The 57,671-nt window shown below is 51.4% G+C and carries 56 protein-coding genes and 1 pseudogene (2 of these 57 cut by a window edge); 9 read left to right on the plus strand and 48 right to left on the minus strand.

Annotation, left to right across the window (positions count from 1 at the left end; genetic code table 11):
- Together KKG35_01120 and amrB are read right to left on the minus strand one after the other, a co-directional pair.
- Positions 1-1,259: the 5' portion of a hypothetical protein gene (locus KKG35_01120; protein ID MBU1736719.1), read on the minus strand. It extends 838 nt beyond the left edge of the window; the window shows 1,259 of its 2,097 coding nt (coding positions 1-1,259); it begins with the start codon at positions 1,257-1,259; its stop codon lies beyond the left edge, outside the window.
- Positions 1,243-2,736, minus strand: a complete 1,494-nt coding sequence (gene amrB, locus KKG35_01125; GenBank protein ID MBU1736720.1) for an AmmeMemoRadiSam system protein B — start codon at positions 2,734-2,736, stop codon at positions 1,243-1,245. Before amrB ends, KKG35_01120 begins: the two co-directional genes overlap by 17 nt.
- 68 nt (positions 2,737-2,804) lie before the next feature.
- On the opposite strand from amrB, the gene KKG35_01130 reads away from it, so the two are divergent.
- Positions 2,805-3,164 (plus strand): hypothetical protein, encoded by a 360-nt coding sequence (locus KKG35_01130; protein ID MBU1736721.1) that lies wholly within the window; start codon positions 2,805-2,807, stop codon positions 3,162-3,164.
- Positions 3,165-3,224: 60 nt separating this feature from the next.
- Here KKG35_01130 and KKG35_01135 read toward each other — a convergent pair whose 3' ends face one another.
- Positions 3,225-3,563, minus strand: a complete 339-nt coding sequence (locus tag KKG35_01135) for an IscA/HesB family protein (protein ID MBU1736722.1) — start codon at positions 3,561-3,563, stop codon at positions 3,225-3,227.
- 399 nt (positions 3,564-3,962) lie between these two features.
- Here KKG35_01135 and KKG35_01140 point away from each other — a divergent pair, with 399 nt between their 5' ends.
- Together KKG35_01140 and KKG35_01145 are read left to right on the plus strand one after the other, a co-directional pair.
- Positions 3,963-5,060 (plus strand): ATP-dependent 6-phosphofructokinase, encoded by a 1,098-nt coding sequence (locus KKG35_01140; GenBank protein MBU1736723.1) that lies wholly within the window; start codon positions 3,963-3,965, stop codon positions 5,058-5,060.
- Between the two features lie 85 nt (positions 5,061-5,145).
- Complete coding sequence (locus KKG35_01145) at positions 5,146-5,562, plus strand: transcriptional repressor (protein MBU1736724.1); 417 nt, start codon at positions 5,146-5,148, stop codon at positions 5,560-5,562.
- A gap of 18 nt (positions 5,563-5,580) precedes the next feature.
- Here KKG35_01145 and KKG35_01150 read toward each other — a convergent pair whose 3' ends face one another.
- From KKG35_01150 to KKG35_01160, 3 genes are read right to left on the minus strand one after another with little or no spacing between them, the layout of a single operon-like run.
- Complete coding sequence (locus KKG35_01150) at positions 5,581-5,889, minus strand: HNH endonuclease (GenBank protein MBU1736725.1); 309 nt, start codon at positions 5,887-5,889, stop codon at positions 5,581-5,583.
- Positions 5,889-7,223 carry a bifunctional folylpolyglutamate synthase/dihydrofolate synthase gene (locus KKG35_01155; GenBank protein ID MBU1736726.1) on the minus strand — a complete coding sequence of 445 codons (1,335 nt, stop codon included), beginning with the start codon at positions 7,221-7,223 and terminating at the stop codon, positions 5,889-5,891. The genes KKG35_01150 and KKG35_01155 overlap by 1 nt, the downstream gene beginning before the upstream one ends.
- A complete protein-coding gene (locus KKG35_01160; GenBank protein ID MBU1736727.1) occupies positions 7,223-9,418 on the minus strand; it encodes an ATP-dependent helicase in 2,196 nt (731 codons plus the stop codon). The genes KKG35_01155 and KKG35_01160 overlap by 1 nt, the downstream gene beginning before the upstream one ends.
- 320 nt (positions 9,419-9,738) lie before the next feature.
- Between KKG35_01160 and KKG35_01165 the strand changes: the two genes are divergently transcribed.
- The 3 genes from KKG35_01165 to KKG35_01175 all read left to right on the plus strand — a co-directional run bounded on the left by KKG35_01165 (position 9,739) and on the right by KKG35_01175 (position 13,728).
- Positions 9,739-11,508, plus strand: a complete 1,770-nt coding sequence (locus KKG35_01165; protein ID MBU1736728.1) for a sensor histidine kinase — start codon at positions 9,739-9,741, stop codon at positions 11,506-11,508.
- Complete coding sequence (locus KKG35_01170) at positions 11,505-12,842, plus strand: sigma-54 dependent transcriptional regulator (protein MBU1736729.1); 1,338 nt, start codon at positions 11,505-11,507, stop codon at positions 12,840-12,842. Before KKG35_01165 ends, KKG35_01170 begins: the two co-directional genes overlap by 4 nt.
- Positions 12,843-13,371: 529 nt before the next feature.
- Positions 13,372-13,728, plus strand: coding sequence for a response regulator (locus KKG35_01175; protein MBU1736730.1), 357 nt, complete (start codon positions 13,372-13,374; stop codon positions 13,726-13,728).
- 268 nt (positions 13,729-13,996) lie between these two features.
- On the opposite strand, the gene KKG35_01180 is transcribed toward KKG35_01175, so the two are convergent.
- Positions 13,997-14,212, minus strand: coding sequence for a prevent-host-death protein (locus KKG35_01180; GenBank protein ID MBU1736731.1), 216 nt, complete (start codon positions 14,210-14,212; stop codon positions 13,997-13,999).
- 269 nt (positions 14,213-14,481) lie between these two features.
- Between KKG35_01180 and KKG35_01185 the strand changes: the two genes are divergently transcribed.
- Together KKG35_01185 and KKG35_01190 are read left to right on the plus strand one after the other, a co-directional pair.
- The gene (locus tag KKG35_01185; GenBank protein ID MBU1736732.1) at positions 14,482-14,751 is read left to right on the plus strand and encodes a ribbon-helix-helix protein, CopG family; all 270 of its coding nucleotides are present in this window, start codon (positions 14,482-14,484) and stop codon (positions 14,749-14,751) included.
- The gene (locus KKG35_01190) at positions 14,697-15,029 is read left to right on the plus strand and encodes a type II toxin-antitoxin system RelE/ParE family toxin (GenBank protein MBU1736733.1); all 333 of its coding nucleotides are present in this window, start codon (positions 14,697-14,699) and stop codon (positions 15,027-15,029) included. Before KKG35_01185 ends, KKG35_01190 begins: the two co-directional genes overlap by 55 nt.
- Before the next feature lie 270 nt (positions 15,030-15,299).
- On the opposite strand, the gene KKG35_01195 is transcribed toward KKG35_01190, so the two are convergent.
- The 12 genes and pseudogenes from KKG35_01195 to KKG35_01250 form a co-directional block, all read right to left on the minus strand.
- Complete coding sequence (locus KKG35_01195; protein ID MBU1736734.1) at positions 15,300-16,034, minus strand: transposase; 735 nt, start codon at positions 16,032-16,034, stop codon at positions 15,300-15,302.
- A 100-nt stretch (positions 16,035-16,134) separates the two neighbouring features.
- The gene (locus tag KKG35_01200; protein MBU1736735.1) at positions 16,135-16,266 is read right to left on the minus strand and encodes a type II toxin-antitoxin system Phd/YefM family antitoxin; all 132 of its coding nucleotides are present in this window, start codon (positions 16,264-16,266) and stop codon (positions 16,135-16,137) included.
- Positions 16,263-16,499, minus strand: coding sequence for a hypothetical protein (locus KKG35_01205; GenBank protein ID MBU1736736.1), 237 nt, complete (start codon positions 16,497-16,499; stop codon positions 16,263-16,265). Before KKG35_01205 ends, KKG35_01200 begins: the two co-directional genes overlap by 4 nt.
- Positions 16,500-16,728: 229 nt before the next feature.
- Positions 16,729-17,151 carry a phage tail protein gene (locus KKG35_01210; GenBank protein ID MBU1736737.1) on the minus strand — a complete coding sequence of 141 codons (423 nt, stop codon included), beginning with the start codon at positions 17,149-17,151 and terminating at the stop codon, positions 16,729-16,731.
- A gap of 506 nt (positions 17,152-17,657) precedes the next feature.
- The gene (locus KKG35_01215; GenBank protein ID MBU1736738.1) at positions 17,658-18,248 is read right to left on the minus strand and encodes a phage tail protein; all 591 of its coding nucleotides are present in this window, start codon (positions 18,246-18,248) and stop codon (positions 17,658-17,660) included.
- 327 nt (positions 18,249-18,575) lie between these two features.
- Positions 18,576-19,154 carry a hypothetical protein gene (locus tag KKG35_01220; protein ID MBU1736739.1) on the minus strand — a complete coding sequence of 193 codons (579 nt, stop codon included), beginning with the start codon at positions 19,152-19,154 and terminating at the stop codon, positions 18,576-18,578.
- 105 nt (positions 19,155-19,259) lie between these two features.
- On the minus strand, positions 19,260-19,514 hold the full coding sequence (locus KKG35_01225; protein ID MBU1736740.1) for a hypothetical protein: 255 nt from the start codon (positions 19,512-19,514) through the stop codon (positions 19,260-19,262).
- Between the two features lie 87 nt (positions 19,515-19,601).
- Positions 19,602-20,102: an ORF6N domain-containing protein gene (locus KKG35_01230; protein MBU1736741.1), complete on the minus strand. Its 501-nt coding sequence runs from the start codon at positions 20,100-20,102 to the stop codon at positions 19,602-19,604.
- A 147-nt stretch (positions 20,103-20,249) separates the two neighbouring features.
- Positions 20,250-20,839, minus strand: a pseudogene (locus tag KKG35_01235) (transposase).
- Between the two features lie 317 nt (positions 20,840-21,156).
- The gene (locus KKG35_01240; protein MBU1736742.1) at positions 21,157-21,624 is read right to left on the minus strand and encodes a hypothetical protein; all 468 of its coding nucleotides are present in this window, start codon (positions 21,622-21,624) and stop codon (positions 21,157-21,159) included.
- A 21-nt stretch (positions 21,625-21,645) separates the two neighbouring features.
- Positions 21,646-26,493, minus strand: coding sequence for an RHS domain-containing protein (locus KKG35_01245; protein MBU1736743.1), 4,848 nt, complete (start codon positions 26,491-26,493; stop codon positions 21,646-21,648).
- 65 nt (positions 26,494-26,558) lie between these two features.
- Positions 26,559-33,308 carry a tandem-95 repeat protein gene (locus tag KKG35_01250; GenBank protein MBU1736744.1) on the minus strand — a complete coding sequence of 2,250 codons (6,750 nt, stop codon included), beginning with the start codon at positions 33,306-33,308 and terminating at the stop codon, positions 26,559-26,561.
- A 502-nt stretch (positions 33,309-33,810) separates the two neighbouring features.
- On the opposite strand from KKG35_01250, the gene KKG35_01255 reads away from it, so the two are divergent.
- Positions 33,811-34,206 (plus strand): pancreas/duodenum homeobox protein 1, encoded by a 396-nt coding sequence (locus KKG35_01255; GenBank protein ID MBU1736745.1) that lies wholly within the window; start codon positions 33,811-33,813, stop codon positions 34,204-34,206.
- 160 nt (positions 34,207-34,366) lie between these two features.
- Here KKG35_01255 and KKG35_01260 read toward each other — a convergent pair whose 3' ends face one another.
- The 29 genes from KKG35_01260 to KKG35_01400 all read right to left on the minus strand — a co-directional run.
- Positions 34,367-35,119: a histidinol-phosphatase HisJ family protein gene (locus KKG35_01260; protein ID MBU1736746.1), complete on the minus strand. Its 753-nt coding sequence runs from the start codon at positions 35,117-35,119 to the stop codon at positions 34,367-34,369.
- A gap of 201 nt (positions 35,120-35,320) precedes the next feature.
- Positions 35,321-35,515, minus strand: a complete 195-nt coding sequence (locus KKG35_01265; GenBank protein MBU1736747.1) for a hypothetical protein — start codon at positions 35,513-35,515, stop codon at positions 35,321-35,323.
- Positions 35,516-35,784: 269 nt separating this feature from the next.
- Positions 35,785-36,306 carry a zinc ribbon domain-containing protein gene (locus KKG35_01270; GenBank protein MBU1736748.1) on the minus strand — a complete coding sequence of 174 codons (522 nt, stop codon included), beginning with the start codon at positions 36,304-36,306 and terminating at the stop codon, positions 35,785-35,787.
- 117 nt (positions 36,307-36,423) lie between these two features.
- Entirely contained in the window at positions 36,424-38,586 is a 2,163-nt protein-coding gene (locus KKG35_01275; GenBank protein MBU1736749.1) for a DNA translocase FtsK 4TM domain-containing protein, read from the minus strand.
- 85 nt (positions 38,587-38,671) lie between these two features.
- Positions 38,672-39,103, minus strand: coding sequence for a transcription antitermination factor NusB (gene nusB / locus KKG35_01280; protein MBU1736750.1), 432 nt, complete (start codon positions 39,101-39,103; stop codon positions 38,672-38,674).
- A 10-nt stretch (positions 39,104-39,113) separates the two neighbouring features.
- On the minus strand, positions 39,114-39,578 hold the full coding sequence (ribE, locus tag KKG35_01285) for a 6,7-dimethyl-8-ribityllumazine synthase (protein MBU1736751.1): 465 nt from the start codon (positions 39,576-39,578) through the stop codon (positions 39,114-39,116).
- A 158-nt stretch (positions 39,579-39,736) separates the two neighbouring features.
- Positions 39,737-40,960, minus strand: a complete 1,224-nt coding sequence (locus KKG35_01290) for a bifunctional 3,4-dihydroxy-2-butanone-4-phosphate synthase/GTP cyclohydrolase II (protein MBU1736752.1) — start codon at positions 40,958-40,960, stop codon at positions 39,737-39,739.
- Between the two features lie 12 nt (positions 40,961-40,972).
- Positions 40,973-41,632 (minus strand): riboflavin synthase, encoded by a 660-nt coding sequence (locus KKG35_01295; protein MBU1736753.1) that lies wholly within the window; start codon positions 41,630-41,632, stop codon positions 40,973-40,975.
- Positions 41,633-41,653: 21 nt separating this feature from the next.
- Positions 41,654-42,760: a bifunctional diaminohydroxyphosphoribosylaminopyrimidine deaminase/5-amino-6-(5-phosphoribosylamino)uracil reductase RibD gene (gene ribD / locus KKG35_01300; GenBank protein MBU1736754.1), complete on the minus strand. Its 1,107-nt coding sequence runs from the start codon at positions 42,758-42,760 to the stop codon at positions 41,654-41,656.
- Between the two features lie 8 nt (positions 42,761-42,768).
- The gene (gene nrdR, locus KKG35_01305) at positions 42,769-43,230 is read right to left on the minus strand and encodes a transcriptional regulator NrdR (protein ID MBU1736755.1); all 462 of its coding nucleotides are present in this window, start codon (positions 43,228-43,230) and stop codon (positions 42,769-42,771) included.
- A 45-nt stretch (positions 43,231-43,275) separates the two neighbouring features.
- Entirely contained in the window at positions 43,276-43,725 is a 450-nt protein-coding gene (locus KKG35_01310) for a cytidine/deoxycytidylate deaminase family protein (GenBank protein ID MBU1736756.1), read from the minus strand.
- 2 nt (positions 43,726-43,727) lie between these two features.
- Positions 43,728-44,984 (minus strand): serine hydroxymethyltransferase, encoded by a 1,257-nt coding sequence (locus KKG35_01315; protein ID MBU1736757.1) that lies wholly within the window; start codon positions 44,982-44,984, stop codon positions 43,728-43,730.
- 180 nt (positions 44,985-45,164) lie between these two features.
- Positions 45,165-45,605: a ribose 5-phosphate isomerase B gene (gene rpiB / locus KKG35_01320; protein MBU1736758.1), complete on the minus strand. Its 441-nt coding sequence runs from the start codon at positions 45,603-45,605 to the stop codon at positions 45,165-45,167.
- A 24-nt stretch (positions 45,606-45,629) separates the two neighbouring features.
- On the minus strand, positions 45,630-46,871 hold the full coding sequence (gene fabF / locus KKG35_01325; protein ID MBU1736759.1) for a beta-ketoacyl-ACP synthase II: 1,242 nt from the start codon (positions 46,869-46,871) through the stop codon (positions 45,630-45,632).
- Between the two features lie 78 nt (positions 46,872-46,949).
- Positions 46,950-47,183, minus strand: coding sequence for an acyl carrier protein (gene acpP / locus KKG35_01330; protein MBU1736760.1), 234 nt, complete (start codon positions 47,181-47,183; stop codon positions 46,950-46,952).
- A gap of 47 nt (positions 47,184-47,230) precedes the next feature.
- Positions 47,231-47,977: a 3-oxoacyl-[acyl-carrier-protein] reductase gene (gene fabG / locus KKG35_01335; GenBank protein ID MBU1736761.1), complete on the minus strand. Its 747-nt coding sequence runs from the start codon at positions 47,975-47,977 to the stop codon at positions 47,231-47,233.
- A gap of 2 nt (positions 47,978-47,979) precedes the next feature.
- Positions 47,980-49,182: an electron transfer flavoprotein subunit alpha gene (locus KKG35_01340; protein ID MBU1736762.1), complete on the minus strand. Its 1,203-nt coding sequence runs from the start codon at positions 49,180-49,182 to the stop codon at positions 47,980-47,982.
- A 128-nt stretch (positions 49,183-49,310) separates the two neighbouring features.
- Positions 49,311-50,090 (minus strand): electron transfer flavoprotein subunit beta/FixA family protein, encoded by a 780-nt coding sequence (locus KKG35_01345; GenBank protein ID MBU1736763.1) that lies wholly within the window; start codon positions 50,088-50,090, stop codon positions 49,311-49,313.
- Positions 50,090-51,244: an acyl-CoA dehydrogenase family protein gene (locus tag KKG35_01350; GenBank protein MBU1736764.1), complete on the minus strand. Its 1,155-nt coding sequence runs from the start codon at positions 51,242-51,244 to the stop codon at positions 50,090-50,092. The genes KKG35_01345 and KKG35_01350 overlap by 1 nt, the downstream gene beginning before the upstream one ends.
- 59 nt (positions 51,245-51,303) lie before the next feature.
- Complete coding sequence (locus KKG35_01355; protein ID MBU1736765.1) at positions 51,304-52,329, minus strand: ketoacyl-ACP synthase III; 1,026 nt, start codon at positions 52,327-52,329, stop codon at positions 51,304-51,306.
- The gene (plsX, locus tag KKG35_01360) at positions 52,326-53,378 is read right to left on the minus strand and encodes a phosphate acyltransferase PlsX (GenBank protein ID MBU1736766.1); all 1,053 of its coding nucleotides are present in this window, start codon (positions 53,376-53,378) and stop codon (positions 52,326-52,328) included. The genes KKG35_01355 and plsX overlap by 4 nt, the downstream gene beginning before the upstream one ends.
- Before the next feature lie 9 nt (positions 53,379-53,387).
- Positions 53,388-53,579, minus strand: coding sequence for a 50S ribosomal protein L32 (gene rpmF, locus KKG35_01365; GenBank protein ID MBU1736767.1), 192 nt, complete (start codon positions 53,577-53,579; stop codon positions 53,388-53,390).
- A gap of 87 nt (positions 53,580-53,666) precedes the next feature.
- Entirely contained in the window at positions 53,667-54,182 is a 516-nt protein-coding gene (locus KKG35_01370; protein ID MBU1736768.1) for a DUF177 domain-containing protein, read from the minus strand.
- A 175-nt stretch (positions 54,183-54,357) separates the two neighbouring features.
- Positions 54,358-54,864 (minus strand): hypothetical protein, encoded by a 507-nt coding sequence (locus tag KKG35_01375; GenBank protein MBU1736769.1) that lies wholly within the window; start codon positions 54,862-54,864, stop codon positions 54,358-54,360.
- A gap of 33 nt (positions 54,865-54,897) precedes the next feature.
- Positions 54,898-55,371: a cyclic nucleotide-binding domain-containing protein gene (locus tag KKG35_01380; GenBank protein MBU1736770.1), complete on the minus strand. Its 474-nt coding sequence runs from the start codon at positions 55,369-55,371 to the stop codon at positions 54,898-54,900.
- Positions 55,372-55,373: 2 nt separating this feature from the next.
- A complete protein-coding gene (locus KKG35_01385; GenBank protein ID MBU1736771.1) occupies positions 55,374-56,015 on the minus strand; it encodes an ABC transporter substrate-binding protein in 642 nt (213 codons plus the stop codon).
- 71 nt (positions 56,016-56,086) lie between these two features.
- Entirely contained in the window at positions 56,087-56,899 is an 813-nt protein-coding gene (locus KKG35_01390; GenBank protein ID MBU1736772.1) for a VacJ family lipoprotein, read from the minus strand.
- 3 nt (positions 56,900-56,902) lie between these two features.
- The gene (gene mlaD, locus KKG35_01395) at positions 56,903-57,349 is read right to left on the minus strand and encodes an outer membrane lipid asymmetry maintenance protein MlaD (protein MBU1736773.1); all 447 of its coding nucleotides are present in this window, start codon (positions 57,347-57,349) and stop codon (positions 56,903-56,905) included.
- Between the two features lie 92 nt (positions 57,350-57,441).
- Positions 57,442-57,671, minus strand: the 3' portion of a protein-coding gene (locus KKG35_01400; GenBank protein ID MBU1736774.1) for an ATP-binding cassette domain-containing protein. 598 nt of this gene lie beyond the right edge of the window; the window shows 230 of its 828 coding nt (coding positions 599-828); the start codon falls outside the window, past its right edge; it ends in the stop codon at positions 57,442-57,444.

Raw genomic sequence — 57,671 nt, forward strand, 5'->3', positions numbered from 1 at the left:
ACATGGGGGAAGGAATTTTTAACGGTCTCATACACCAGGGACAGTTTCTGCCGCTGCGGTTCCGCCAGATAATTGTCATACCCCTGCATGCTGAAGGAAAGGATCCCCCCCGGCTTAAGATGCATCAGGGCCAGAGCAAAGAATTCGTCGGTGAAAAAACGGTTCACCTGGTAGGTTTCCGGCTCCGGAAGACTCATGATGATCGCGTCATATTTCCGCCTGGTTTCGGAAAGCCACTCCCGCCCATCCTGATGGATGACTTCGAGCCCCGCCATTTCCCGGATCAGGCCGAATCTGAACTGGACTGCGGACATCTCCGGGTCAAGCTCCAGATAATCAATCGCCTCCGGCCGGTATTTCTGCAGTTCCTGAAATATGCCGCCCTCGCTCGAAACAAGCAGAACCCGCCCCACCTGATCAAGCTGGGACAATGGATAATGGACCGCCTCCTCCGCCCTGCTCAGATTCTGATTGCTGAAGACCGGCACCCCGTCTGCAAAGAGGGTGAACTGCTCCCGGTCTTTATGGATTTCAATCCTGCCGTAACGTGATTCCTGGTAATGGACCAGCTCTCCCTCCGACGGGACAAGCGAAGAAGGCTCAAACTTCACAAGCAGAATCAGCAAGAGCAATCCCGCGAGGCACATGAATGAATACAGAACCCTGCGCTTCGTGCTTTGAAACAGGAAAATCGTCGCCAGGAGGAGGGGCAGAGACGAAAGCAGGAGCGCCTGAAAAGGGGTGGCAAAGGTTACCAGGACAAAGGTGAACAGCGCCCCTCCGCTCGCATCACCAAGATTGTCGGCCATGTAGACCCTTGCTCCGGAATAATCCGGCATTTCCTTTCTGATCAGATAGAGACTGTACGGCAGCGCGAAACCAAGGAGCAGGCAGTAAGGAGCAATCGTCAGGACGGTGTAAATGAAGGTGTGATAAAAACCCACCGACGTGCCGTGGGTAAAGACCAGGTCACGCAGTTCCCGGATCAGCAGAAACTGGGCGCCGGCGAAAACGGCGAGCAGCAAGGAAATCCAGGCAAGAACCTTCCTGCTCAGCGGCAGCGAATCGGCAACAGCTCGGGCAAGCCTTGTGCCGATGCTGCCCAGGATCAGCCAGTTGAACAGGATCAGGGCGATGACGAATTCATTGCCGCGAAAGAGGGCGAGAAATTCCCGGATCACCAGAAGCTGGGTCACCACTGAGGAAACACCGGTGGCAACGACCACTCGATTTATGGCAAGATCATTTTTCCTCGGCAAAATACTGCACCTGGTAGGTCAGCACTTCCAATTCCCCCCGCTTCCATTCATCCGGGGCGAGCCCCGCCTTTTGACAGAGATGGGACAGAAAGGCTTCAGGTTCGGGCAACTGGTCCCATACCTGGGGAAGAAAGGTCGCCGAATGGATCCCTTTGCGAATGATCAGACCATCAATTTTCGGGCGGACTCCGTCAATAAGCTCCTGGGCGGTTTTATAGTGGAACGGTTCCGGCTCGGTAAGAACGCTCACCTCCATCTCAATCGCATCCAGTTCATCTGCGGTCACCGGGCGGAACCGGTGGTCGGCAAAGGCTGCGTTCAGGGCGTTGCGCTTTACCCCCTCGACGATTGAAGAAGATCCGGTCAGACTGCCGATACATCCCCGAAGCTGGCTGTTTTTATGAAGAGTGACAAACACCCCTCTTCTGGTTTTAAACACCGGATCGGCCAGACCTTTGTCAAGAAGGCTCTCGACTGCAGGATCAGCTTTAAACCCGAGCTTCTCAACAATGGTTTTCCGGGCAAGTTTCACCAGGAGTGCCCCTTGCTCAGGGCTGATTTGAGCGGCAGTAAGTTCAGAGGCCATCGCGTCTTCTCCATAAAAGGCAAGTGCGGCATACCCGACCACTCTGTTCCGGTCGCCCGCGGTATCTCCGCTGTTTGAATAATGCAGCAATTTCGGCTGCCAGCCGAATTTTTTTGCCAGCGCAATGAGAACCTTCAACCCCTCAATACCACAGGCCTTGTTCTCACCGGCAGCCAAACCTTGATCATCAAGACCCATGAGCTGATCAAGGGTCAGCCGGTCTCTGGCAACCGCCTCCTGATAGGGCAGGTAATGGGAAAGATCGGAACTGATCACCAGCAGGGTTTTGTCGTCAAGAATATCGGCGATCGCATCCGCGACCCTTTGCACGTTACTTCTCCCAAGAACGATCGGCACCAGATCAAACCCGCCGAGATACTGCTGGAGAAAAGGCAGGATGACCTCGAGGGAATGCTCGGCCTGGTCGGTGGCCGCAACAACCCGGAACAGATCAGACTGGTTCCGCAGGATTGCAGCGCTTTTGTCGATTCTGATAAAACCGAGCGGGGTCCGGAAAAGCTCAGCGTCACTGACGGCCGCTTCGGCAATCCCGACCCGGTGGTCAGGGCCGATCAGAACCACTCTGGAAAAAGATCCCTTCTGTAGAACGTGGGAGACATGGGCGGCGGTCCAGCCGGAATAGATGTACCCTGCATGGGGCATGACCAGCGCTTTCAGGATTTTGCCGGTGGGCGGAGTGATTACGGTTTCTGCAGCCTGTTCAGTAAGCCGGGTGATGGAATCCTCGAGCGCCTTGCTCTCTCCGGGATAAAAACTGCCCGCCCATACCGGATCCCTGACTGTTGCCGCCTGTACAGGTACAGCAACAAGGGCAAGGACAAGCAGACTGACAATCCATTCGCAGAAAGTTCTCTTCGGATGCCCGGACATTGACAACCTCATGGGGAGTGGATATGAAAAATTATTCTGTCTCTATTTTATTGTAACGGAGAATTAAAATGTGGAAAGAAATAATAACAGGTCTCGCGGTTTTGCTGGCGACTGCACCCTGTCTTGCCGGTGACCCTGTTCGCGGGGAAAGACTCTTCTCCGACCCGTCATTCGGCAACGGCACCAGCGGCAAAACATGCCTGACCTGTCATGAGAAAGGTCTCGACCTCGGTGTTGACCTGATGGGCAAACGAAACTTCGAGATCATGGGCGTCATGGTCGCAAACCCCTCAGAAGCTGTGAATTTCTGCATTGAAGTCGCCCTGCGGGGTGAAGGACTGGACCTGCAGAGTGAAGAGATGAGCGACATCCTCTCCTTTCTCGAGATACTCGCCCTGAAAGGAGGAGGGAAAAAATACTCCCCGTAACAGAAAAAAAAACCCGGTCAGGAGACCGGGTTTTTTGATGATCCATTTTACTGCAGTTTATCAGCCGCAGCTGCCGGAACCGCAGGAACCGCTGCTGCATCCGCCGCCGGAACCGGCAACGGGAATCTTGGAAGAGATGGAAAAACCGGATCTCATTCCGCTCTCAATAAAATCGATCTTGATCTCGCCGCAGGAAGCCATGAGATCATTGTCGACCAGAAACGTGAGGTCACTCTCTTCAACTTTGGTATCGTTTTCTTTTGGCTCATCCAGAGCCAATCCCAGTGATGGGCCAGCTCAGCCGCCCTGCATCAGGGCCACACGCAGGGCAGAGTCAACATTGTTCTGCTCCATGTAGGCCTTGAGGTTTGAAATTGCCAGTTCTGTAACTTCCAGCATGATTTATCCTCCAGTGAATATTAATAAAAAGTAAAAAGTAAATTTTTCATTCAATGTTAAAAATCTACTCCGGTTCCCGACCAAACGTAAATGATAACCATTCGCCGATCAAGTATTATAGCATAATAAGCGCGTCATATAAAATAGTCAATTCACGAACTTAACAAAAAACTTAAACGATTGCCGGCTGGACTTGCCAAGGAGCGGTGAAAACCCCTATTTTTCAAGTAATGCAACTGCTTTTTCTTAAAAACTCCGATTGTAATTTGCTATATTGATAATTGAACCGTTATTTCTATAATACAAGTCACATCATCCGGACAGATATTTCAGACATCCCCGGATTACACAGAGACACTTCAGATATTAAAAATAGAGCGGACATGGGAAGGAGGCAAGATGAAACGGATAGTGATCTCCACCGGCGGTGGTGATGCCCCGGGGCTGAACGCAGTCATTTATGCAGTAGTCAATGCCGCACACTCCAGAGACTGGGAGGTCTATGGCAGCCGCAGCGGCTACCTCGGCCTGCTCGACACCGACGAACTGATCAGGCTCACCCCGGAAAAAGTCCAGGATATCACCCCGACCGGCGGGACCATCCTCGGCTCAACCAACAAGGGGAACCCCTTTGCCATGCCCGTTGAAAACCTGGCGGGAGATGTCCAGATCAGGGATGTCTCCGACCGGGTCATGCAGAACTTCACCAGAATGGGCTTCACTTGCCATATCGCCATTGGTGGTGACGGCAGTCTCGAAATCGCCCATCGTTTCGCCACCGAAAAAGGGATGCCGGTGATCGGGGTGCCCAAGACGATCGATAACGATCTTGAAGCAACCCAGCTGACCTTCGGATTCGATACCGCTGTCTCGACAGCTACCGAGGCCATCGACAAGATCCACTCCACCGCCAAATCTCATGACCGGGTGATGGTGGTCGAGGTCATGGGCCGGGATTCCGGCTGGATAGCCCTGAATTCCGGGATCTCCGGCGGCGCGGACGTGATCCTGATCCCGGAGATTCCATTCAACGTCCCCGCCATCTGCCGAAAGATCAGCGATAACGAACTGCATGGCAAACATTATTCAATCATCGTTGTAGCCGAAGGAGCCAAGGCGGTTTCGTCGGACATTATCCGTCAGGACGCCACCAAGTGTGCCGCCGGTCGCCAGGAGGTTCTGCTGGGAGGAATCGGCGAATGGGTCGCATCCCAGATGAGACTCTGCGCAAAAAAAGATACCCGGTCACTGGTTCTCGGTCATCTCCAGCGCGGCGGCTCCCCTACCACCTTCGACCGCCTTCTTGCCTTACGTTTTGGTGCAGCGGCAGTCAGGATGGCGGAAAATGAACAGTTTGACCAGATGGTTGCACTGGTAAGCGGTGAAATGGATGCAGTGCCCCTGGAGGCGGCCATCAAACAGAGAAAAAAAGTCCCCGCCGACAGTGACAAAGTCCTGACCGCACGTGAAATCGGGATCTGTTTCGGTGATGAATAGACGTCAAATCAGAATTTTAGTGCATTTTTCACAATTCTGGATAAGGTAAACGGCAGGGGATGCGTCATTTAGTGGAGGTGAGATCATGGGAAACGAAGCAAAAAATAAAATCGTCCGCCAGACCAGCCAAAGAAAAGTCATTCTTGAGGAACTCTGCAAGGTAACATCCCATCCGACCGCCGCCGAAGTCTACACGATGGTCAGAAAAAGATTGCCACGGGTCAGCCTCGGCACCGTTTACCGTAACCTCGAACTGCTGAACGAATGCGGGACTATCCAGAAACTCGATTTCGGCGAACCGCACAAACGGTTCGACGGCAATTCAGAACCACATTACCATATCAATTGCGTGGAGTGCGGACGGGTTGACGATGTACATATGCCCATGGACAAACAGCTTGAAGATAAGGCCATTGGTTCGACCGGCTACCGGATTACCGGGCACCATGTATCATTTTCAGGGGTCTGTCCGAAATGCATGAGGGCTTCTGCCAACGGCTGAACCCGAAAAGATCTGGGTTTACCGATCCCCAAAACCCTGGACATACTCGTCCCACTCCTGGGGAAGGGCCGATTTCTTTTTGCTGTTGCACTCCTTGCAGCACGGAACCAGATTGTTTTTCTCGCTGCGCCCCCCTCGGGCCAGGGGAATCACATGATCCATGGTCAGCTCTTTCGGGTGAACCCCCTTTCCACAGTATTCGCACTTTCCGGCTGATATCCTGTTCTGCCACCACCTGCTTTTCCTGAGTTCCCTGGCTCTGGATTTTTCCCGCCTGATCGCGTCATCATCGACACCGGCGAAAAGAATATCGTCTTCCCAGCTCATCAGACGAGTTCTCCCAGAAGCAGTCCCCTTGCGGCGCCGACAAGGTACAACGATCCGGCCACACAGATCAGGTCCTCGCCGGTGGCCAGATTTCTGGCGACTTCGAGAGCCCGGGCAACACTTTCCGCACCTACCGCCTTCCCTCTCTGTGCATCAGGCAATGCCCGGGTAAGTTCTTCAGGGGTGGCAGAGCGCTCCTCCTCCGGCCGGCAAAAGATCAATCTGTCAACCAGCAAGGCGATCCGGCGCAGGGCAGAACCATAATCCTTGTCGGACATGGAAGCCCAGACCATAATCAGCCGAGGTTTTCCCGGCAGATGCTCCAGATACTCGGCAAGCCCTTCAATGCCAGCCGGATTATGGGCTCCATCCAGAAGATAACGGCGGAACAATAAAGGATCGGCGCCAACATCACGACAATCAATTTTTTCGAGCAAAGGTTCAGTAAGGCAAAACGATTCCAACCTGCCCGGCCAGCTCACCTTGCCGATTGAAGATCTGATCGTCTCCTCCGGGACGTTAAACCCTTTATCACCAAGGATATCGATCACTGCCAGCGCCAGAGCGCTGTTCCCGGTCTGGTATCCGCCGGCCAGCCCGCGGGGCAGACCGGAAAAAGATCGCCCCTCATTCAGACCATGATACGACCAGACCCCGTTCCCGGTTTCCAGGTAACTGAAATCCCGACCAAGGAGATACAGCACCGCCCCTTTCGCCCGACAGGTCTCAACAACCACCTCCCGACTGATATCCTCGGCTACCCCTGAAACAACGGGCACCCCCTTTTTGATAATCCCGGCCTTCTCCGAGGCGACCTCTTGCAGAGTGTTGCCAAGATACGCCTCATGATCCATAGAGACATTGGTAATGACCCCGACCAGTGGTTCGACCACATTCGTGGCATCAAGCCGCCCGCCGAGGCCCACTTCCAGAATAACCAGGTCCACCCGGCGTTCCGCAAACCACAAAAGAGCCAGAGCAGTTGTGAATTCAAAATAAGTGATCTGTTTCCCATCCAGCACCGATCGTATCCGGGAGGCATGGCGGGCAAATTCCTCCTCGGAAATATAGGCGTCATTGATCCTGAACCTCTCCCGAACGGATGTGAGATGCGGTGAAGTATAGAGACCTGTCCTGTAACCGGCCGCAGAGAGCATGGTCAGGAGATTCGCCGACACCGACCCCTTGCCGTTGGTCCCGGCCACATGGACAAACTTCATCTCCCGCTGGGGGTCGCCGACACTTTTCAGAAAGGCCCGCATCGAATCAAGCCCGAGCTTGATCTTGAAGAACTGCAGATTATCCAGAAATGACCAGGCTTCAGGGTAATTCATTATTCAATCACTTCCAGTCTGGCATAATCGAGGTGGAGAGTTTTCCTGCCGTGCCGCGGAAAAAAAACCTCCACACTCCGGCTGCCGGCCATCTTCTCGACCGTACCGCGGCCGAAGAAGGAGTGATTCACCTGGGTTCCCTCCTTCAGATTCGCCAGGTCCGGGGTTTTTTTCTTTGCAGTTTGCCTAAACTTATTCCCCGGTGCAGGTCCGGCTGCAAACCCTCTACTCTCTCCACCACCGGTGCCGGAATCAAATAGGGAAGAAGGAATCTCCGCGAGAAACGGGGAAATGCCCCCGGCGGCAGCCTGCCGGTCGAAGGTCATCACCTCACGCGGGTAAGAGAGAAAAAGTTTTTTCCTGGCCCTGGTGGCGGCGACATAAAACATTCTTCTCTCCTCCTCCCACTCGTCCCGCATAAACGGCTGACAGCTGGGAAAGCGCCCGGCCGCCATATTGATCACAAAGACGTTGTCCCACTCAAGCCCTTTCGCCGAATGGATGGTCGACAGGATCAAACATTCACCATCCGTGGCGCCGCCTGAATCAGCGGCAGCTTCCGGAGGATCAAGGGTGGTATCATCCATCAGGGTCTGCAGATCGCCGTATCCGGAAACCAGCTGGCGCATCTGTTCGAGATCCCTAGTCCGGGTGGGGTAATCATCGTGATAGACCCTTTCGAATATCTCCTGATAGTACTCCATGACCGTGTCAAACATTTTAACCGGGGTCATCCCGTGCCCGCCGATCAGTTCAAGCATCTCGACCATCTTCAGAAGCCCGGGTCTCCAGGAACCTTTACCAGGATAGTCCCGGATCGCCGCCAGGGCGTCTTCGCCGTTCCTGACTTCTTCGAGAATCTTCCTCGCGGTCTGCGGCCCTACCTTGTCGAGGAGGAGCAGAATCCGGTTCCAGGAAAGATTGTCCTGCGGATTATTGACCACCCGCAGATAGGAAAGAACATCCTTGATATGGGCCGATTCGGTGAGCCTCATCCCGCCCCTTTTTTCAAAAACATACTGCCGGTTGGTCAGTTCAAGCTCAAGCTTGTAGGAATGAAATCCGGAACGAAAAAGCACCGCGATCTCGCGCAACGGAACACCTTTCTCACCCAGCTCATCGATCCGGTCGACCACCCAGCGGGCCTGGGCGTTTTCGTCCCATAAGCCCTGGAGAACAGGTCGTTCTTTGCCTTCGATACTGCTGAAAAGTTTTTTGGTGTATTTTTCTTCCGCCTTCTCGATAATGGCATTGGTCATCGCCAGGATCGGCTGGGTACTGCGATAATTCTCTTCAAGCCTCACGATCCGCGTCCCGGAAAAAATCTTCGGAAAATCCATGATATTCCTGAAATCGGCGCCCCGGAAACTGTAGATCGACTGCGAATCGTCCCCCACCACCATCACATTGTTTCTTCCTGCGGCGATCAGTTTCACGATCTCGGCCTGAATGGGGTTCGTGTCCTGATATTCATCCACCAGGATATGATGAAAGCGGTCGGCGACCTCACGCCTCACCGCATCATGTTCCGCCAGGACCTTGCGCAGGTTGACCAGCAGGTCATCATAATCCATCAAGCCATGCTCAAGCTTGAACTTGCGGTAGTTGTCGCGGATCTTCTCCAGTTCGGGCAAATTTTCATGCAGGTGGCTGTACTGTTCGTCAACGGTCTGCACCAGATCCTGGCACTTGTTGACTGACCGGGAAAAAAGATTGCAGATCATTCTCCTGGTCGGAAAACGTTTGCCGGCTCCTCCCAGATCCATCGACGATTTCAGCAGATTGATGATCCCTTCCGAATCCGACCGGTCAAGGATCGTGAAATTGGCCGGATACCCGAGATGGTGCGCGTAACGGCGGAGCAGCACATTGGCCACCGAATGAAAGGTGCCTCCGGTAACCCTCTGCCCCTGATCATCGATCAGCCGCCCGGCCCGTTCGGTCATCTCCTGGGACGCTTTTCGGGTAAAGGTGAGGAGCAGGATATTGTCGGCAGGAACCCCCTGTTCGATCAGATAGGCCATCCGGTAGACCAGGGTCCTGGTTTTGCCGGTCCCGGCCCCGGCGATGACCAGGATCGGGCTGCCCATGGCGGTTGCCGCCTCAAGCTGGGCCTCGTTCAGGTCGTTGCGGCTGAACTTTTCATGCCGGTTTTCAAAGGGGTCCCGCCCGGATGGAAAAAGCGTTTTTTGCATGGCGGGAATGTACCACAGCCGCATCACCACCGCAATGGAACTTCCCTTGCGATCTTTCCGCAAGCAGAGCCCCTCCTCATACATCGCAGTCATCCATTTCACCATCGCCGGGAGAGTTCTCTCTTCACTCATCGGAACTGATTCATCAAATCCTGATCTCCAAATCATTGCCTGTCCATTACATGAGGTTCTTCACTCCACCATGATACGCTGTGGTATTCAGAATAAACGGAAACTGCAATTGTCGGAAAATAATGAAATTACTGTTAATTATGTTAATATGAGATCGCTCGATCATTGATTCGGGGGGGTGAATAATCATGGTCAAATCAAGCTTGGCACGACGGATTTTTCGCTGCATGCTTCTTGGGGGACTCGTACCTCTTCTCAGTATGGCCTTTGCCAGCCAGTACTTCGGCAAACAGGCCATTGTTGATTCAGAAGAGGGACACCTTGGCTATGCCATGACCTCCCGGATGATCTGGCTCAAGGAATGGCTTCATTACACCAAAAAAGAATTCACTTACGCCGCGAATATAAGCTGCCCCAAAAAACATGAATCATATTCCGGGCACAATCCCTTCCGTGCTCTGCATCGGGCTGTCGATTCTCTTGGTGCAGGGCATGCCAGATATCAACTGCTTGCAGCATACCGGGATGACTGGGCACTGGAAATCCTGTCGGTTGCCCCGCCCGGGGACTCTTCTCCCTCCCCGCCACCTGATTTGAAAGAGGCGCTGTCAAACGGAGAGGATTTTGTTTTTTCATCAAATTACACCATCGAAGATGGCAAGGTACTGATGCCCATCGGCAAAACCGTTCTCGACAAAAACGGAGAAACCTTTGCCTTTATCATTGCCAAACTGGATATCACCAACTCCATCGGCAGGATACTCGGCAATACCGGCGACCTTGGCAAAAGCGGAAAACTCTATATCGTCAGCAATGAGGGGCGCTATCTTTCCTCCAATTTCGGGATGGGGTCAATCCAGGGCCAAGTCGGGAAATTCCCCCCCGGGTTTCTCTCGGACAGCACCGGCGCCATTCATGAATATCAAGACTGGCGGGGCAACACGGTGGTAGGCATCTCATCCCTGATTGATGAATCCGGCTGGGTTCTCATCGCCGAGGTGGACAAGAGCGAAGCATATCATTGGCTCTATGTCGGGATCTCATTCACTATTGCGACCAGCCTGATCACGCTGCTCCTGATCTTTATCATTTCTTCCCGAAGCGCCAACCTTCTCGCAAAACCGATGCATGATCTGGCCAGAGTAGCCCGGAGAATCTCGGAAGGAAAATTTGGAGAAAGAATGCCGGCCCTGCCCGACAAAGAATCACAGCTGCTCGGTGCGGCATTCAATCAAATGCTTGACAGACTCGCCCTCTCCCGGAAAGCGCTCGCTCATTCCGCGTCAATGGCTGCTGTCGGAGAACTCTCCTTCGGAATCGTCCACGAGATGAGCAACCCTCTGACCTCAGTCAAAATAAACCTGCAATCTCTCGCCAGAAAAGTAGCTGATGATCCGACCTATTCGGAAATGGCGAAAATCGCCTCCCAGCAGACCGCGCGTCTTGAGAACATGCTTTCCGACCTGATGAACTATGGACGGCCCATTCAGCTGAACCCCGAAGAAATACAGTTTAAAGATCTTGCTGAAGAGACGGTCAGACTCCTGAAAAAAGAAGCCGGCAGCAAGGGAATTTTCCTGCACATTGATGACCTGCTGGATCATCATTCCTTTTTCGGCGACCGGGAATACCTGAACCGCGCCCTGGTCAATCTGGTCAGCAATGCTATTCACTGGTCGGAACCGGAATGTACGGTCACCCTCACCGGGCGCCTGCTCGAAGATGACGATGAACGATTTGTCATGTCGGTTACCGATTGCGGCCCGGGGATCAAAGAGGCGCAGTTTGACCGGCTGTTTCAGCCTTTTTTCACCACCAGGCGTGATGGCACAGGGCTCGGCCTGGCAAATGTCCGGAAAATTATCGAGCATCACGGGGGTGAAGTCGCTGCGGAAAATATTCCCGGTGGCGGAGCCAGATTCACCATAAAACTGCCATTCCGAGGTTTGGAGATATGAGTAACGTCCTGATAGTCGATGACGACCGCGCTTTGTGCAGAACCCTGGAAATTCATCTCGGCCGGGCAGGCCACACCACTTTTTCCGGTTTTGATATCTCAACCGGGAAACAATTGCTTGATTCATCCAGCCCGGACCTCGTCCTGCTGGATGTGAATCTCCCGGATGCGAACGGTCTGGAAGCGCTGCCCTCTTTCCTGCAAAGCCAAAACCGCCCGTCGGTCATCATCATGACCGGAAATCCTGACAACAAGAGTGTTGTTGAAGCCATGCGGGCCGGGGCTTTTGATTACATCAGAAAACCGATTGATCTTGATGACGTCCTGCTCATGTTCGAGAAGGTGGAAAGACACCGTGCAGCCGTTCCAGCCGCCGGCAGCAAACAGGAGCCGACCGGTCAGGTTTCGACAAATGATGACATGATCGGTTCACACCCCGCCGTACTGGAAGTCCACAAACTTCTCGGCCTGCTGTCCAGAAGCAGGATCAGCGTTCTGATTCAGGGAGAAACAGGTACCGGCAAGGAACTGGCTGCCCGGATCCTTCATCAGGCAGGAGCTGCTGGCCACCCTTTTGTGGCAATCAACTGCTCAGCCGTGGTTCCGACTTTGCTGGAAAGCGAATTTTTCGGTCATGAAAAGGGAGCTTTTACCGGCGCGGATTCACAAAAGATCGGCAAGCTCGAATTTGCCAAAGAAGGCACCGTATTTCTTGACGAGATCGGGGACCTGCCGCTGGACCTGCAGGGAAAACTGCTGCGGGTGATTCAGGAAGAGGAATTTGTCCGGGTTGGCGGACTCTCGCCGATTCCGTTAAAAGCCAGAGTGGTTTCCGCAACCCACTGCGATTTACAGAAGATGGTCAGGGACGGCAGTTTCCGCCAGGACCTTTTTTATCGGCTTGCGGTTTCAACGATTTCCATGCCCCCCTTGCGGGAGCGCAGATCGGACATTCCCCTTCTGGTCCCGGGGCTTCTGAAAAAGGTCGGCGCCAGGTTGAATCAGCCACCACTCTCCATTGACGACAAAGCAATGGCCGAATTGATCAGTCATGACTGGCCAGGTAATGTCCGCGAACTGGAAAATATTTTAACCAGAGCGGCAGCCCTTGCCAAAAGTCAGGTCATCAGCAACCATGATCTGAATTTTTCCCTTGACGATCAAGCCTCCGGAGAAAATTGTTTCCACCCGATCACCTTGAAAGATGCCGAAAGAATTCATATTGAGAAAACACTCCTGGCAAATGGTTGGAACATAAGCAAGGCGGCACGCCTTCTGGATGTCTCACCCACCACCCTCCGCAAAAAGATCTCCGACTTTCAACTGACCCCCTAACACCAGTTTCTGGCCACCGGCCCCAACAGAAACTGACGGCAACATCCTGTCCAAAAACCGCCACCGTCTTCCTTTTATCAAACAAATCAAGACGTTACGTACAAAAAAATGCGCCTCTCCCCTATGGCATACTCCTTGCTAAACTTGCATCTTAAATGACTCACCTGAATATGGAGTTGCGCAACTCTCTGAAACAAACAGGTTGGGAATTCGTTATATCAGTTGGAATACGGGTGTCTTGAAGCTCCACGGAGCAGACAGCAAACAGCGTGAGACTTCGAGCTGCGGAGAGCATGCGTTTCGCTTGACATGTTAAAAGCGTGGACCGCGGTCCGAATATGCCGATATTTCAGCGAAACCTCGAACCATGAAACCGGCAAGGGAGATGGCGACATCCCTGTCATTAAATGTTCAACCAGCCCCCTATGCCACTTCAGAGGTAGCTCTGTGGTGGTTTCTTCCCCCGGCCCACGCCAGTCTACACTCCTGGCGTGGGCATTTTTTCATACCAAAATTTGAGTTCAACGAAGTGAATACAAAATCTGTTCTGATCGTAGACGACGACATGGTCTTATGCCGGACCCTGGAAATCCAACTGGAACTTGCCGGTCATTCAGCCCGCTCAACATTTACCGGTGACGGCGGGATATTCATTGCCAGGCATTGGCAACCGGATCTCGTGCTGCTGGATATCAATCTGCCCGATCAGAGCGGATTCACCGTACTGCCCAAGATCCGGAAAGAATCGACCGGAACAAAAATCATCATGATGTCAGCCTGTTCCCACCAGGAGTTTGCGAGAATGCATGTTCACCCAGGGGAGATTGGTTTTCTGAAAAAACCTCTGGATCTGGGTGCACTCCTGAAAATATTGCATACACCTTAAAGAAGTTGGCACGCAGGACCAAATCCTACCCGAACCCCTGTAAAAACAATTGTGCAAAAACCACGACGGCAAAGAGGATAGACACCGGGGCAACTCTTTTGCCTGCCCATTTACTCCTTGGTTTCGGTTGTCTGTTTTTTTTGGGGATTTTTCTGCCGTCGGTCTTTTGCTTCCTCTTCCTGTCGCACTAGAGGCAGAAGAATATCCCTGGATCCCGAATTCGGCGCTTCTGACCATCACACAATACTACAGCCTAAGACCCCAAGGATTATTTCCGGCCTGATCTTGAATCTCTAATTGCGTCCAGAATGTCCTCCGTGGCTGCATTACAATGAATACCGGAAACATCAAATGGTGAAGCCGAACTTTTCTTCAGAACAAGGGAAAAAACCTCGCCGCTTCTTCTTTTGATCAGAATCTCTTCCTTTTTGGCAGAATCCAGCACCTTGGAAAACCGCTTCCGTAAAGCCTCATCCGCAGACATCCGAGCCCGTCTGCGTATTGCGCCGAATCACCACACAAAATCTTATATTTCAAGACCTGACCCCAGAGACCAGAGATGACCCCAGAGATTGCGCCGTTTTGGACTAGTTAAACAGATTATCAATCACTTGGCTTGGCCCCTTATAAACATCCATTTGTCACGCCCCACTACTCCCTATCACTTTCGTTACGTCATAAAAAACAATTAGATTTAATATCCACGAAGAAGTATAATTAAATGTAAACAAATGACCACCGATGGAGGAAATTATGAGCCAAACCGTATCAGTACGACTTGAAGAGAAGATATTGCGACAACTTGACATGATGGCAAAAATCTCGGACCGTTCACGTGCCTGGCTCATGTCAAAAGCGGTAGAACAATATGTTGAGCATGAGGCGTGGCAAATTGAGGAGATCCAACATTCTCTTGCCAAGCTGGAAAACGGGACCGGGAAATTCGCTTCTCAGGAGAATGTTAAACAATGGCTTGCAAGCTGGGGCTCGGAAGGAGAATTGGAGCCGCCACAATGCAAATAAGATGGGAAGAAGAAGCCCTGTCAGACCTGATCAATATCAGAGTGTATATAGAAGAAGAAAACCCAATGGCTGCCGGTAAGCTGGCGGGAAGAATAATAGACAAAGTCAAACTCCTTGCAGATCAACCGCTTCTGGGTAGCCAGGGACGCTTGCACAACACACGAGAACTTGTGATCACAAGCACCCCCTACACGATCATTTATCACGCATCTGCAGATCTCATAACAATATTAAGAGTTTTCCACCAAGCCAGGAAGTGGCCGAAAACTATGCCATGAAACGATAGAAATACCGGGTGCGGGGAAAGAATCCTTGATCACAATGACGGAGAACTCTGCACATAACCTTCCCAAGAGGGGAAAAGGGTTTTCCCATCCCACGGGAGAGGACTATCTCTTGACAAGGGCCTTTTAATGGATGACCCCAGAGACCTTTCTTCCTTTTTGGCAGAATCCAGCACCTTGGAAAACCGCTTCCGTAAAGCCTCATCCGCAGACATCCGAGCCCGTCTGCGGATTGCGCCGAATCACCACACAAAATCTTATATTTCAAGACCTGACCCCAGAGACTCTTCTCGATTTAAACAATTCCGCCCGTGAAACACGGTAGAAATTACAGACTGCCGATATTACTTTTTCAATTTCAGGAGCCAACTCCTTCGATTCTGGTACCTCCGGCTGATTCAACAAGTCCGAAAACTTCTTCCCAATAAACTCTTTGAACGATTTGTCACCAAATATCGATGGAAGATTTTTTAATGAATAGAACCTCTCTATTTCTTCGGATTCGCCTTTCGAGACAAAGTCGATATATACTGATCTTTGTTTTGGCTGCGAAGTTTCAAGCATTGCAAGCAGATCATCTTTTTGAAGCCAGGACCATTTCTTTGCCTGTGACAGAAAACCATCATGGCTACTCCAACGATAATCCTTGAGGGACTTGACCAAACCTGCCCGGAGAGGATTTCTGTGAATGTATCGCATAACCTCCAGAATATGGCTATCGGCCTCAACAAGAACTGCTTTATAGCGACCGCGAAACAACTGCCCTTCTTTCTTGTGGCGACGGTTGAAGCGTTGAGTATAAACTCCGTTTATGTGCCGCATACCACGAGAGAGATTCCCCTCCGGTGTCTGGATTAAAAGATGGTAGTGATTCGACATAAGACAATAGGCCGACACTCTGAAATTCCATAGCTCTGAGGATTCCTGCAAAACCTTGATAAATGCTTCACGATCCGCAGCGTCAATAAAAATCTCTTCGCTCCGCCTGCCTCGGTTCATCACATGGTACCAGGCGCCTGGATATTCTATTCGTAATGGTCTGGACATATTTTCAACTTATCAAACTTAACCACAAAGGTCAAAAGCGGACTTGACCCCTTCATGAACTCTTCTTCAAAACAAGGGGAAAAACCTCGCCGCCTCTTCTTTTGATAAGAACCTCTTCCTTTTTGGCAGAATCCAGCACCTTGGAAAACCGCTTCCGAGCCTCTGAATAGGTATACGCTTTCATCTCTGCACCTCGATAGTTTTTATGCCCAACGATGCTGCGATATCCTGCATCCTCCCATCCAAACTGAGAAGCGGGCATCTCAACAACAAGGCACACTCAAGAAAATAGGCATCGTACGCATAAATCTTTTCCCGACAGGCTATTTGCAGTGCATTCTTAATTTCGATATCCCGAAGTTCAACCGGAATATTCATCGTTTCATCAAATGCTCCCAAAGCCTCATCCGCAGACATTCTAGCCTAGGAACAACGGAAGTCAATTCACGAAAAACGTGGATTTAACTCATACCAAACTGAAAAATAAATCTATCCGTTTTCCTGGCCTGTCTCCCGTTTTGAAGAGAAAAATAGATTTGTCCCGGTTTTCCGTTCTCCTTTCTTCTGCCACGGTTCATTACATGATACCAGGCTCCGGGATATTCTATTCTAAGCGGTCTTGACATGTATCTCCTTTACCACACCATCACCATAAGTCAAAGGAAGATTTGACCCCTCTTTTAATGTAGGCAAGAGCGTAATACTTCGGTTTATAGTTATCAATCATATGACTATGAGGATCCGTTTCTAAATTAGTATTACCTCCTGTATATCCTGTTTGATTAGGTATATTTGACATATCTGCATAACCGTCTGCACCATCATCAAACATCCTCGGCGCTCCTCCTCCAACATATGTACTTGTATGACTATGGTTTGGCATCTCGGTAAGACCCAATGTGTGCCCCACAGTCGTACTAGATCCTTGGGGGTTTCTTGGATCATCTCCGACGGTTGAAAGAATGGCACCCAAGATAAAACGGTCGACGAGGTTTGGGGTAGTGACCGAACCGTGGACGCTGCCATCACAGAGGGCCCAGCCGCCGGGAACTGTTGTGCCGGACCACATGACAATTACATCTGGCGGGACGGTGAGATAATTGCCGGTGGTGGCATTTCTTATTTCTTCGGTGCCGCTTACAGTGATCCCGTCAACTGTTACATCAATTTGGGCGGCAGTTGTATTTCCAGAAAGTCCGAATGTCAGCAGCAATGCGGCAATTATTGTAATAGTTGTTTTTTTCATCTTTTTCTCCTTCATGTGTTTGATATAGACAACGAATTGGTTGATTTTATTTTTCCGTTCGCACAGGGAGCAAAATACAATCCTGCCCCCGGAAAACTTTTCATTGGGAGCTTTCTCGCGCATATAATGCTATAGGAGCGACCCCATGCTTTCCCCAATATACTCTTCATACTTTCCTCCTTTTTAGTGATTGATTTTTCCATTACTCCCTCCATTGTTTCGTTAATGGTTTTTGAGATAAAAAAAGGTGGTTGATCACAAGACCAACCACCCCATATTCACAATTATTGAAACATCTATAGTTTTCTACATTCAGACACTTAAATCGCTTACAGTTTCATGATGTAAGCAAGTGCGTAGTGTTTTATCTTGTTGTTTGTGATCAAATGATCGTGTCCTTGACCTCCACCAGATCCACCGTCCGTAGTATGGTTGGCACCTGCATCTGCTCCGGTAGGCTGGACACCCCCCAAAGTACCAGTTTGAGCTTCATGTACCCAAAAGCCTGCACTACTCCCAACGCTAGTTGTTAAATTTTTATAAGTATGTGTATGTGATGGTATCTGAGTCTCGTTCAGGTTGGTATTATCTGTTGAACCTGTAGCATTACCAGCCCCAATTGCAACAGTGGTTCCATCAGCCCCGAGGATGAAGCGGTCAACCAAATTCGGTGTTGTAACAGAGCCATGAACGCTGCCATCACACAAAGCCCAGCCGCCGGGCACTGTTGTGCCGGACCACATGACAATTACACCTGGCGGGACGGTGAGATAATTGCCGGTGGTGGCATTTCTTATTTCTTCGGTGCCGGTGACGGTGATCCCGTCAACTGTTACATCAATTTGGGCGGCAGTTGTAATTCCAGCAATTCCGAATATCAGCAGGATTACGGCAAGGATTGTAATAGTTGTTTTTTTCATCTTTTTCTCCTTCACGTGTTTGATATAGATAATGAATTGGTTGATTTTATTTTCCGTTCGCACGGGGAGAAAAACAAACTCCTGCTCCCGAAAATCTTTTCACTAGGGGCTTTCTCGCGCATATAATGCTATAAGACTGACCTCATGCTTCCCCCAATATACCCTTTAACTTTCCTATCTTTTATTGGTTGATTGCTCCATTTATTCCTCCATTGTTTCGTTAGTAGTTTTTGAGATAAAAAAAGGTGGTTAATCACAAGATCAACCACCCCGTATACACAATTATTGAAACATCTTTGGTTTGCTACATTCAGACACTTAAATCGCTTACAGTTTCATGATGTAAGCAAGTGCGTAGTATTTTGGGATAATTGATGTAGATGCCGGAGCTGATCCATAACCAACAGTAACATTATGCGAATGGGGTCCATCTCCAGTGGTCCCAGCGGCGGCCAGTTTCCATCGAGGATCCCCTTCTACTTGGCCAACTCCATTAGGAACTCCCATTTCCCCTGACGTATGAAAGTGTGATCCATTAGTGTTTGTAGCACCTGTATGAATGTGATCAGGCAAATAATGGCTACCGCCTTCTGAATCTACGGGGCGAGTCGTTCCATCTTTTCCACCGAGTATGAACTTATCTACCAGATTTGGGGTCGTGATGGTGCCGTATGTACTACCATCACATAGGCCCCAGCCAACAGGGATGGGGCCTTGAGTATTGGACCACATGATAATTGCGCCGGTGGGGACGGTGATCAGGTGGCCCTGGTCGTTTTTTATGCCTTCGGTGCCGGTGAGGACAGCGCCGTCAACTGTTACGTCGAAAGTGGCGGCGTGGGTGATGGAAACTAGGCCGAAGATCATCAAGGCGGTGGCAAGGGTTATCATTACTTTATTTTTCATCTTTTTCTCCTTGGTGTTTGTTGCTATTGAATTTTATTTTTTATTTTTTTTATCCGGAAGACAGATATAGAGATCTGCTCCCTGACCGGGTTTGGCTCCGTTTATTTAATTCAGGTCGGGATCAACGTCGTCGGGGGCGCCGTCGCCGTCGGTGTCGGCGTATTCGACCAGTCGGTTGTTGACCATATCGTGCTGATAGTTGATTTCCGCTTTTGCCAGTGCCGGGTCACCATAGATGACTTTGCTGATCCGGTTCAGGTCGTCGTAGACGTATTCGACCTCGTCAGTGACGGCGTGTGCTGTGTTTGACAGGCACCATGCCATCAGCAACATCGATATAATGAGAGTTGTTTTTTTCATAGCACCAATACTCCTGATGTTTATTTGTTACTTCTCAACTTAAGGTCACAATTTGTGACATTAAAACGCAACCAACTGAAATTATTATTAAAATCCGATCTTTCTTTTTGGTTTACTATCTGCTTCAAGCAATTGCCGGATCGCCTCGAACACAATTCCGAACTGTTTGTCGTACTTCGATTCCATCTCTTCAAGTTTCTTTTTCAGTTCCTTATGCCCGGCAAGCATTTCACGGAGTTTGGTAAACGCCCGCATGATCTCGATGTTGACCTGTATTGCCCGTTCGCTTCGTAAAACACTGGAGAGCATGGCAACTCCCTGTTCGGTAAAGGCAAATGGGAGATATTTGGAATATTTTCCCTTACCTTCTAAGATCACAAATTGTGATCTTAGAGATTCGAACTCATCTTTGGTGAGTTCAAACATAAAGTCTTCAGGGAACCGCTCAATGTTTCTTCGAACAGCCTGTTTGAGGGTTCTCACCTCAACCCCGTACAGTTCTGCGAGGTCCTTATCCAGCATCACCTTCTTCCCTCTCAGGAAGTAGATCTTGCCGGTGATGTTTTCGATCGGGATCAGGGCGCCCATTTATATCACCACCGAACATCACAATTTGTGATCTCCAATTCTTTTGAATATTTCTTTGTTGGGTTTTTGAACCCAAAACCATCGTTGGGTTACATTCTTCAACCCAACCTACGCAGGGATACGTGGATTAACCCAATATTTTATTGTTTATTCCCAATTGGTGTTTTCAAATATTAACTTTTCTGCTGCTCCCCAATCTTTGGGGTATAAACCTTCTTTTACAAAGCGGTGAAAGGTTGAATTGGGCCAATCTTTCGGCGCCGTTACATAGCCATGTTTCACCGGGTTGTAATGGATGTATTCAACATGCTTTTTGTAATCGTTTTCATCGCGGATCAGGTGTTCCCAGAACCGGCGCTGCCAGACGGTTTGTTCTTTCTTGTTGCTCCTTGCTTTTGACGGGGTTAATTTCGATCCGTTAAATTGTCTTGTAAACCGGCTTTTCACCCTTCGGGTATAAGTTTCGTACGAGCAGGCAAGCTGCTCAACTCAGCTTTAATCAGTCGCCAGCGGGTGGAGAAATCGTGGTCATCGTTGGGCAATGTCCACATGCAATGCATATGATCCGGCAGAAGAACCATCGCATCCACAGTAAACGGATGTTTTTCCATCACATGCCGAAAGACGTTTTTTACAAGTTGCACCGAATCGGTTTCACATAAAATCGGTTGCCGTTTAAACGTCACCACGGTGAAAAAATAGGTCCCGCCCCCAACCCGCGCCCGCCGATAATTCATCGATCATCATTACCCACAAACGTAGGTCGGGTTGAAGCGAAGCGTAACCCGACAAATCAAAGCAATTCCCAATCACCCCAAACCGATTATTGCGTAGGTCGGGTTATCCAACCCGACAAAAACAAAGTTTTTCGCATGCAACCAATTCAATTTATTCGACATCAAACAATCCAAACATTTCGTTTTATTGTTCGTAATCAGTTTCATTGGCAATTACGTGTTGATCAGCCCCCATTATTGTTGGGTTTGCCAACCCAACCTACGCTGCTGTCCCGGTTTCGTTCCGTTTTGTCCCCAGCCGGGCCGACGATGTGTAATTATTGTAAAACATTGCGAATTCTTGGATGTACAAACCAAATTCCAATAGGGAAAAACCAAATTAGTAACATTGTGCCAATATAACGATCAAAGTCTAATAACTGTCTCGCCTCAGCAACAACCAAAGACCTGGCAACAAAATAAACCTGATAAACAATACAAAACATTACAACCATGTGAAAAACCAGAAAATATGAAGGGGGATTAAATTCCCAAACAGTTTCAAGAAAAATGATATATATCACACTCAGTGAGAAACAGATTTTCAATAACGTTGTAGATTTTTTCAAGAAAGCCTCGACCTTATTTTGAAGGACAATCCCTAAAAGAAAAATCCAACCAAACATTATGCAGAAAAATAATGAAGTCCCAAATGGTATTAACTCCCCAATTATCAATGGGAAAATCATCGCGCAAAAAACGACCCAAGTTGGAGAGCTGGAAAAAAATTTTTTGATTTTATCCATGAAAATTCTTCATATAAAGCGTTAATCTTCACAAGGTGGGGGAACATTGTCTTCCAACCAACCCAATAGATTTTCCAAATCTTTACTAAAGTCAATTTCAAGTTTTACTCCTAAGAGAAGTACAAGCTCAAGACTGACTTTTGTAAGAGCCCAATTACCTTTTTTTATACCAAGTAATAAATCCCAACTTTTACCATCCAAAATATCTTGCACAGAATTACCAGTGCCAGGTATTGGCCTATTAAAGAAATCACGTTTTGATGGATATGGATGTCCAGCGCTTTTTCGCTCTGCTCCAATCCCAATAGTTATTGGACCAGGTTTTAATGACAATTTTCCTCCCTGAGAAACATACTCCTCTCCACCCAAAGGATAGTGAGAGGAACCGAAGTCTGCCTTGGCTGTCGCTTTAATACCCCCAAAACTAAACTTTACAGTTCCATTGAGGCCCATAATGGCTTCTGCATTAATGCGGTCACCAAAAAGCAACCCCATCGGATCCACTGCATTCATCGGATTCCCACCGACGTAGCCATACAAATTAATCCCACCTTCCAACCCAATCGGATCAGCCGTTATATACCGCCCAGTCTTGGGATCATAATACCGATTCCAATTATAATGCAGTCCCGTTTCAGCATCGTAATATTGGCCGGGAAACCGCAAATTATTCACCACACCCTCATTATAAACCTGCGCCTCACCAAACGGCAGATAGGCCGCCGCCCAGACAACCTCTCCCGCCCCGTTCACCAACTGCTGCGGGGTCCCGAGATGATCGTTAATAAAATAGTAAGTTCCGGCCTGCAAACCACCATAAACAATCATCGCCACCGGCTCGCTGCCGAGATAGATATAATCCCGGAGCGGAGTGCCAACGCTATCGGTTTCAGCGATCAGGTTATTGAACATATCGTAATGGAAAACGGTGGTCACCCCATCGACAGTTTTGGTCACCCTTCTGCCGGAGGCATCATATTCATACTGGGCTTGGACGACCTGATCTTCTAACAGGTTCTCCCATTTTTTGACCGTTTTAGAAGCCGTCTCCAGCCGGTTGTCGTCGGTATAGGTGAAGATAAAGTCAATATCGTCGATGATACCCTGATAGCCGCCATCCTGGCTGCCGAAGCCTTCGCTTTTCTCTATCTTGCCGGTAGCGGAAAGCAGATAGGTGTCTGTTGCACCGAGGTTGATGGTGGTCGGAGTCGGCTTGCCGGTGATCTTCCGGACGCTGGTGTCATCATAGTATTCATACTGGTAATCAAGAACGCTTCCGGCAGTGATCCCTCGCAACTGATATCTGTCGTTAAAAGTCCGGTCGACTTTGAGGATAGCGGGATCAGCAGGACCGATCTCGTAATCTTCCACCGGGCCGAACGGCATGAAGGTGATGTTCTGGAGCACCGGCGAACCACCGGCGGAGATTGAAGAGACTCGGCCATTGATATCCCGCCCGTAGGTAACGTTCATCCCGCTCGGGTAGACGATACCGGAAAGATCGTAACTGACCGGGTCATACTGGTAATCGACACCGGCTATGGGGATGCCGGTATTGGTTCTCTCTTCCAGATCCAGTTGGCCGAGGTCATTATAGGTGTAGACGGTGGTGCCGGAGGAGTCGATGACCGAGGTAAGGCGCCCCTTGCCGTTAAGCCCAAGATCATAGGTGAAAGAGATATTCTCCGCCGGATTGTCAAATACGATACCGGTAAGCCTGTAAATGGCGTCGTAGGTATAGGTGACGACAATTGGCACAGAACCGGGGTATTTGACGGTTTTCGTGTTGTTGGCCATGTCATAGGTGTAGGTGGTCTTGCCGGAATCGGGAGAATCGACGGACAGGACACGGCCCAGATCATCGTGTTCATAGATAGTTACCTTGTTGACACCGTCGGTGACATCATAGGGATTCCCCTGGATGTCGTAGGTGTAATCGGTAAGCACATCGCCGGTTTGGGTATGCTGGTTGATTCGGGCCATACGGTCGAAGTGATCGTAATAATAGTCTGTAACCCTGTTCCGGGCATCGGTCACCGTTTTGGTATTGGCCAGGTAGTCGTAATCGAACCTGGTTACCTTTTCAATCGCCTCATCGTTATGGTTGATGATCTTCCAGAGTTTACCGGGACTCTGGTATTCAAACCTCTGCCAGCGGGTCATCAGATCGTCTTTATCATAGGCGGAATCGATGGTGCGGTTACCTTTGGCATCGTAACTGTAGGAGAGGTAATTGCCCTCCATATCGGTGATCTTTTCAAGCCTGCCGTAAGTCGGGTCGTAGCTGTAGGTGAGGACCCGGCCGCCGCTGTCGGTTTCGGTGTGAAGATCGCCTGCGGTATTGAAGCTGCGGGCAGTTGAAATTCCGTTGATAGCAGTGGTGAGGAGCCGGTTGCGACCGTCATAGGTGTAGGTGGTGGACTGGCCGTTGATATCGATCATTGTGCGCGGGTTACCGGCCAGATCATACCCGGCCTGCGGGAACTGGGTCTGTGCTCCCACCGGAAGTGGATGGTCAATACTGAGCAGGTCGCCGGTAACCGGATTATAAGTGTAGATCGTGGTGTCTGCGGTATCCGGCAGGGGGCCGTCGATAGTTTTCACCAATCCCTTACCGTTTGCATCCTCATCGTAGGTGAAGACGGTGATCCGTTCTTCATGGGCTACAATATTGCCGTTCACATCTCTGGTGTAGCCTTTTTCGGTGATCTTATAGACCAGGTTGGTGAGTGCTCCTGTTGTCGGATGGTTGAAATTGTAAATTGTTTCCTTGATTCCGGCGCCGGGAATGACACTGGTTTCCCATTTACGGGTGACTTCATTGATGTTCGGATGGTATTGGTAATGGATTGTACGTTCCGCCGCGCCACCAACGACATTCAACTCCACCTGCCCGGGACTTCCCCAGGCATTGAAGCCTGAATAGATGTCCTTCTTGCCGTTCAGATACCACTTTTCAGTGATATTCATATCTTCGTCGTACTCATAATGAACAGGAACATTGCCTGAACATGACTCGCAGGCAGTTCCATCGATATGAGAGACTCTCGGGAAGAAGCCACCTTCCTCACTGATTGTATAGGTTCTGGTGACATCATATGCATCTGTAACTCTGATAAGCCCTGATGCATCGGCAAAATTGTATTCATTATAATCAATGATCACCCCCTTGCCGTCGCGGGTGGCACTGCTGACTGCACGATCATCGCCGTTATATCCCCAGGTGGCCAGGACATGGTTCAGCTTGTCTTTTTTGGCCGTGAGGTTATGTGGATCGGCATCGGTATATTCATAATTGAAACCGGAACCATCCGCATAGGTCACTGAGGTGAGGTTGTCATTGGTATAGCCATAGGTTACCCAGACACCCGTCGGGACATTCTCGGTTTCCGGACCGGAAATATGGTCCAGCCGGTTGCCTATATAGATGAAAGACACCGTTCGGTCGCTGGCAACATCAGTTACGCTTTCAAGGTTACCTCCAACATAGTTCAAAGTCTGCAGGTTACCGACCGCATCCTCAATCCAAAGCAACTCCCCTGTACTCGCAAAATGATATCTTGATCCATCAGGCCAGTACCAGGTGAGACCACCACTTTCTTCCTTAACATGAGTTTTTTCACCGAAAGCACCGGTCCACAAGATTGTACTTCCCTTCTCTTTCTCAAAGAAAATACTCCGCCCAGTTGGATCAATAATCTTTCGGAGATCAACACCATTGAGATTATAAGGTTCAATTGAGATTGAGTAGTTATGGGTCCATCCATATCCCAATGATCCTTCCTGCTCGGAACGGCTGTTGTAATAACGACTGAAGGTGAAGCCTTTTTTGTTTGGAGTGATAAACCGAAGGTCCTGATGACTTTCAAACTTGTTGCCATTGGTGATCTTGATTGGATTGCCAACCAGACTGGGATCTTGACAGAAACCTAAAGTATCTGTCGTGTCATCACCCTGAAGAGTCTCTTCAATAACATCCTGATCAGGTACCGCACCGGAATAAGCCATAGCAGGATCTGAATACCCACTTTGGTAACCGTCACTATAATGGGCCGTCACCTTAAAATCATAATAGGTGTCATATTCAAGCCCTGAAACGATTGCAGAAGTCGCAGTTTGAAACATAACATTATTAGAATTTACCTTTGTGAAAGACCCGGTATCTTTTTCCCTGTAATAGATATTATAGCCAGTGACAGTATCGCGACCTGTGCTTGGGTTCCATACGAGGCTTATCTCATTGCTAGCTGGTCCGGTTGTGGCAATAAGCCCTGTCGGTGTAGATGGAGCATTTCTCACATAATTTATGTTGATACCCCAGGAATAGCTCCACGATGTATCACCACCTGAAACAGGGTTACATTGATTAGCAACTCGAAATTCCCAAACTTGATTTACAGGCTGCCCGGAAAATTGAGTAATAACTTGCGGTTGATCCGCACGTATAGTGAAAAAATCCCCCAAGTACTCTGGATCTTTCCACCACCAGCCCACATCTCCGATTTTAGGTGTGACTTTTTGATTGTAGATTGTTACTTGCTGATCCAACTCCTGTCCATCCAACGAGTTAGCTATCTTTATTATCGGCTCCATTGATTTAGACGCAAACCACAAATCCGCATAAACCTCAATAGTCTCAACAGTTGCATCAACAGGAGCCCCTCCTGGATTAGAAATTGAGATCGGGACAGAAGCCCAGCTAAGTTTGTCCGCAGCGAGACAAGTTCCAGCGGGAGTTTTCGCTCTTGTAATTGTTGTCCCATCTCCAGTTCGACTTATCGGTGATGCAGCTAACGACTGTCTCTGCCCATCAAAAACACCTACGAACAAAAAAAGTGAGAATATCGTTATTATGGTCCTAATTCGCATTGAGAACTCCTTCCCATTTCTATGCTGAGACATACGTATCATTTTAAATATCCTTCCAGTATCCGTTAATTGGCCGGACCGATGGTTAACGATTTACTTTTAATTCTGCCCAAGTCGTCATGCTCGTAGACATCAGTCCATTTCTTCGGAACAGGATTGACGGTAACCTTTACCTCAACCCCCTGAGCCGGAGGAGAAGGATAGGTATACATCCCGTCATTGACCGTAAAGGTAAAGCTCACCTCGCCACTCGGCACAACCTTCGGTGAATAGGTGATAAACGGCCCTGACTGCTCTATTTTCCCACGCTCCGGATAACTGGTCAGCTCAAAGGTCAGCTGATCATGATCGTAATCCTCACCGGTCAGGACGATCTGGATCGGCTGGAACTCATCGGTCTCGACACTCTGCGAAAAGGCCACCGGCGGGGTGTTGCCGATATAAACCGTTACGGTGGCGCGCACACCGCCCGCATCCTCTACCGTGTAAGTAAAACTCTCCATCCCGATCAAACCGTCCGGTGGTGTGTAGGTGACGATAGTGTCGGTGAAAATCGTTGATCCTCCATTGCCGTTCCCGGGCTGCGAGACATCAATGATCCTCAGGACATCTCCCGGATCAGCGTCGTAGTCATTGGCGAGGACATCGAGGACCTTGGGGTTGTAGGAATAAATATAGTAGATATCGTCGTTCACCACCGGCGGGTCGTTCACCGGATTTACGGTAATGTAGACCGTTACGACCCCGGACAGCTCCGCATCTTTCGCCTGATAGGTGAAAGAGTCGCGGGTTGTTTCGCTGCCGTCATGCTGATAGGTGAAGCTGGTGAAAATGCCGCCGATATTGATGCCCCCGTTGAGATCCTGGAGAGTGCCGTGACTTGGCTGACTCACCAGCACTGCGGTCAGCGGATCGCATTCCAGATCCCGGTCGTTTAATGTCACATCGGCGGTAAGGGCCTCACCCTCATTGACAGTGTAGTAATCGTCTTCGGCCACGGGCTGGGCGTTCAGGTCCGCCCATGGCGAGGCGACAAGGCTCACCGTGCTTCCCTCCCTGGCGCTGAATCCAGGCTTCAAGGAAATCCTATTGGAATTCAGCCTGATCGATGCGCTCGGAGTGACCGTATAGGCAGGACCGACTTCAATAGCTTTTCGATAGGTGATATCCACTTCAAGGGTGGCGGGAACCCCATCGCCGGAGATCGCCTGGTCATGAAGAACGAGTGGGCTGTCGGGGAGGCACTGGGGAGCATCTAAAACCTTGACCGTTACGGTGGCGGTGGAACTCTGGCCGGCGGAATCTTCGATGGTGTAGGTAAAAATGTCCTCACCCTGGAAATTGTAATTCGGGGTATAAGTGATCGAGGTTCCGTTGTTGACCGGCTGAACCCCACTGCCCGCGGCACTCACTGAGGTGATGGTCAGGACATCACCGTAATCGGTATCGATATCATTACCGAGAACGGAGATCGTTTTGGAGGTATTGATATCGATGGTCAGGTAATCGTTATTGGCCAGCGGCGGATCATTTGCCGGAGTGATGGTGATGAAAGCGGTGATCGGTTCCGACGCCTCTCCTTTATTGTCCTTGGCAGAGTAAACAAAACGATCATGGGTTGTTTCGCTGCTGTCATGAGTATAGATAAAGGTGGTGAATTCATCGCCGATATTGATCTCGACTCCATTGAGATCTCTGAGAATGCCGTGGTCCGGCTTACTCTTTAGCACTGCGGTCATCGGATCGCAATCCAGTTCATCGTCGTTCTGCAGAACATCAAAAGTTACATTTTCGCCCTCGGTGACAAAGATATTATCTTCAAAGGCGATGGGAGCGTAATTGCTGTCGGAGGTGATCCTGACATTACTGCCCTCTTGTGCGCTGAAACCCGGCATGAGGGTTACTTTCGGCGCACCAAGGGTCACCCGGCCGCCTGACCCGACCACATAATTGGGGCCGACGACCATTGAATTTTTGGCCAGGATATGGACCTTTTCGTTTGCCAGGACCTCTTGGTTAGCGAGAACCAGAGCATTCGCCGTACAGTTGGGATCGCCTTCGGTATCGACAAGGATCGCGACCGGGACCACGGATGAACCGACATATGGGTCATTGACCTTGAAGTAGAATATATCGATGCCGGTAAAGCCGGGATTCGGCTGGTAAGTAAGATCGGGTGGTGTGCCGGAAAGAGTACCGTGTTCGGGACCGGTGATAATTTCAAAGGTAAACGGATCGGAATCCGGATCAGAGCCGGTAAGGATTATTTGGAGCGCTGTATCCTGCATAGCACGGATTGATTGTGAATATGCCACCGGCGGGAAATTTGGTAACGTTACCAGATCGACGGGTTCCGCACTGTGGTTCGCCCAGTTACAGGTGCCGGTTTTGAACGGGTAGACCCGGTAACAGTATTCAGTTCCGGGAGCGAGTGTGGTGTCGGTGAACTCCTTTTCGGCCGACATATTGGAATTGATCCTGAAATTATCAAATTCAACCTCTATCTCCTGTCCGGCCGAATCATTACGCCTGGCGTAATGAGCCGCTCTGATCAGATTCGGAGAAGCAGCAGTGAGTTCTGCGATGTGCTGGCGAAGGAGATAAGACCCGCTGCTGTTCTCAACGTATCCGGACAACATCCCGCCATTCCGGACGATTCTCAGGGTTCCGGAGAGTTCGGTGGTCGGCAGGGTGCCGTATTGCACTTCTCCGTCGATATAAATCGCTGTTACATAGGCTCCGTTCACCCGCTCCACCCATATTTGGTTTCCACCTCCAGTGGTTGCCGGGAATTGTACGTGGAGACGGGCGTAAACCAGATATTGGTTTGGATTGGGAATTACGTCGGGTACTGAGTAATCTATCCGGATGTCAAAATCACCGGTACCCAGAAGTCCAGCGGGATCCTTCGCATCAAGGTATGCGAAGTTATAACCTGTATCACCAACATCATTGGCAACGGTATGAAACCTGACCGCACCATTCTCCCAGGTGATCTCGGCGGAACCACTGTTGGAGCCATCTTCGTCGGAAACCTTTGCCGGCAGAGGGTCGGTCGGGATCTTTTTCGTGGCATCCAACACCTTGACCCCCTGGATCCAGACCGACGGATCAATACCATTGGAAAAATCATCCTGCTCGAAAATTGTTTGAACCAGTTCGAAATCGGAACTGTCCGGAGAACAGACCCCCACTTTTCTTTCCACCCGGTAGCCGCTCTCTCCGGTCATCGCATCGGTCCAGGAGATCGTTGCCGTGGTATCGGTAATATCGGTTGAGGAAAGAAATGTCGGCGGGAAGTATACGGGTTCGCCACTGCATGCATCCCCAGACCCGTCACAATCTTCATCTGCCTGATTGCCGACTCCGATTAAAGATTCTTCGGCAGGGCCATTGGCAACCAGCGGGCAGTTGTCGGAAACATCACCCACACCATCAAGGTCTCCGTCTTCCTGGCCGGGGTTAAAAACATACGGCGAGTTGTCGGAGACATCGCCTACGCCATCACCGTCGTAATCTTCCTGACCGGGGTTGGCGACATTCGGAGCATTATCGCAGACGTCCGGCACCCCGTCACCATCACCGTCTGCAGTCTCCTGGCCGGGGTTGGCAACGTTCGGACAGTTGTCGACAGAATCGCAGACCCCGTCGTTGTCACTGTCGGCGAAACAGGGAGTTCTCAGATCAACCTCGGAGCTGAGATTCTCCATGGCGGTACAGGTATCATATGTGAACGGATAGACCCGGTAACAGTAATCGGTGTCTTCCATAAGATTATGGTTGTCGATCACCTCCGAAGACAGCGACTCTGCCGGGTTGATCCTGAAATTATCAAACAGGGTCGTGATTTCCTGCCCGTTCGGATCGTTACGATAGGCGTGATGCGAAAATCTGAGATGGGCGGGAGCGACATCACCAGCCAGAGGCTGGCTGTGCTCATAAAAGAGACCCCACCCGTTGCCATTCCGGACATAGCCGGATAATTTTCTGTTATTGCGAACGATCCGCAAAGTTCCGGAGAGATCGGTTGTTGCCTGATACTTGGATTCCGTGACCCCGTTGATCTGGACATAAACCAAATAACCGCTGGTCTGCCGATCCACAATAATCTGGTCGTATCCTCCTGCGGTATTCGGAAATGCGACCCAGAGACGGGCGTATACTGCATATTGCCCATCGGTAACAACATTGTTTCCGGGCAGAGAGTACTCGACCTGGATGTCAAAATTACCGGTTCCCAGAAGCCCTGCGGGATCGTCCGCCTGAAGGTGTGCTTCGCTGAATTGTCCATCCAACACAGGAGTGGCGACGGAATGGAGTTTGACCGCCCCGTTTTCCCAGGTAATCTCGGCAGAGCCACTGGGTACGGTATACGTTGCCGGCAGAGGGAATGTATTCCAGACCCCGCCAACCCCGAGAAGCTGGTCCCAGGTGGATTGATCGATGGTTGTGGCAAAATCATCATAGACATAGGAAATTTCATCAACATCGATATATGGATTACTTGACGCACAGGTCCCGTCTTTTCGCTCAACCCGGTATCCATCCTCTCCGACCATCGCGTCGGTCCAGGAGATCGATACACTGCTGCCGGGAAGGACTGTGGCTGATAAATCTGTCGGCGCAGATGTCATTGAAGCGCTGCATGCATCCCCAATTCCGTCACAATTGGCATCAGCCTGGTCGAGGTTGTCGACTGCGGGACAGTTGTCACAGGCATCGCCCAAACCATCTGCGTCGCTATTGGTCTGATAGGAATTGACAACCGTCGGGCAGTTATCAAGAGAATCGCAGACACCGTCACTGTCGCTGTCCGGACAAGCGGGGAGTGTTTGCAGGTCGATGTTTAGGCCATGATTTGCCCATTCGTTGCAAGTATCATTCTTGAACGGATAAACCCGGTAGCAGTAATCGGTTCCGGTAGCAAGCCCGGTATCGTAAATCTTCAGTACGGAAGATTCAGGGGTAATGATCCTGAAATTATCAAAAACCGTCGTGATCTCCTGCCCGGCCGGCTCATTACGTCGCGCGTAATGGGCCAATCGGACCCAGGTCGGCGCAAGATCAGAACTCAGGGTCATGGTGCTCTCGACAAGCAGGTGCCAGGCGCTGCCATCCCAGAAATATGCGGACAACCTGCTCTCATTACGAACGACTCTCAATTTCCCGGAAGCAGGGATGCCGGGGGTTTCGGTGATCGGAAAATCGACCACTTCAGAGGCCCCGTTTATCCAGGTTACTCCCCTGTACATTCCATCCATACGATTCACAAGAACCCGATTGAAGCCTCCGGTGGTCGGGAATTCTACCCAGAGCCGGGCGTAAAACACCGGCTGGGTCGGGGCAGGGTCAATGGTGCCGCTCGGCAATTCAAAGTCCACCTGGATGTCGAAATCACCGTCTCCCAGAACTTCCGCTGGTTTTGCCATATCAAGATACGCGTTGTTCCAGCCTGTATCGTTCTTGTAATTGGCAATGGTATGCATTTTGACAGCACCGTTTTCCCAGGTGATTTCAGCGGAACCACTATTCATGGTGGTGGAGTCGGAAGCGTAAGCCGGCGTAGAATCTGGCGGAACTATTATTTTTGACTGATCGGGGTCCATCACACTGACCCCCTGGATCCAGGCGTACTGATCATTGCCGGCAGCAAAATCATCATGCCCGTATCGGGTAACGAGATGCTCGAAACCTACACTGTTTGCTATACAACTCTCGGCTTTTCGTTCAACCCGGTAGCCATTCTCCCCAACCATCGCATCGGTCCAGGAGATTGACACCCGGTTGTCGGAAAATACTGTAGATGATGGAGAAATCGGCGGGAAGTACTCCGATGGGCATGGATCGGGAACCGAAAAACCGCCTGCAGAGGTATGGCAGGTGAAGCAGTTCTCGGTAGCATGATGGGTATTGCCGGTGCCGTCTGTATTCCAGTTATTGGTGGTGTTGTGACAGATCTGGCAGAGGCCAAGCGGGATGGTCGCTCCCGGAGTATTATCAACCGGGCCACCGTAGGTGTTTGGGAAGGGGGTCGGGTTGAAGAATTTGAGATCACGATAGCCGTTGCCGTGGGCATCAGGCATGAAGGACCGGATCGACTGACCGTAGATAACGCCCCAGACGTTGCCCAACAGGTCGCCGGTCATAGATCCTTTGACCGTCATGACATTGTCGGTGACATCGATAACCTCGAAGGTCTCCGTGGGATTGGCAATGTTCGGGACCACCAGGAGACCACGGGTTCCGTCAGCAGCTTGTGTTTTATCAACATTCGGGCTGCCGGTCTCACCTCCCTTGGCATTCCAGAGAGCTAAATCCGTAAACCCTGGGTTTCCAGTAAAAAGATATATTGAAATTGTCGTGTTGCTGCCTGACGGGGTCGACTGGGAAACAAATACACCCATGCCCACATAGAGCTTGCCGGAATCTACAGATTCAAAATCCAGTTGCCCTTGGAAATGAGGGTCATGACAGTCAACACACTGGGTTGACCAGATACCATGCGACTCTGAGGTTGTAGAGCTTGCATGAAGTTTCGCTTCCGGCGCCGCAAGATACCGGGAGGGAAAATTGTTAATTTCCGCTGGCGTCCCATGGCAATTATTACAAACGGCGTTATAGCTTGTCTTGTCCGGATTGGTGGGATCGGCAGGATCCACCAGGCCGGGCCAGTCCATTGCCGGATTGGTATGGCAATGATAACACTCGATTCCGTTTGACTCATTGTGCGGGGAGTCCAGAAAGTACGCATTTGCCTGACCGGTATGAATACCATGCGCAACGATGATTGCGAGAAACAGGATTGTTTTATTCATAACTCTCTGCATGTGTTTTTTCTTCATCATGAGGACGACACCCTGACAGGCCCGATTGAGCCAAAAAAATGTCCGAAAAACAAATCCACCCGGACGCATTTAATATGTATTGCAGCACACTCCCAAAAATTTTGAGATAACAACTTGAAATTATTAGAAGAAATACATTCACCGAACAGGAACCACACCATCCGCCACGCCAGACACCACATTGTAGCACCTAACTTTTCCGCTGAATTGCCTACCTATCATTTGTATTTTGTTTTGTCAATACGGGGACACTCCACGTATTGTGTAGGAATATCCCTACAAATTACGTGAAAAATACTGATACTCAACACCTTCCCGGACTCACGGATGAGCTGGAAATACCTAACGAAAATAACAAGATAATGAATATGTTTCCTGAATTTGGATTGACGCTCTTTGGAGAGTTGTGTAGTTTGTTTCCCGTTAAAAAAAAATGTTTTGGGGGATTTTTTTTTCGAAGAGGGGGCAAGACATGGGGATCAATTTCAACGACTTATTTACCGCTGACATATTGCAAGAACTCTTTCCGAGCGAGCGGGCCGATGAATTCTTTGAAGCCCTGTATGGCGATGTTGACGAAGGGGTTTACGACATCGCCCTTGGTTTCAACGGCCACTCCGCGGAGACCAACACCCTGGAATTCTCTCTGAACCTTTCCGAAAGACCCGATAAATGTCTGGCCTGCAATGTCACCTACGGTCTGCCTGAGGTGTTCTCACGGCACCCGATCATCAATGTCGCCGGGGTCGTGAAAAAGATCAACGAACTGTTGGGCGGAAAAGCGAAGTGTGGAGAATGGGACCTCGGTTCCACCCGGAGAATTTCGAACAAACTGTACGCGGTGCCCCTGACCATCAAATTACTGTGATTTATGTTTCAAGAGTAAAAGGGGAGGAAGAAATCAGAAGCCGGGAGTCAGAAGTCAGGAGACAGGAGTTGGGAGTTAGGAGTTAGGAGTTGGGAGTTAAGGAATCAGGATAAAAGACAACGAACGAAATACTCTTGGATGCCCTGGAGGCATCTTTTTTCTATGGGAAACCGATAAATTGTCCCACATGTTCCGGAACGTGCGCATCTGACCCGGCCAGCAGCGTGATTCCCTTTTTCACCGCTTTTCGGATGATTTCGGGCTCGGGGAAAACCACCCCCCGCATCCTGCAGCCCGAGAAATTTACTTCCAGGGCAACCCCCTTTTTTGCCATCAGATCCAGGATCTTTTCAATCTGCCGATGATGACTCGCTTCGAGCTTTATTTCCGGATGATAGCGCATGGCCGCATCAAGATGGCAGACCATCTCGGCCGGGACTGTTCCGATCGCCTCCTGTAGAGTTTCAAAATAGGCGGTCAGAACTTTTGCGACCCCGAGCCGACCCAGACCTTCGATATTGTCATGCTTCCGGCTGACCAGGTTCAAATGGCGGTCACCAGCCTTCATGAAGTGGTACGAAACAGCCACCCGGTCAAAATTCCGGGCGGCGAGAACGTTTAGTATCGCCTGCTTCTCGTCCGGGTTATACCCGACCTCCACACCCAGCCCGATCCGGATCCGGTCTGCGAATTTCTCCCGCAACCGCCTCCCCTCCCGAAAATACTCATCGAAATCCTCTTCGCTCAACCAGGTTTTCTCGAAATAGTTGATCCCGATCTCCAGATGCTCAAGAAAGAACATCTCGGTCAATCCTGCAGCAATTCCGGCCCGGACAAATTCCTCCATGGTGCCGAAGGCATGACCGCACAGGCTGGTGTGGATATGGGAATCGCTTTTGAGGTTAATGATCATGTGTTCGAGGTTCAAGGTTCAAGGAATGGGAATCGATCGTAACCGGCCCAGGTCAATACCAACTTGAGAATGTGGTAAATCCTGGGGGCATTCTCCGGCCGGCAGCCGTTAAAAACAACTCTACAAAATAAGATAAAAAAAGGACACGTCTTCAATGAAAACGTGTCCGATCATTTTTTTCGCTCTGCGCCGGATATTCTCTCAGGCGTTACCCCTTGGAAAATAGTGGACGACGCCATCGATATCGGAAGTATCGCAAATATCGCCAAGGCTGAAATCCATATATTCTTCCATGTTCTCAATGGACAGGGCAATGGCCTGACCATCGGGAAGATGGTAGACAATGGTCCTCACCTTGGACATATCAACCTGTTTTGCCGTTAACTGCTGGTACAATTCTTCTACCTCCCGGAATTGAATTCGACAGAATATCAGTGAACCTGAAATATTCCCCCCTTAAGATTCGGAACTTACCACACCTGCACAGCAATTTACAAAGTAGTCATTAAAAAAGGATTGACAAGTAGGGGAACAACTTTAACCGAAAACCCGATACCTCTCAATTTCAGACACCGACTCTCCGGCAGCTTGACACACCAACCCTTGGACAGGCTCAGGGTGAGCGGAAGAATGCAGAAGTTTCGAAGCCAGGACAGGGACTGCTCCTAAGATTTAAGTCTGGTCCCGTCGTAAGGGCAGTAGCGCCAGTTGAACTCAAGAGGGGCATTACAGGCCGGGCAGTTATTGCGAAGCAACCGCATCTCTTTAACAGGAAGTTCCTTGCCGTCGATCACCAGTCCATCAAGATCGGAGAGGATAACGTAAATTCGCTCGTTATTTGACTTCGGATCGGTCGGGGTCATGAAGAACCCCGGCCGGTTCAGATGAAAACCCCGAACAATTCCGTTTGTGACCTCACCATCGTTGAATTTGACCGTAACCAGTCTTTCTCCCGCCTTTGGCTCGATTTTGGAATGATTGTATCCATCCCGATAGGCGTGTCCGTCAAAATCCTTCACGAAGAAGATGGCTTTCAGGTTATTGGTAACAATCTCCAGGCTCTTCGAACTCTTTTCCAGACCCAGTGGAATAAAATGAAAAGTGGAATTGGCCGGAGAAAAATCGCTGGTGGTCCCTTTGATTACTTCGCCTTTCTTGGTCTTTAAAACTATTTTGATCGGAGGCATTGTTGTTTGAAGAAGAAAAAGAACTGATCCACAATCGGACTGCAAACAATAAGAACCGCTACTATTTACTGTAAAAAACCAGAGGTGTACAGACTTTTTGCCCGGTGACCAGAAGAATCAGTATGATTGCCTGGCAAGAACTTCTCTCGGCCGGGAGCCATCGGCGGGGCCGACGACCCCTTCCTTTTCCATGGTCTCGATCATTCTGGCGGCCCGGTTATACCCGACCCGCAACCGTCTCTGGATCATGGAGATGGATGCCTGCCCCGTTTCGCAGACAATGGCCACGGCCTCGTCATATTTTTCATCGAATGCGTCATCGGCGAGATCATCATCGCCTGAACTTTCATCGGCAATCCGGACCACCGATTCTTCATAGGAGGCACCCCGCTGCTTCTTGATAAAGCTGACGATGTTCTCGATCTCCTTCTCGGAGATATAGGCCCCGTGAATTCTCTGCAGCCGGGCGCTGCCCGGGGGCAGGAACAGCATGTCGCCGGCGCCGAGCAGGTGCTCCGCGCCACTCGAATCAAGAATGGTTCGGGAGTCGATCTTGGATGACACCTTGAACGACATCCGGGTCGGGAAATTGGCCTTGATCAGCCCGGTGAGCACGTCCACCGAAGGCCTCTGGGTGGCGAGGATCAGATGCATCCCGGCCGCTCTGGCCATCTGGGCGAGTCTCGCCACGGAATCCTCGACCTCGCGGGAGGAAACCATCATCAGGTCGGCCAGCTCATCGATGATGATCACGATCAGCGGCAGGCGACCCTCCTCGGTAACCTCATTATAGCTGTGAATGCTCTTGACCCTCTTTTCCTCCATCAGCTGATATCGCCGCTCCATCTCCTTGACCGCCCATTGCAGGGCGCGGCTGGCCAGTTTGGGATCAACCACCACCGGATGGAGAAGGTGCGGGATTCCTTCGTAACAGGACAGTTCGATCCTTTTCGGATCGACCATCAGGAAACGGACATCCTCCGGGGTCGCCTTCATCAGCATGCTGCAGATAATGGTGTTGACCGCAACACTTTTCCCGGCACCGGTGGCCCCGGCAATCAGCAGATGCGGCATCTTGGCAAGATTTGCCATGACCGGGTTGCCGATCACGTCCATCCCGAGCCCCAGGGTCAGTTTGGAGGCGGCATTCTGAAACTCCTCGCTGGCCAGAATATCACGGACAAAGACAATCTGCCGTTCCGGATTGGGGATCTCGATGCCCAGCGCCGCCTTGCCGGGAATGGAACCGACGATTCGCACACTTTCCGCTTTCAGGCCAAGAGCCAGATCATCCGCCAGAGAAACCACCCTGGTGATCTTGACCCCGGGAGCCGGTTCAAATTCATAGGTGGTAATCACCGGCCCCGGCGAGATCCCCGACACCTTGCCGGACACCCCGAAATCACTGAGTTTCGCTTCCAGCCGTCGGCTGACCTCAAGGTAATGCTCCCGGTCGGCCATAAAGTCGCCGACCGACGATTTATCGAGAAGATTCACCCCCGGCAATTTATATGCACCGGCGGCCACCGGCAGGGTGGCAAAATCAGCATCATCGTCTTCGGTAAGTCGCACCGACTGATTGACATTGGGAACAGAGATCACCAACTCCCGGTCTGCCTCAGGCTCAGGGGGAGGCAGGGAAACCACCGGTCGGGAGAACGGTTTGGGGATTGACGGCCCGTCACTCTTTTCACTAAACGCGGATTTCTTCTCCCGGATGATCATGACCAGCCGCCTCACCGCATCAACCAGGTTGAGAGCCCAGAGATAAGGTGAAAACTCGACCGCGCCCATCAGCGAGACAATCAGCACGGTGGCAAAGAAGAGAACCGCCCCGGGTTTGCCGAAATAGACCCCGAGGAATGAATAGAACAGGTTGCCGATATAGCCGCCGGCGGGATACAGGTGCCCGAAGAGGGTGAAGGTGTGGGCGCCGGACGCAGATAAGAGACCGCTGCTCGCAATCAGAATACCGGTACAGCCCGCACAGATATAGGGTAGTCGCTGAAAGGTAACGTTCGGCGAAAAAAACAACAGGGAAAAGGAGAAGATCAGGATCGGCAGCCAGAACGAGCTGAAACCGAGAAAACCCATCATGATCCTGGCGAAGAAATGACCGAACTTGCCGCCCCAGAGGACTGGTTGAATTTGAACGGAGCCATCCGGCAGTGAGTATCCGGCCAGACAGATCAGGATAAAAATGGCGAGAAAAATACCGAGCACAGAAACCAGTTCCTGCAGTATTTCAGGCCTTTCCCGCTGACTCTTCCCGTTGACCATAGTATTCGTATTCCGCTAAAGAGACCACTCTCCAAAAAAAACCGGGAACCTATGGAGCAAAATGGGCCGCCCGAAGGGCAGAAGATCATCTGCCCGGTCGCTCTTCCCTGCCCAGTTTTTTCATCACCCCGTCAAGAATCCCGTTGATAAATGAAAAGGCGTCTTCAGAACTGAACCGGCCGGCCACTTCAATCGCCTCGTTGATCACCACCGAGGCGGGAATGTCCGGTTTCTCGCTCAGTTCATACACGGCAATGCGCAGGATATTCCGGTCGACCGTGGCCATCCGTTCCATGCGCCAGTTCTCAGACTGGCCCTGAATGAGTTCATCGATTGCTTCCCGGTTTGCGGAAATCCCTTCGAGAAGGACTCTGGCGTATGAAACAGCCTTTTTATCCGACTGGAAATTCCCCAGGACGGACAGAAGCGCCGCATCTTCCTGAAGGCCGGTAGTCTCTGACTGGTAAAGAACCTGCAGGGCCAGCTCCCTGGCCTTGCGGCGAATTGGCACGCTCATCGGCAATTGATCAGAACCGGGACAGCAGGTTGATCATCTCAACGGCTGCTATCGCACAGTCGGAACCCTTGTTTCCAGCCTTGGAGCCGGCCCGTTCGATGGCCTGCTCGATGGTATCGGTGGTCAGAACCCCGAACATTACCGGAATACCGCTTTCCAGACTGACCTGGGCAATTCCCTTGGCAGCCTCATTGGCAACGAAATCAAAATGGGGAGTCGCCCCACGGATCACCGCCCCGAGACAGATAATCGCATCATACCGCCCGGATCGGGCCATCTTTTGGGCCACCAGCGGAATTTCATAGGCTCCGGGAACCCTTGCCACCTCGATGTCGTCATCGGCCGCTCCTGACCTGCGCAGGGTGTCGAGCGCGCCATCAAGAAGTTTTTCTGCGATAAATGAATTAAACCGGGAGACCACAATGCCGAATTTTTTTCCGTCGGCCTTGAGATCCCCATCAATATATTTTGCCATGTCGTTCTCCTGTTCCCATGTTCACCACCGTCAGGAAAAATCCCGACGGTATTTACAATGTGGATAAAAATCAAGTTTCCGTAATAATATCAGAAAATTATCTCTTTGTCAGCTGATTCAGACCCACCGCAAGTAAAGCGTGTTTTCTGCCCATTTTGTCAAGGTTCAAAAGTGTTCGGCAGGAGGTCAAGCATGTGCCCGAGTTTGTCTTTCTTGCACTGCAGATATTTACGGTTTTCCGAATCCGGTTCGATCTCGATCGCCAGTCGACCTGTCACTTTGAGGCCGTACCCTTCAAGTCCCACAATCTTTTTGGGATTGTTGGTGATCAGCTTCATCTTCCTGATCCCGAGATCACGAAGGATCTGGGCCCCGATCCCGTAATCACGCAGATCCGCCTTGAAGCCGAGCTTCTTGTTGGCCTCCACGGTATCCATTCCCTCGTCCTGCAGGGCATAGGCCTTCAGCTTATTGACCAGGCCGATCCCCCTGCCTTCCTGATGCATATAGAGGATCACCCCCTTGCCTTCATTCTCAACCATCTTCATCGCTGCATGCAGCTGGCTTCCGCAGTCGCAGCGCATTGAACCGAAGACGTCCCCGGTCAGACACTCCGAGTGAACCCTGACCATGACCTCGTCCTCCGGACTGATATTTCCTTTGACCAGCGCGAGATGTTCGTAATTGTCCACATCATTGGTGTAGACAATGGCCCGGAACTCACCGCCGTATTTGGTCGGCAGCCTGGTGTCGGCAGCCCGGTGCACCAGGGTGTCTTCACGCAGCCGATAGGCGACAAGATCTGCGATGGTTGCGATCTTCAGGCCGTGCTTTTTCGCGAATTTCTTGAGATCAGGCATCCGGGACATGGTGCCGTCCTCATTCATGATCTCACAGATCACGCCGGAGGGCCTGAGCCCGGCGAGCCTGGAAAGATCAACGGAGCCCTCGGTCTGCCCGGTTCGAACGAGAACGCCGCCCCTTCTCGCCCGTAACGGGAAAATATGGCCCGGGCTGACAATGTCCTCAGCCTTCACATCCAGCCTGACCGCGGTCTGGATGGTATGCGAACGGTCGGCGGCAGAGATACCGGTGGTCACCCCATGTCGCGCCTCGATACTGACCGTGAACGCGGTCTCAAAGGGAGACTTGTTGTCCTTGACCATCATCGGGAGCTGCAGTTTCTCGATCTGCTCCGGAACCAGGGTGAGGCAGATCAGCCCCCGCCCGTGGGTGGCCATGAAATTGACCGCTTCAGGCGTCACCATCTGGGCGGCCATGCACAAATCACCTTCATTTTCCCGATCTTCATCATCCACCAGAATGATCATTTTTCCGGATCGGATGTCTTCAATTGCCTCTTCGATACTGTTAACCGTCATTTCCTGTCACCATTACTTTATGAAACCGTGTTCCGCCAGAAAGGCCTCGTTGATTTTCGACCCCTGCCCAGCCCCGCCTTGCGGCTTCACGGAGAGAAGTTTTTCCACATATTTACCGATCAGATCCACTTCAATATTGACCACATCCCCCTTCCCGAGATCACCCAAAGTTGTGACCTGCAGGGTATGCGGGATAATCGAAACGGAAAAAACCTGATCGTCGCACTCGTTCACCGTCAGGCTGATGCCGTCGATGGTGATCGATCCCTTTTCGATCATGTAACGCCCGAGTCCCAGGGGAACTTCAAATGAAAAAAGAACATACTCGCCCAGGGGCTTTCGGGAAACTACCTTCGCCGGCGAATCGACATGGCCACTCACCAGATGCCCGCCCAACCGGTCGGAGAGTCGTAACGCCCTCTCCAGATTGACGGAGCCGCCAACCCCAATCCGGCCAAGATTCGTTCTCTTCAGGCTTTCCGGGGAGACATCGGCCAGAAACCGTCTGCCGCTGATGTTCCTTGCGGTCAGACAGACCCCGTTCACGGCGATTGATTCGCCTTCTTCAGGATCAGAAAGATCGAAATCGGCTTCCAATCCGAATACCATACCCCCGCCGGACGGTTTCTTTTCAAAAACTTTGCCCTTGCCCTGAATGATTCCGGTGAACATTGCAGATCCCTCATTAATCGCTTAAAAAAGCCCCTCAATCATGACATCTTCTCCCAGCCTCCTGACCCGCGTGGTCGTAAAGCGCACCCCTTGGTCGACGGTATCAAGGCCAAGTGCGCCGACCACCGGCAACCCTTCGGAACCGATAAAAAGCGGCGCCACAAAGAGGCAGGCCTGATCATAGAGACGCTGCTTTAAAAAAGAGGCATGGACCCTGCCGCCTCCCTCCACCAGGAGGCTGTTCACATTCTGTCTGCCCAGTTCCAGAAGAATATCGGGGAGGGCCAGAAAACCATCGCCATCGGTTTTGACTTGCCTGACCACGGCGCCTGCCGCTTCAAGGCACTTCTTTTTTCCGGCATCAGCCCCATCCCGACAGAAAATCCAGGTTCGGGCGTCGGATTTCTGAGTCAACAGCACCGCATCGGGCGGCGTCCTCAGATTACTGTCCAGCACCACCCGCAACGGGTCCCGCCCCTTTCCGAAAGGAAGCCGGGTGGTCAACGACGGGTTATCGGCAAGGACGGTGCCCGAGCCAACCAGGATGGCATCATACATATCCCGGAGCCGATGGACCCTGCGGCGTGCACTCTCGCCGCTGATCCACTGACTGTGACCGGTTCGGGCGGCAATTCTACCGTCAATCGAGACCCCTGCTTTCATGGTTACCCAGGGAAGCCCGGTTTGAACATGCTTCAGAAAGGGTTTGTTCAGAGCCAGACAGTCCTCCTCAAGAACTCCGGAGACGACTTCAATTCCCCGGCCCGCAAGATAATCATTACCACCTCCAGCGACAAGGGGGTTCGGGTCTCTCATACCGACGACCACCCGACGGATGCCACACTCGATGATTTTCTCGGTGCAGGGCGGGGTACGCCCATGGTGATTGCAGGGTTCCAGAGTTACGTATACCGTACCCCCCCTGGCCGCCGCTCCGGCTTTGCTCAAGGCTTCTGCCTCGGCATGCGGCGCACCGGCCCGCCGGTGATACCCTTTGGCCACCACCTGATCATCCCGGACCACCACGGCACCAACCACCGGATTGGGAGAGGTTCTGCCAAGCCCCTTTCGGGCTTCAATCAGGGCGAGTTTCATAAACCGGCGGTCCCGGTCAACGGATGACATCATAGAGCCGGTTATTTCTTTCCAGAGTCCAGCATTGATTTGAGTTCGTTCATGAACTCGTTGAGGTCCTTGAACTGCCGGTAAACTGAAGCAAATCGAACATACGCCACTTCATCGAGATTCTGCAGCCCGGCCATAACCATCTCGCCAACCATCTTGACCGGAATCTCCCGCTCCCCCATATCCTGGAGCTTGATCTCCAGGGAATCAACAAACTCCTCAATCTGGGACATGCTGACCGGCCTCTTTTCACAGGCCTTTTTCAGACCTGAAACAACCTTCTGCCTGTCCCAGGATTCTCGCCGCCCATCCTTCTTGACCAGCATGGGCATAGTCACTTCAAGTCGCTCGTAGGTTGTAAAACGCCTCTCACAGGATTCACAGGAACGGCGGCGGCGGGTAATGGTATATTCCTTGTTGAGCCTGGAATCAACAACCCGATTCTCAAGATGACCGCAATAAGGGCACTTCATCTCCCATAACTCCTTGATTTGTTAAAAAAAAGAAACCTGCCGGAATCAGCCGATTTGATGAAGCGGAATGCCGGCCTCAGCCATCAGGGCCGCTGACAACTCATCCGCATACCCTTCCCGGTAATACACCTCGGTAATCTTTGAGTTGATGATCATCTTGCTGCAGATTGAGCAGGGCATGTTCGTGCAGTAGAGAGTAGACCCGGCAATACTTGTCCCGTGGATTGCCGCCTGGATAATGGCGTTCTGTTCGGCATGCAGCCCCCGGCACAACTCGTGGCGCTGGCCGGAAGGAATGCCTCGCTCCTCGCGCAGACATCCCACATCAAGGCAATGGCTGATTCTGGTCGGGGCGCCGTTGTAACCCGTAGCAATGATATGCTTGTCCCGAACGAGAATTGCCCCGACATATCGCCGCGTACAGGTCGAACGCTGGGCAACAAGCTCGGTAATCGACATGAAATACTCATGCCACGAGGGTCTCGGATCGCTCACGATCAGCGCTCCCCTCGTTCCATATCGGGATACAGCGGAAATTTTTCACACAGCGCACGGACCTCAAGACGGATCGTCTCCAGGAGTTGCGGGTCACCGATATTTGCCAGAGCCCGGTTGATCCAGGAACCGATCATTTCCATCTCGGGCACCTTCAACCCCCGGGTCGTTACCGCCGGAGTGCCGATCCTGATCCCTCCGGTCACAAAACGGGGCTGACTGTCAAAGGGCACCGCATTCTTGTTGACTGTAAGTCCGGCCCGTTCAAGAGCCTCCTCGCCATCCTTGCCGGTGATTGACTTGCTGGCCAGATCAACCAGCAGCAGGTGGTTGTCGGTGCCGCCGGAAACTATTCTGAATCCTGACTTGACAAGACTCTCTGCCAGGGCTTGAGCATTCTTCACCACCTGATTCTGGTACACCTTGAAATCATCATTCAAGGCCTCAAGGAAACTGACCGCCTTGGCAGCAATCACGTGAACGAGCGGCCCTCCCTGGATGCCGGGAAAGATCTTGCTGTTCAGGCTCTTGCCGAACTCCTCTTTGGCCAGGATTAGCCCGCCACGAGGGCCTCTCATCGTTTTGTGGGTCGTCGTGGTCACGAAATCAGCATGCGGGACAGGGCTCGGGTGAACACCGGCGGCAACCAATCCGGCGATGTGGGCCATATCAACCATAAAATAGGCCCCGACCTTGTCGGCAATCTTCCGGAAACCGGCGAAGTCGATTACTCTGGGATAGGCGCTGGCGCCGGCCACGATCATTTTCGGACGATGCTCTTCGGCGAGCCTTTCAACCTCCGCCATATCAATCCGCTCGGTTTCCCGATCCACCCCGTAGGAAATGAAATCATACAGCTGGCCTGAAAAATTGACCGAACTGCCGTGAGTGAGGTGCCCGCCGTGAGCCAGATCCATACCCAGAACCTTGTCACCGGGTTTCAGGGTGGAAAAATAGACTGCCATGTTGGCCTGACTGCCGGAATGGGGCTGGACGTTGGCATATTCTGCTCCGAACAACGCGAGCGCCCTGCTGATCGCGAGGGACTCGACCTGATCGGCATAGTCACAGCCGCCATAATAACGTTTTCCTGGATACCCCTCGGCGTATTTATTGGTGAAGATGGAACCCTGGGCCTCAAGGACCGCTTCGCTGACAATATTTTCCGAGGCAATCAGTTCGAGCTGATACGACTGCCGGTCGAGCTCATGCTTGATGGAGCGATATATCTGCGGATCTTTTTCTTTCAGGTAAGACACTTTTGTTCCCATGATATTCTTAGTTTCGTACGAGCAGACCAGCTGCTCGACTCAGCGTTAATTGAAAAACGACTGGCTCAAATGAAAAAGCCGGAGTTTGTCAACCCGGCTGCCTATCCTTCCCGAATAGTATGCAACAACTTTCAAACACCAGCCCTGACTGTGTTCATGTGTTCTGCTTTAACAGGCACAATCATTGGAAAACATCGATATCCGGCCTAGATGTCTGCCGCCGGAAAATTCCGTCACCATCCAGGCTCTGACAATCTCGAGAATCAAACCGGGTCCCACAACCCTCGCCCCAAGACAGAGAACATTGGCGTTGTTGTGCTCACGGCTCATTCTGGCGGTAAAAATTTCATGGCAGAGGGCACCGCGGATGGCGGGCGAACGGTTCGCAGCCATCGACATGCCGATCCCGGTCCCGCAGATCAGAATCCCCCGGTCGGCCTCACCGCCTTCCACAGAACTGCAGACCAGCCTGGCAAAATCCGGATAGTTGACAGAAGCTTCGGAATCACATCCATGATCAAGAACCACGTGACCCATCTCTTTAAGAAGCGAGAGGATCGAAGCCTTTACTGAATATCCGCCATGATCACATCCGACAGCTACTTTCACCATACCCACCTGAAAAAAATTGAACTACCCTTCAAACCGCTTCATCACCAGCACCGCGTTTGTGCCCCCGAAGCCGAAAGAGTTGGACATCGCAGCCCTGATCTCCATTCTTCTTGCTTCGTTTGGCACATAGTCGAGATCGCAACCGGGATCCGGATTCTGCAGATTGATCGTTGGGGGAGCGATCTGATGGTGAATGGCCAGAGCAGTGAAAACGGACTCTATGCCTCCCGCCCCGCCAAGCATATGTCCGGTCATGGACTTTGTTGAACTGATGGCAAGTTTTTCCGCATGCCCGCCATAAACCTTTTTGATGGCCCCTGTTTCAACAATATCATTCAGCGGAGTCGATGTCCCATGGGCATTGATATAGTCGATTGCGTCGGGAGCCATTCCGGCATCCTGCAAAGCCATCTGCATACTGCGGACCGCACCGTTACCGTCATCGGGAGGCGCCGCCATATGATAGGCATCACCGCTCAAGCCGTACCCGCCGATTTCAGCATAAATTCGTGCCCCACGATTCAGGGCATGCGACAGCTCTTCAATGACCAGCATCCCGCCGCCTTCAGCAATAATAAACCCATCCCGATCATTGTCGAAAGGCCTGGAGGCCCGCTCCGGATCATCATTCCTCCTGGAAAGGGCTTTCATTGCATTGAAACCGCCCACGGCAAGAGAGCAGACCGTCGATTCGCTCCCTCCGGTTACCGCCACATCGCAGTCACCTCTGCTGATGGCGCGATACGCCTCACCCACCGCATGGGTCCCGGCAGCGCAGGCTGTGGTGACTGAAAGGTTGGGACCTTTGGCGCCGAGAAGGATCGAAGCCTGACCGGCACTCATATTGGAAATGACCATGGGGATGAAAAATGGGGTGATTTTTCGCGGCCCCCGCTCCAGAGCGATCTGGTGGTATTTCTCAATGGTCGGCAGTCCACCGATGCCGTTTCCGGTGTAAACACCGACCCGGTGAGCATTGTCATCCGTGATCACCAGACCGGCATCGTCACGGGCCATCAGGGCTGAAGCAACTGCATACTGAACAAAAAGTTCAAGATGCTTGGCCACCTTCTGGTCAATATATTTCTCGACCTCGAAATCCCTGACCTCGGCCGCGATCTTGACCGCATAATCACTTGTGTCAAAGCGGGTGATCAGACCAACACCACTGCGCCCGGCACACAAGGCTTCCCAGGTTTTCTCAACTCCGGTTCCGAGCGGGGTCACCAGACCGGCCCCTGTTACTACAACTCTTCTGTTCACCTGTCACTCCCTGCCAAGCAGTGGCGGCTGGAAATATTAATCAAAGAGCCTGAAACTGAATTCACTGTTTCAAGAAAATCAACCGGCAACTTTGTTGACGTGCTCAATGGCATCCTTGACGGTGGTGATCTTTTCGGCGACTTCATCTGCGATTTCAATATCAAAAGCTTCTTCCATGGCCATGATCAGCTCCACCAGATCAAGGGAGTCAGCGCCAAGATCGTCAACAAACGAGGCACCCGGAACAACCTTGTCTTTATCAACGCTCAGCTGCTCGGCAATAATATCAATAAGTTTTGCTTCTGCGGACATAGTATTACTCCTTAATAGTTATCAAAAAAATTTATCACACTTCTTTATTATCCCATGAACATGCCGCCATTCACATGAATGAACTGGCCGGTCACGTAACACGCATCATCAGAAGCCAGATAGGCTACAGCGGCGGCAACATCCGCAGCAGACCCCATGGCTTTCATCGGTATTTCGGCAAGAATTTTCTCCTTGACCTCCTCGGACAGACCGCTGGTCATGTCCGTGTCAATATAGCCCGGGGCAACCCCGTTTACCGTGATCCCTCTGGAAGCAAGCTCCCTGGCAACAGAACGGGTCAGTCCGACCAGACCGGCCTTGGCGGCGGAATAATTAACCTGCCCCGCATTGCCGAGAAAACCAATCACCGAACTGATATTGATGATCCGGCCCCAGCGCTGTTTCATCATCGGCCTGGTCACCGCCTTGATGCAGTTGAAAGCGCCTTTCAGGTTGGTATCAAGAACCTGGTCCCAGTCGGATTCTTTCATCTTCATCAGTAAACCGTCCCGGGTTATACCGGCATTATTTACCACTATATCGATCCGACCGCAATCTTCGATAATTTTTGCCATCGCAGAATCAACGCCGGCCGAATCGGCAACATCAAACCGGTACAGCTTTGCATCCCCTCCGGCCTCGGCAACTGCGGCAACTGTCTCCTCACCGGCTGCGGGGTTACTGACATAGTTCACCACAACCCTAGCGCCCATTCCGGAAAGCTTCAGGCAGATCTCTCTGCCGATCCCCCTGCTGCCGCCGGTCACCACCGCAACTCTGCCCTCAAGGCTCATTTTCAGCTCCTCCCGCCTGCCTGGCGCTCCTTCAGGCGTTCAATCAGTTTCGGCACTACCACGGAAACATCACCAACGATCCCGTACGTTGCCACATCAAAGATCGGGGCGTGCGGGTCACGATTTATGGCAACAATATTATCGGATGACTGCATGCCGACCATGTGCTGGATTGCACCGGATATGCCGCAGGCAATATACAATTTCGGGCAGACGGTTTTACCGGTCTGTCCCACCTGATGCGGATAGGCAATCCAGCCGTTATCGACTGCCGCCCTTGAAGCGGCGATCGCCCCGCCAAGAAGCGCGGCCAGTTCACGGATCATGGCAAACCCTTTCTCACTTTCAAGGCCACGTCCTCCTGCGACCAGAACATCCGCTTCATTGATGTTGGTCTGTTCTGATTCTTCCTTGACGCTTCGCAAAACCCTTACTCTGGACTGGATACGGGTTTTATCAGGGTCAATTTTTATGACCTCGCCCTTGCGGGAAATGTCCTTGGCAATTGCTTTCATCACCAGGGGTCTTACCGTGGCCATCTGCGGTCGGTTAGCCGGACACTCGATAGTCGCCATGATATTCCCGCCGAATGCCGGCCTGGTCTGCAGGAGCATTCCATCTTCCTCGCGGATGGCAAGTCCGGTGCAATCTGCGGTCAATCCTGTTCCGAGCATGGTGGCAAGCCGTGGAATGAAAGAGCGGCCAATGGCGGTGGCCCCAGCCAGAACAATCTCCGGTTGATGCTCGCGGATCAGATCCTCCATGACGTTGCCGTAGGCGTCATCAGTGAAGTGGGCAAGGGCGGGATCATCGGCCACATAAACCCGGTCCGCGCCGTAAGCGACAAGATCATCGGCCTCATTTGCAAAACCGGAACCGATCAGGACTGCTGAAAGCGGCACGTTCCGCTGATCGGCAAGCTTGCGGCCGATCCCGAGCAGTTCATAGGCAACCTGCGCCACCTTCCCGTTCCGGAACTCGGCATACACCCAGACCCCGGACCATTGAGAAAGATCCTCTTTGCCTTCTTTTTCAGCCTTGTCAATACTTAAGGCCTCAACTTCACAGACATCGACACAGCTGCCGCAGAGGGTGCAGCTGTCCCCCACCACGGCATGTCCGCCTTCGACCTTAATGGCCCCGAAAGTACAGGTCTCTTCGCAGAGTCCGCAGCCGATACACGCTTCAATGTCGATCTTTAACATGAAAAAACCCGTTTATCTTATCTAATGTAGAGGTCATCTGTCATATTCCTCTCTGAGGAAAAAAAGGGGGCGAGCCAAAGTCCTTTCAGAAAAAAAAAAACGCTTTTGCCACGAACAAACAGAAATCGTTAGAGAAGCGGCTCTAGTTTTGTCAGGAGTTGGTCAACCTGTTCATCAACCGTCCCTTCAAGCATGCAGCGCTCCGCACTGAATTGCGGAGAAAACACCTTGACGACCCAGGTGGGTGAGCCGTTCAGGCCCAGTTGTTCCGGGTCTGCACCGATATCTGAAGCATTTAAAACTGCCGCCTTCATGCCTTTGGCTTTCATCTTGCCCTTCAGGGATGGAACCCGCGGCTCGTTAATCTCTTTCACGACAGTGAGCAATACCGGCAGCGCAACTTCCAGCTCGTCATATCCATCATCCATCAATCTTTCCAGCCGCATAACCCCGCTGGAAACATCATTGATCTTTCGAACATACGCGACAAAAGGGATCTGCAACCGCTGCGCCAGACCCGGCCCAACCTGGGCAGTGTCGCCGTCAATGGCCTGTTTGCCGCAAAGTATCAGATCAAAACCGCCAAGCTTTTCAACGGCCCTGGAAAGAGTGTAGGTCGTGGCCAGGGTATCGGAACCGGCAAATGCCCGGTCGGAAACGAGAACGGCTTCATCAGCGCCGCAGGAGACCGCATCACGCAGGGTCTCTTCCGCCTGGGGAGGGCCCATGGTCAGAACAGTCACTGTGCCGCCGTGTTTTTCCTTCAGCCGAACCGCCTCTTCGAGAGCATGCCGGTCAAAGGGGTTCATGATGCTTTCAACCCCCTCCCGGGCCAGGGTATTGGTCTTCGGATCCAGACGAACGTCTTTGGCATCCGGCACCTGCTTCACACACACTAGAATCTTCATCAGCTTCTTGAATACTCCTTGTTAAGCGCCTGCCCGATCACGTTTCGCTGGATCTGGTTCGTCCCCTCATATATCTGTAGAATCTTGGCATCCCGCATCATTTTTTCAACCGGATATTCACGCATGTAACCATAACCTGCCAGAATCTGGACAGCGTCGGTGGTCACTTTCATGGCCATATCCGTCGCCATCACCTTGCACATTGAGGAAGGCTTGGACACATCCTTGACTCCGGTGTCGATATGCCTTGCCGCAGCATAAACCAGGGCCCTGGAAGCCTCAAGCTGGATGGCCATATCGGCCAGGATATGCTGCACGGCCTGGAAGGAGATAATCGGTTTCCCGAACTGAACTCTCTGTTTGGCGTAATTGACGGCTTCGTCAAGGGCTGCCTGGCCAAGACCGACACCCAGGGAGGCGATCCCGGGACGGGACAGGTCGAGGGTTTTCATCACCGTAAAAAAGCCGGTCCCTTCGCGACCGATCATGCGGTCCTTCGGGATGCGGCAATCCTTGAAGATGAGCTCCCGGGTTGACGATGCTCTTATCCCAAGCTTTTTCTCCTTGGCGCCGTAAGAAAATCCGGGGTCGGAACTTTCAACCACGAACATACTCGCCCCACGCGGGCCTTTAGTGCGATCCGTGATGGCGATCACCGAATAGATTTCGGCATCTCCACCATTGGTAATCCACTGTTTGGTTCCGTTCAATACCCATTCATCACCATCAAGGACGGCCGTGGTCTGAATCCCGGATGCATCGCTGCCGGCGTTGGCCTCGGTCAGGCCGAAAGCGGCCCACTTCTTGCCGCTGGCAATAACGGGCATGTACTTCTTTTTCATCTCTTCACTACCGGAGATCAGAATCGGATAGGCACCGAGGGCGCTGGCGGCAAAGCTCGTCGCAATCCCCACACAACCGCGGGCAAACTGCTCAAGGGCCAGCACCATATCGAAGCTGCCGCCCCCGAAACCACCATACTCCTCTGGAATATAAAGACCGAAGAGGTCGGCCTGGGCGACCTCCTTCAGGATCTCGGTAGGGAATTCCTCTTTTTCGTCAAGTTCCGCGCGCTGAGGAATGATTTTCTCGTCGGTGATCTGTCGAGCCACGTCCACGATCATCTGCTGCTCTTCAGAAAGAAAGTAATTCACATGCTCACCCCGTAATTTGGATTTACAAATTTATATTTTTTACAATCGAAGAATGACGCCTACCACCGGAGAATTTCAGCCCCCCAGGTAAAACCTCCGCCGAAGGCACATGTAAGGATCAGGTCTCCTTTTTTCAGCAACCCGCCCCGGTTGGCTTCATCCAGCGCTATGGGAACAGTTGCCGCCGATGTATTACCATACTTATGAATATTTATGAATATTTTTTCCTTCGGAACGCCTATCCTTTCACCCAGATTATGGAGAATCCTGATATTGGCCTGATGGGGTATGATCCAGTCGATATCCGGCCCTTTGACTCCGGCCGCCTCCAGGACCTGATCGATCGAGCTTTCCATGGCCAGAACCGCATTCTTGAAAACTTCCCGCCCGGACATCCGGATATAGGAACCATCATCAGGACGAGGACAACCGAGCCTGGCGGGATCGAAATCAGCAGCCTCTGTCCGGTCCATACCAAGGTAGGGATTCATGCTCGGCGCCGCGTTCATATAGAGCAGGTCGCCAAGCCGGCCGTCCGAAAACAATTTGCTGGCGAGAAGGCCGCGGCCGCTCTCATCAGCACCGACGATCACCGCTCCGGCGCCGTCCCCGAAGAGCACACAGGTATTACGATCCTTCCAGTTGACCCTGGCCGAGAGATTTTCGGCGCCGATCACCAGAATCTTTTTGTCCGGATATGCCCGGATCTGTTTGTCGGCAAGCTCCAGACCATAGATAAAACCTGAACAGGCTGCCGACAGATCGAAGGCAAAGGCATTGACCGCGCCGATCTCCTTCTGGACCAGACAGGCGCATGAAGGCATGGTCATTTCAGAAGTGATGGTCCCGACAATGATCATCCCGATCTCTTCGGCGGTGATGCCGGCCATTGCCATGGCACGCCGCGCGGCTTCGGCGGATATTTTCGATGTTTCTTCACCGGGCCCGGCAATCCGGCGGCTGCTTATTCCCGTTCGAGAAGTGATCCACTCGTCGGAAGTTTCAACGAGCTTCTCAAGTTCACCGTTGGTCAGCACATATTCGGGAAGATACGAGCCGGTTCCCTGGATAACCCCGCGAATCATGACATCTCCCCTTCAGGAATCTCACTCCCGTTCCCATCAACACTTTCAATGTCAATATCCGATTCGGCCAGATTACTGAGGATTCTTTCGTTCACTTTATTCTGTACCATTTCAGAGGCGACAAAGATGGCGTTCTTGATTGCCTGGGAGTTGGAACGACCATGACAGACGATACCGGTTCCCTTCACCCCGAGGAGCGGGGCACCGCCGTACTCTGCGTAATCAATTTTTTTCCTGAACCGGGAAAAAGCCCCTCTGGACAATAGATACCCTAGCTTGGCCATTGGACTTTTCGATATCTCTTCCCGCAACATGCTGGTGAGTGCAAGAGCAAGACCCTCGCTGATCTTCAAACAGACATTGCCGACAAAGCCATCGCAGACAATCACATCAACGTCACCAAGAAAGGTGTCGCCGCCTTCAATATTGCCGATATAGTTCAGGGAGCTCAGACGGAACAGTTCGTCGGTTTTTTTCACCAGACTGTTGCCTTTCCCTCTTTCCTCACCGATACTCAATACGCCGACCCTGGGGCTGTCGCTGCCGAGAATGACTTCGGCAAAGGCGGAGGCCATGATTCCGAACTGAAAGAGATGCTTCGGACGACAGTCGACATTGGCCCCGACATCCATCATGACTACCGGTTTTTTCAGGGTCGGGAAGATACTGGCAATTCCAGGTCGGGAGATATTTTTCAGCCGGCCGAGCGAACGGACCGCTGCAGCCATGGTGGCGCCGGAATTGCCGGCACTGACCACTGCATCAACCTTGCCTGCTTTCTGATGATCGAACGCTACGGAAATGGAAGAATCCCGCTTTCGGCGAACCGCATCTATAGGCGATTCGGCCATATCGACCACTTCAGTGGTATGGACAATGTGAAGACGGCCTGTATTGTTCAGGCCGTTCATTTTCAGGATTGAAGAAAGGGTATTCTCATCACCAAAAAGGGTCACCTCGAGATCTGATTCAGTCACTGCCTGGTAAGCTCCAACCAGCAACTCCTCAGAACCACGGTCACCCCCCATGGCATCAAGCGCAATATGCACTATGCCACCCTATTCCAACTCGTCCTCGTCTAGCTTGACAACAGTCCTTCCCTTATATGTCCCGCACCCTGAACATAAAGTATGCGGCAGCTTCGGCTCGCCGCAGCTGGAGCAGGTTGAAACAGCCGGTCCCGTCAATGCATCATGGGCACGACGTTTTCTGGTTCTGGAATGTGAATGTCTTCTTTTGGGTAATGCCATCTGTTCCTCCATATCCGGATATAGTTACATCCGTGATTTATTACGTGAAATCGGCCGGGACATCACTGTCCCGCCCCTTGAATCTTTTTATTTGTCGATCAATTGCCCCAATACACTGAATGGGGTTTCAGCAGATTTGTCAGGACACCCACATTTCCCAAGGTTGAGATTGTGACCGCAGCCCGCACATAATCCGAGACAGTTTTCAGCGCACAGCTTTTTGACAGGATAGGCAAGAACAACCTGCTGCTCAAGGATGGAACTTATGTCCACCGCCGTACCTTCAAAAAACACCACGTCCATTTCACTGCTGTCACACTGGTACTCTTTAGCCTCCTGCCCATCAGCCTCTCCAGCCTGTTCAAGCGTCAGACTGAACTCGATGGTCTCCGGCAGATTAAATTCTTCCAGACAGCGATCACACTCCAGCGCATAAACCAGATCAATTGATCCGCTGGCCATCAGTCGTTCCTGGCGCCGCTCAAGAAAGATTCTGGCCTCCAGTTTCCCGGATCTCTTGATCTCACTGTCTGGAAACCAGGAAACATCACTCACCTGCAGCTCAAGACCTTCCTCAGGAATCTCAGTAAGTTGTACCTGCAAAACAGAACTCCGGGGAAGAATGGACAAGCCCGCTGTATAAACCGGTGAATTATACGTTTTTCTTTTTCGATGTCAAGCGATTTAACCGTACCCGCAAAGAGCCTTAAAGCAGCAGGGATTTCCTGCTCAGGAAGGGGCCTGCAAGAGGCTTCCGCGCCTCAATCTGAAACAACACTCAGCGCCATTTCAAAACGATCTGCCACCGGAGCCAGCTGGCCAGAGAAACGGCTATGACCAGATTGATCACCCAGCGCCCATATTGGTCTCTGATCATTTCATCTGCATAACTGCCGATCAACAGCCCCATCGGGTAGGTGAAAAGGATGGTGTAAAAAACAATGAATCCGATCAGGAAGGCAAAGAGGACCAGAAAACCAGCCTGGAGTCGACCGGTATCCCTCTCAAGTCGATCCTGGAGTTTCAACAGGTGCCTTTCAAAATAGAACGCTCCCGCTCCCGGAATAAATGATAACGGGGCGGCCGCAGCGACAAGCCAGAGGCCGGTTTGGAATCTGTAATAAAAGATCAGAGTGAGTGCGGTAATCAGGAAAACACTCAGCAGGCCATAGGGAATAGGAGATTCTGGAAATTTAATCCCTCCGCCTAAAACGCCTCCTGCGCCTGATCCAAAAAACCTGAAAGAGGTCCAGCCGCCCTTTTTTCTTAAGGCCCTGCGATGCATTTCATTCCCCGGGATGGATGTATAGAGGGAAACTCAAAGAATAGCCGACAGCCTGTCGTACGAGCGACGCTGCCTGAGACTTAACACATGGATTATCCGCTTGAGGATTTTAATGCCCAGCAGAGAGTTTTCATGCAGAAGACGATCAAGACTGTCACAGGACAGAATCAGCAGTTCCGAATCTTCCATCGCTGCAACGGTGGCAGTCCGGAGCCCTCGATCAACGGCCGAGATCTCACCGACCATGGCGCCCTTGTCGAGAATGGCGACCAGGGTAAAGCGTCCGGGAAAACTTGTCTCCTTTTTGACCGCCAGCTTTCCTGCCAGGAGAAAACCCATGAAATCACCGGCTTCTCCATCATTCATGAGGATTTCCCCCTTCTTCCAGATCATATGCTCCAGGTAGGGGCAAAGGCCGGAGATCTCATTTTCATCGAGAAATTTGAAGATCTGGCCCAACACCTCGTTTCCGAGATCGCATACTTTAAGCCCTTTTTCAGCTGCCATGGTTATTGTCTGGCTTCCTCGTTCTTTTCCAGCTTCTCCTTGATTCTCCTGATCAGACCGGGATACTTCTCCTTGCTGATCACCCGGGTGAATTCAGTCCGGTAATTTCTCACCAGACTTACGCCCTCGATATCCACATCATAAACAAACCATTCCCCGTTATTCAGGTAGAGTTTGTAGTTAATCGGTATCTCCTGATTGTTTTTGACCACGTTCGAGTAAACCACGGCCCGGTCGCCGCTCTTCTCGTCGAGGAGTACTTTGGGATAAACAACCTGCTCATCCGAGTAGGCCTCGACTCTGCCGATATAGGTGTTTTTCAGCAACTCGGAGAAAAGTTTCTGGAATTCTTCCTGCTCAGCCGCAGTTCTCTCCTTCCAGTTCCTGGCAAGAGTTCTTTTCGACATCTCCCGGAAATCAAAGCGCTTCTCGACCTCGGCCATAATCACATTTCTCCGCTCTTCCTTCTTCTCCGGCGCGGAAAAGCTTTCATCCCTCATTATCGTCAGAATCCGGTCAACAGTTTCCCTGATCTGTTCCATGGGGCCCATATTTACCGCGCCTGCTCCGGTTGCCAGAGTTATCATGATAAAAACAATGATGATGGCGACAACTTGCCCAACAATCGATCTGCTTACTTGCATTTTCTCTCTCCTGAAGCGCTGGTCCCTGAAAATTTAATCAATGTATTACACAGCCTAAGGTTCTCAACAAATCACTTTTTGTCGTTTATCTGACTGCGTCTTTTTGCATAATAAGCATCCCGCAAAGCCCCGTAAGGATCCAGGGTGGCTTCCTTGAAACTTTCATAATCACCAAGCTTTAACGAAGTGGTGTTGATCTGATTGACCGACTTCGCTCCGGTCACAACCTTAAATCCTTCCTCATCATTGAAGGCAAGATATGAAAACGGATCGAGGAAGTAATCACCGGCCATCCCGATCGAGTCTCGAACATTGGAAGGACCAAAAAATGGCCAGCAGATGTAAACCCCCTCTCCTATACCGAACTTGCCCAGAGTCTGCCCCATATCTTCCGGACTCGGTTTCAGGTCGAACCAGTTACGGGCAGGATCCCAGAGGCCGACCACCCCTGCGGTGGAGTTGATCACGAACCGGGTCACTTCCGTTCCACTTTCGGCAATCTTCCCCTGGAGAAGACTGTTGACAAAACGGGCAGGCATTTTCAGATTCCTGAAAAAATTTCCGACACACTCCCTTGCCGGCTCGGGAACCACAAATGAATATCCTCGGGCAACTGGCCGAAGCAGCCAGAAATACAACTTGTCATTAAAGGTGAAAAAAAAGCGGTTGACCGGTTCGAGCGGATCGTAAACCTGCTCCGGCTCATCTTCGAGCCAGTCGTCGTCAAGCGCGGCGAACTCCCTGGCCACCTGATCGCCGCCACCCTGATTTTCCTGGGCACACAAGGGGAGAGCAATAAGAACAATCCCCAGAAGGACTGCCGCAAAAAAGAGCTTTTTCACCAGGCCATGATCACGGACCAATACCAAGAGAGAGTTGTTCATGTCCTAGACATCACCAAAAATATATTTACTGACAAGCTCTTCAAGGTCGATGGCCGACTCTGTTTCAGAGATCACATCGCCGTCTTTCAAATGATCTTCAGAACCACCCTGGATGATTCTTATGTATTTGTCACCGATTATCCCCATGGTCCGGACCGAGGCAATCGCATCTTCGGTGATCCTCACATCCTCACCAATCTTCATCGTGACCCTGGCGCGGTCATTCTCACCAAGATCTATGGATGCAATCCTGCCGATATTCACCCCCGCTATCTCAAGCACGGCGCCGGTTTTCAGCCCGGAGATGCTGTCAAACTCCGCACTGAGGGTATAACTCTTCTCCCGGGCAAAGATCGAAAATTCACCAAGCTGGACCGACAGGTACACAAAACATAGAAAACCGGCGATCATAAATAAACCGACTGAAATTTCAACACTGATCTTTTTCATGTTCAACCCTGATTTTTATAAATAACTGACTCTCACCAAATATTTCATTGCTAAAAAAAAGCACGGCGGGAGAGGAGTTTCCCCACCGCTTACTATTCCATCTCCTTACTGAGGTACAGATGTCCCATGGTTGTTTTCACAAAGGCCTGGATTTCCGGAACCTCGCAGAGCTGGATCTCCTCCGGATCATCAAAAGTGACCAGCTTGCTGCGATTTAATACCACCACCTGATCAGCCAGGTTGAAAACCTTGGGGATATCATGACTGACGATGACCGCTGTAAACCCGAACTTCTCCTGGGTCTCATAAAAAAGCTGGTAGA

Source organism: Pseudomonadota bacterium (genome assembly GCA_018823285.1).
Taxonomy (GTDB): Bacteria; Desulfobacterota; Desulfobulbia; order Desulfobulbales; family JAGXFP01; genus JAHJIQ01.

Excerpts from the sequence above, each read along its gene's own strand:
- amrB (MBU1736720.1), bottom strand. The coding sequence starts at position 2,736 with ATGTCCGGGCATCCGAAGAGAACTTTCTGCGAATGGATTGTCAGTCTG.
- KKG35_01130 (MBU1736721.1), top strand. The coding sequence starts at position 2,805 with ATGTGGAAAGAAATAATAACAGGTCTCGCGGTTTTGCTGGCGACTGCA.
- KKG35_01140 (MBU1736723.1), top strand. The coding sequence starts at position 3,963 with ATGAAACGGATAGTGATCTCCACCGGCGGTGGTGATGCCCCGGGGCTG.
- KKG35_01145 (MBU1736724.1), top strand. The coding sequence starts at position 5,146 with ATGGGAAACGAAGCAAAAAATAAAATCGTCCGCCAGACCAGCCAAAGA.
- KKG35_01150 (MBU1736725.1), bottom strand. The coding sequence starts at position 5,889 with ATGAGCTGGGAAGACGATATTCTTTTCGCCGGTGTCGATGATGACGCG.
- KKG35_01155 (MBU1736726.1), bottom strand. The coding sequence starts at position 7,223 with ATGAATTACCCTGAAGCCTGGTCATTTCTGGATAATCTGCAGTTCTTC.
- KKG35_01160 (MBU1736727.1), bottom strand. The coding sequence starts at position 9,418 with ATGCAAAAAACGCTTTTTCCATCCGGGCGGGACCCCTTTGAAAACCGG.
- KKG35_01165 (MBU1736728.1), top strand. The coding sequence starts at position 9,739 with ATGGTCAAATCAAGCTTGGCACGACGGATTTTTCGCTGCATGCTTCTT.
- KKG35_01170 (MBU1736729.1), top strand. The coding sequence starts at position 11,505 with ATGAGTAACGTCCTGATAGTCGATGACGACCGCGCTTTGTGCAGAACC.
- KKG35_01180 (MBU1736731.1), bottom strand. The coding sequence starts at position 14,212 with ATGTCTGCGGATGAGGCTTTACGGAAGCGGTTTTCCAAGGTGCTGGAT.
- KKG35_01185 (MBU1736732.1), top strand. The coding sequence starts at position 14,482 with ATGAGCCAAACCGTATCAGTACGACTTGAAGAGAAGATATTGCGACAA.
- KKG35_01190 (MBU1736733.1), top strand. The coding sequence starts at position 14,697 with ATGGCTTGCAAGCTGGGGCTCGGAAGGAGAATTGGAGCCGCCACAATG.
- KKG35_01195 (MBU1736734.1), bottom strand. The coding sequence starts at position 16,034 with ATGAACCGAGGCAGGCGGAGCGAAGAGATTTTTATTGACGCTGCGGAT.
- KKG35_01200 (MBU1736735.1), bottom strand. The coding sequence starts at position 16,266 with ATGAAAGCGTATACCTATTCAGAGGCTCGGAAGCGGTTTTCCAAGGTG.
- KKG35_01205 (MBU1736736.1), bottom strand. The coding sequence starts at position 16,499 with ATGTCTGCGGATGAGGCTTTGGGAGCATTTGATGAAACGATGAATATT.
- KKG35_01210 (MBU1736737.1), bottom strand. The coding sequence starts at position 17,151 with ATGTGGTCCGGCACAACAGTTCCCGGCGGCTGGGCCCTCTGTGATGGC.
- KKG35_01215 (MBU1736738.1), bottom strand. The coding sequence starts at position 18,248 with ATGAAAAAAACAACTATTACAATCCTTGCCGTAATCCTGCTGATATTC.
- KKG35_01220 (MBU1736739.1), bottom strand. The coding sequence starts at position 19,154 with ATGAAAAATAAAGTAATGATAACCCTTGCCACCGCCTTGATGATCTTC.
- KKG35_01225 (MBU1736740.1), bottom strand. The coding sequence starts at position 19,514 with ATGAAAAAAACAACTCTCATTATATCGATGTTGCTGATGGCATGGTGC.
- KKG35_01230 (MBU1736741.1), bottom strand. The coding sequence starts at position 20,102 with ATGGGCGCCCTGATCCCGATCGAAAACATCACCGGCAAGATCTACTTC.
- KKG35_01240 (MBU1736742.1), bottom strand. The coding sequence starts at position 21,624 with ATGGATAAAATCAAAAAATTTTTTTCCAGCTCTCCAACTTGGGTCGTT.
- KKG35_01245 (MBU1736743.1), bottom strand. The coding sequence starts at position 26,493 with ATGCGAATTAGGACCATAATAACGATATTCTCACTTTTTTTGTTCGTA.
- KKG35_01250 (MBU1736744.1), bottom strand. The coding sequence starts at position 33,308 with ATGAATAAAACAATCCTGTTTCTCGCAATCATCGTTGCGCATGGTATT.
- KKG35_01255 (MBU1736745.1), top strand. The coding sequence starts at position 33,811 with ATGGGGATCAATTTCAACGACTTATTTACCGCTGACATATTGCAAGAA.
- KKG35_01260 (MBU1736746.1), bottom strand. The coding sequence starts at position 35,119 with ATGATCATTAACCTCAAAAGCGATTCCCATATCCACACCAGCCTGTGC.
- KKG35_01270 (MBU1736748.1), bottom strand. The coding sequence starts at position 36,306 with ATGCCTCCGATCAAAATAGTTTTAAAGACCAAGAAAGGCGAAGTAATC.
- KKG35_01275 (MBU1736749.1), bottom strand. The coding sequence starts at position 38,586 with ATGGTCAACGGGAAGAGTCAGCGGGAAAGGCCTGAAATACTGCAGGAA.
- nusB (MBU1736750.1), bottom strand. The coding sequence starts at position 39,103 with ATGAGCGTGCCAATTCGCCGCAAGGCCAGGGAGCTGGCCCTGCAGGTT.
- ribE (MBU1736751.1), bottom strand. The coding sequence starts at position 39,578 with ATGGCAAAATATATTGATGGGGATCTCAAGGCCGACGGAAAAAAATTC.
- KKG35_01290 (MBU1736752.1), bottom strand. The coding sequence starts at position 40,960 with ATGACGGTTAACAGTATCGAAGAGGCAATTGAAGACATCCGATCCGGA.
- KKG35_01295 (MBU1736753.1), bottom strand. The coding sequence starts at position 41,632 with ATGTTCACCGGAATCATTCAGGGCAAGGGCAAAGTTTTTGAAAAGAAA.
- ribD (MBU1736754.1), bottom strand. The coding sequence starts at position 42,760 with ATGATGTCATCCGTTGACCGGGACCGCCGGTTTATGAAACTCGCCCTG.
- nrdR (MBU1736755.1), bottom strand. The coding sequence starts at position 43,230 with ATGAAGTGCCCTTATTGCGGTCATCTTGAGAATCGGGTTGTTGATTCC.
- acpP (MBU1736760.1), bottom strand. The coding sequence starts at position 47,183 with ATGTCCGCAGAAGCAAAACTTATTGATATTATTGCCGAGCAGCTGAGC.
- fabG (MBU1736761.1), bottom strand. The coding sequence starts at position 47,977 with ATGAGCCTTGAGGGCAGAGTTGCGGTGGTGACCGGCGGCAGCAGGGGG.
- KKG35_01340 (MBU1736762.1), bottom strand. The coding sequence starts at position 49,182 with ATGTTAAAGATCGACATTGAAGCGTGTATCGGCTGCGGACTCTGCGAA.
- KKG35_01345 (MBU1736763.1), bottom strand. The coding sequence starts at position 50,090 with ATGAAGATTCTAGTGTGTGTGAAGCAGGTGCCGGATGCCAAAGACGTT.
- KKG35_01355 (MBU1736765.1), bottom strand. The coding sequence starts at position 52,329 with ATGATTCGCGGGGTTATCCAGGGAACCGGCTCGTATCTTCCCGAATAT.
- rpmF (MBU1736767.1), bottom strand. The coding sequence starts at position 53,579 with ATGGCATTACCCAAAAGAAGACATTCACATTCCAGAACCAGAAAACGT.
- KKG35_01375 (MBU1736769.1), bottom strand. The coding sequence starts at position 54,864 with ATGCATCGCAGGGCCTTAAGAAAAAAGGGCGGCTGGACCTCTTTCAGG.
- KKG35_01380 (MBU1736770.1), bottom strand. The coding sequence starts at position 55,371 with ATGGCAGCTGAAAAAGGGCTTAAAGTATGCGATCTCGGAAACGAGGTG.
- KKG35_01385 (MBU1736771.1), bottom strand. The coding sequence starts at position 56,015 with ATGCAAGTAAGCAGATCGATTGTTGGGCAAGTTGTCGCCATCATCATT.
- KKG35_01390 (MBU1736772.1), bottom strand. The coding sequence starts at position 56,899 with ATGAACAACTCTCTCTTGGTATTGGTCCGTGATCATGGCCTGGTGAAA.
- mlaD (MBU1736773.1), bottom strand. The coding sequence starts at position 57,349 with ATGAAAAAGATCAGTGTTGAAATTTCAGTCGGTTTATTTATGATCGCC.